Genomic DNA, 41507 nt, shown 5'->3' with positions numbered 1-41507 from the left:
GCAGCCTTTTGCTTTATACCACTCCGCTTCATAAGCCCCGAATACGGCCTGATAGTCCGTAAATACGGGCAGAAACGGTTCATCTCCCATAAGCGCTCCGTGCTGCAGACAGATGCTGACGGCGTTTTTTTTCGCGCACGTCAGCGCCAGCACACGGCTGTAAATATCCTCCGTCGTGCCGACTACAACGGCGGAAATCTTTTCGGCCGTAAACAAAATATCAATGGCGTCAATCGCTTCAATAAATAACGGGATGTCTTTATACAAACGTTCCTGAAATTCTCTGTTTCCGAAAGCGGGATGGCTGTGAAGCTCTTTCAGAATGGAATGGGCTTTTTCAATATAAGCGACGGGGTTCCCTTTTTGCCCCATTCCCGTCAGCTCCAATTTGCAGATAACGGGCAGCCCGTAATGGTCAGGCAGACTCCATCTGGCCAGTACCGCTGTTTTTGCCGGGTCAAACTGCCGGTAGTTTCCCTCGGTGAACCGAAGATGATCGAAATGCAGAATGACTTTTCCGTTTACCGGTTTCTCATCTGTTTTCTTAATGTTTTGCCTTTTTTGATCATAATATGGCTGTATACCGGCTTCGGGAATATGCTGATCAGCCGGACCGAAAAGCTCTGGGTTCTGCTCCATGCTCTCCCGAAGCGCCGGACTGATATATTGATAAAAATTACTGATCAATGCGAGCGGGATGTCTTTGTAGCGAAGTGACTGAAAAAGGTCAATATACTGCCGGTACAGCACCCAATAATTCGCTAAGTATGCCGACAAGCCCTCACCCCTTTCCAAGCTTTTTTAATGATTCCCTCAGCTCCCGGCACGTGGTCTGCTGCGGAAGGCTGTTCACAAACTCGTTTTTTTCCGCCGCGAAAAGCTGATAATGGATGGATTGATCGGTAATATAATTGATATCAAGCTCCTCAGAAATCGGGTAAAACGGATAAAAATGATTCACTCTCCAGAAGAAACGGGCGTCACCGATCCGGTAAAACGCGGGGCTTTCATCCCAATAGGAACCGAATGCCGATTTGACCTGTTCCAGCACGGAAAACCGGTGCATGACCGAACAATGGTCAATGGCGCACGGCGCGTTCCACACGATCCGTTCGGCGGGCCTGGCCGTCTCCTTCACCGTCTCTTTCCGCTGATTCAGATGATAGGTTTTGGAACTTGAATACACGACGGCTTTTTCCGGGTCTTCATCAAGCTCTTTCACCATTTTCTCAAGCCGTTCCGGCACATACGTGTTGTCGTCGGTCGCATACGTCACGTACTCGCCCTCCGCCATTTCTATTGCCTGATTAATCAAGGCGGCGTAGCGTGTTTTTTCCGTTCTTTCTTTGACGCCCGATACATCGCTTTGATAAAACCGGATGCGGTCATCCGTGAGAAAAGGACGTATTTCCGCCAATGTCGCTTCATTTGAGTTGTCATCCATAATGAACAGCTCAAAGTCCGTAAACGTCTGAGACAGAATACTTTTAATAGAGCGGGCCACATAGTCACTTTTGTTATAGCTCGTCATGATCACTGACACTTTAGGCAACTCGTCACCCCCTTTTCGCACCTGAAACTACCGCTATCATATGTTCCTTATGCGGAAGATGCGCTAGGAATACAGACTATTATGTGAAAAGTCAGCATTGCGCGCACAAAAAAAGCCGGCTCTGATGTCCGGACTCATTGGAGCGTATTTTCTTTTTTCGCATAAATCTTTCTTTGGGCTCATATGGTGGAATAGATAAAAACAGCAGCCGCTCTGTCGGCTGTCTGATACTTGTCAGGAGGTTTCAGCATCAAGAGGTTTTCATCAAAGGAGGAACAATATGAAACCGAAAAAGAATCAATATCAGCAAATGCAGGGGATGGGGATGGGAATGGGAATGGATATGCAAGGATACCAGCCGCAGCTCGGGCCTAATCCTTATCCGCAGCCTCAGGGCCAAGGATCACAAATGATGCCGATGCAGCAGCAAATGACAATGCCGATGCAGCAAGGCCAGCAGAGCTTCGGCGGGGGGTTCCCCGGCCAGCCGCAGCAGCAGGGCGGCGGCAGCTTTCAGATTCCGTCAGGTCCATCATCGTCACAAAACGTTCCCGGCATGCTGCCGATTGAAGAGTCATACATTGAAAATATTCTGCGGTTGAACCGGGGCAAAACGGCGACGATTTATATGACATTTGAAAACAGCAAAGAATGGAATTCAAAGATTTTCCGCGGTGTGATTCAGGCAGCGGGACGTGACCATATCATCATCAGCGATCCGAAAACGGGCACCCGCTATCTGCTTCTGACCATTTACCTTGATTACATCACGTTTGATGAGGAAATCGCTTATACTTATCCGTACTCCATGTCTTCTTATTCTCCGAGATAAATCAAAAAGCCAATCGCTCATTTGACAGAGGATTGGCTTTTTTTCTTTATAAATATTTGACGGCCGCGACGATAATCATAATCCAAGAGATGATAAACGCCACGCCGCCGAGCGGTGTAATCGCGCCGAGAATGGAAATCTGCGTCACGCTCAATACGTACAGGCTTCCTGAAAACAGAACGATGCCCGCAAACATCAGCCAACCCGCAACAGAAACACTGCCTGCGCCAGAAAGCTTTTCGGTCAAAAACGCGACAGCCAGAAGACCGAGCGCGTGATACATATGATATTGCACGCCTGTGTGCCACACCTGCAAATATTTATCGGGGATTTTCCCTTCAAGCCCATGCGCGCCGAAAGCGCCCAGCGCCACGGCCAATAAAGCGTTAATCGCACCAAGAATAATAAACACTTTCATCTATTTTTCTCCCGCCTTTTCGTTAAAGTTTCCAATTCAATCATAACCCAACATCGGCAAAATTCAACGTCCGCCGTCCGATGACACGAGATTGTCGGATTTTTTCTTTTTGATAAGCTGGATTCGGTCAATCGCTATCGCCAGCAGCGTCCCGAGCACAAGACCGTTGCTTAAGAGCGAAATCAGGATCGGATGCATCCCCGATAACGCGCTCTCCGGCACAAACATTACGCCGACCCCCGTCAGGAGCGCCAGACCGATAATGGAGCGGATTCGTTTTTGCTCCGCTTTCTCATAAGAGTCAAACTCCGTAAAGGCGAGACCGGCCATCGTGGAGAAAACGACGAAGTTTACCGCAAAGCCGACCGGTGAGGGCAGACTCGCAAACGCATTCATAAATAGCGGGATCATACTGATGATCACGACAAATACACTTCCCAAAAGAAACGGCTTTTTCGAAGGAAGCTTCGTCGTCTCAATAAAACCGGCCGCCCCTGAAATCGGCACAGGCGCAATGCCCCCTGACAGTCCGCTCAAAAGGTGGCTGATCGAAGCCGCAAACCCAGCCGGACGCTCACGCCGTTTCCCGACGGTGCCGCCGAATTTTTTCACCGCCGCTTCTACAACCCGGATGCTCGCGAGCATATTGACAATCAAAAGCACGGTAATGAAAAGTGACGTAATGATCAGGCCGCTGTCAAACACGGGTTTTCCAAACGGAAAAAGAGCCGGCAGCTGAATCACGCGGTCCGGTATTTGAATCGGTTTGGCAGCGCCGAAGACGGCGAATAAGATCCATCCGCCGGCAAGCGAAAGGAGAATCGCATACTGTCTTAAGAACGTAACATTCGATCGGGACATGATGAACATCGCCGCCGTCACAACCATGGCGAGCCCGAATACAAGGCCGTCGACGCTGTTTTTTAAATAGCCGATGCCCAAAAGGCCTTTCACAATCGGCTGACTCAGCTGCATGACCAACAGCAGCAGATACACACCGGTCACAACCGGCGTAAACAGCACGGCCAGCCGTTCAATCACTTTAAAAAGGCTGAACAAAAAGAAAAAGACAGCGCTTAATAACAGCGCCCCCTGCAGCGCCCGCAGCGTCTCGCCGAATGTCGCGAACACCGTGCCAGTCAGTCCGCCGTAAATCGTGTATACGCCCCACCATAAGCCTGCCGGGCTTTCATTAATCGGCAGACGATGTCCCTGGAGACATTGGATGACCGCGGCGACGCCAAGCACAAAAAATGTGCTCTGAATCAATGCGGCAGAATCGGCATGGTTCAAGTGAAATGATTGTGCGATGGCGACAGGAACTACAATCGCAGCCGCAATCATAAATGCCGTCCATTGCAAACCCCCGAGTATCAGTTTCAAGTCAATCAACCTCTCCTGTTAAAAATCGAAAATGGAATCCCCGTTTCCGTCTTCCTCACGTTCGTCTTTCGCTTTTTTCTGATATTGGTTCAGCCCGGCGCTGCCCATCATTTTTTCAAGCAGCAGCGGGTCTGTCGAAGGAGACGCGGAAGGTTTCGGCGCCGCTTTCGGAATCGGATTCTGCACAGGCGCCGGAGCGGTGTGCGTCTGAGTGCCGAGCACGACATCACACAGAGAGCGGATGGCGGCCGCGTGCATTTTGACCTCCTCGGTGCGGGTCGCCGTTTTCGCCTGCCTCAGTTCTTCTTCCATCTTCTGAATCAAAGCAGAGATATGTATGTTCATGAGTAAATCCTCCAGCAGTAATTTGTCTTCTTCCTGCATTTTATCAAATTTCTGAGCGAATCGCAGAATTGAGTTTGTTATTTTTTCTGACGGCATACCGCCCTGAACGCCAAAAAAGGCGCTTTCCGCCGGGCGGAAGCGCCTCAAAAAAACCGTTTATTGCGGCAGGTCGGGGATGCACCAGTCGATCGGCTGCTCCCCCATTTTTTCAAGGGCGGCGTTTGTATGGGAAAACGGTCTGCTCCCGAAAAAACCGTTCCTTGCCGAAAACGGGCTCGGATGAGTCGATTCAATAATAATGTGTTTCGATGTGTCAATGCGCTCTTTTTTCATCTGCGCGTGACGCCCCCATAGGATAAAGACAATCGGCTTCTCTCTTTCATTCACCACATCAATGATGCGGTCAGTGAGCCGCTCCCATCCCTTGCCTTTGTGGGAATTGGCCTGACCGCGGCGAACCGTAAGCACTGTGTTTAACAAAAGCACTCCCTGCTTCGCCCAGCTGACGAGCGATCCATGGTTCGGTACGGAGCAGCCGATATCGTCCTGAAGCTCTATGAAAATATTTTTCAAAGACGGCGGCTGCCTGACCCCGGGCTGAACGGAAAAACTAAGCCCGTGCGCCTGTCCTGGCCCGTGATATGGATCCTGTCCGAGAATGACCGCTTTTACATCCTCATAGGGCGTATAATGCAAGGCGTTAAAAATATCATGGCTGTCAGGATAAATCGTTTGGCTGCTGTATTCTTGTTTCAGCATTTCTCTCAGCTCTTGATAATACGGTTTGTCAAATTCATCTTTCAGCTGATTCCACCAGCTGTCTTTTAAAAGCTGTTTCAAACTGTCCGTCCCCCTTATGAACTGTGCAGTCTTGAATGGACGGGCTTTCCGTCCCACACAATGTCAGTCGGCGCCTCCCGCCTCTTCATGTCCGGCTCTTCAAGAAGAACCGCAAAGTTTTTCGTCGGGAGTTCTCCAAGCCCGTGCTTTTCGCTTAACCGGTCTAAGTACCGCTTCCGTTTGCCGCCGAGATCCGCGGACTGATTGCCGCCTCCCTCAAAAAACGCATATATGACGCTCGCGCAAGGAACACGCTTCACACGGTGCTGTTTCGCGGCGCGCAAATAAAAGTCCCAGTCCCAATAATTATGGACATCCGGATCAAAATACCCCAACGTGTCATGCAGAGAACGTCTGTACATGCTGCCTGACGGAACGTACGTGGAAAATACCCGCATATCCGCATAATCCGCCGTATAGGCGAACGGCTTTCGTGACACCGGGTATCTCGTGCCGCCCCGTTCTTCAAATGACACAATTTCCGCGTCAGAATGGACAAAATCCGCATCAGCAAGTGCAGCCGCCATTCTTTCCAAATGGCCCGGCGTAATGAAATCATCATCATCGCACAGCATGATACAATCACCCGACGCTTTTTTCACACCTGCGTTCCGAGCTTCCACATGTCCGGCATTCTGTTCTAAATCAATAATCTGAATCGGCAGATCGCTGTACAGCTGCTTCGCTTGTTCGACCGATTCCCCGGCATCATTTACAATGATCACTTCATAAGGCTTTATGGTCTGCATGGAAATCGACTCCAGCAGCTCACACAAAGCCGGAATCCGATTATACGTGACTATGACAATTGATATATTCATGATCCGCTCCTTCTGCTTTTTCTCATGTTCTATTAAAACATAAAGCGGCGGAGAGATCAGGGGGGATTTTTGATTTCGGCCCATTCAGAAACAAATCCAGGTCATGCCCGCCAGCAAAACGAGAATGATCAGAAGGTCTCCCCAAACAGTGCATACCGCCTTGGCATTAAGTCTGCCCGCCTCCATGGCGTTCCAAAGTTTTGATTGATAAACAGGCACCAACACCATCGCATAGCTTGTGCACAAGCAGACAAAAGCCGGCGGGACAAGCGCACATCCATCCTCACCCCAATCATGAATCAGTTCCGGTATACTCACCCCGCTGTCAATGTACAAGTATAATATACCCGCCAGCGGAATGAGCGAACTGATCTGCAGCTCGAAAAGTTTCACCTTCCACTCACGCGCAAACGAAACGGCCCAAATCCATCCCAGCGCATAAAATAATAGAAGAAGCAAAATACTGAAAACAACAAAAACAGCGTCTTGCATCCCATTCAGAACCATAATAAAAAGACTCACAACGGGCAATGCAAGAACCAAGCTGCAGACGGTAAATACGGTTACGGCTATTTGGGCGCACGCGCCGTACATCCACGAACCTAATCTCATTTTAACACCCCTATATAGATTCCCTATGTATATAGTGAAAAAGATCAGGCAAGTCTCTGCCTGCCTGCGTAAAAACCTATTTTTCCGCAAAACGGAAAACATACCGTCACAACGGCGCATACTGCCGCAAAACTCGGTGTGACCGCCGAAGGAAACAGCCCAGCCGGAACCAGATTGAACAAGAAGACAAACATAAAACATAGATTCGGCACAATTGAAGCCCATACCGTCCGCTCAGCAAGCTTTTTGCCGCCAGCCCCGAACTCTTTGCCAGCTTGATAGCCGATTTGGAACCAATACAGCACATAACCGATCATAATCAGCCATACTGACACGGAAATCCCTTTCCACAGCGCGTCAACAGCGGGATGAATCCTCCACGCGTGCATCATCGTAATCATCGCCCCCATCACAAAAAGACCGCAGTTGCAGAACAGATAAAAGAGCATAAAAGTCCGCGCGGGCACCGCCGAAGCTTTTTGAAAAGCAGAGATAATCTCAGACGGAGTCCCCACTTCCCGCAGAATAAGCTCCATCGCTTCGCTTTCGGTTTTGCCTTTTTCCAGATGATCACAAATGGCATGATGAATATGGCTTTCGATTTCTTTTAATAATTCACGGCTTCCGGCCTTGCCTTCCAGCCCTTTTCTGATTTCCTGCACATAAAGGTCTTTATCCATTCTGCCCGCCCCGCTTCAGCATCCGGTCCATCAGAGCAGAGAACAGATTCCATTCCTTCGTCCGTTCGGCTAGAATGTTTTTTCCTTCATCGGTGATCCGGTAATATTTTCGGTCCGGCCCTTTGGTCTGCTTTTCCCAGTAAGAAGAAATATAGCTTTGGCGTTCAAGCTTATGAAGCGATGGGTACAGCGTGCCTTCCTTCATTTGCAGTTCATTCCCGCTTCTTTTCTCCATTTCTTTCACAAGTTCATACCCGTACATGGGCCGTTCATTCAGCAGCGTCAGCACCAGAATGACCGTGCTTCCCTTTACAAGCTCCCTGTTGAGCATTTATTTTCTCACCCTTACCTAGTAATCTTATGTAGGTATTGTACGCACATCCCCCGCGGCTGTCAAATCATTCCTCCAAGCCTTCCGTATTGTGATCGGAAGAAAATCTAACTATAATGAGATATAAAACACTGATGGAGGCCATTGATATGTCAATGCACAAAGCACTTACTATTGCCGGTTCTGATTCCAGCGGCGGCGCGGGAATTCAGGCCGATTTAAAAACATTTCAAGAAAAAAACGTATACGGAATGACGGCTTTGACCGTGATCGTAGCGATGGACCCGGAGAACAGCTGGGATCATCAAGTATTCCCGATCGATGCCGATACGATTCGCGCACAGCTGGCGACGATTGTTGACGGAATCGGCGTAGACGCCATGAAAACGGGAATGCTCCCTACCGTGGAGATCATAGAGCTTGCGGCGAAAACGATTAAAGAAAAACAGCTGAAGAATGTCGTTATCGATCCTGTCATGGTCTGCAAAGGAGCGAACGAAGTGCTGTATCCGGAGCATGCCGAAGCGCTTCGCACCCAATTGGCGCCTCTGGCAACCGTCATCACGCCAAACCTGTTTGAAGCAAGCCAGCTGAGCGGTATGGATGAATTAAAAACGGTGGAAGACATGAAAGAAGCGGCCAAGAAAATTCACGAACTCGGCGCGAAATATGTATTGATTACAGGCGGAGGCAAATTGAAACATGAAAAAGCGATCGACGTGCTGTATGACGGAGAAACCGCGGAAGTATTAGAAAGCGAAATGATTGATACACCTTACACGCACGGAGCCGGATGCACATTCTCCGCCGCCGTGACGGCAGAACTGGCCAAAGGCTCTGAAGTGAAGGAAGCCATCTATGCGGCAAAAGAATTTATCACCGCGGCAATCAAAGAATCCTTCCCGCTGAACCAATACATCGGACCGACTAAACATTCGGCGATGCGTCTTAGCGGAAAATAAAATAAATATCCCCCTCATTACCCGAGGGGGATTATTTCATTTTTTTCGCGGATGACCGCAAAAACATCTCAATAGACTGCACAAACAGCGCATATTCCTTCATCTGTTCATATGTATGCATCAGCCGATCACTCCATTCATTGTGCGGCTCAGCTCTCTTGAGCATGCGATTCAGCTGAAGCAATACTTCTTTATATTCTTCCCGCTTATCTTCCACTTGCTCTGCGGCTTTGACAAGTAAACATTTCGGCGTCATCTTCTGATTTTTCAAAACTGAGAAAACAACTCCTTTTATTCCTGGAATCATAGGCTTTCGTTTGAAGAATAGCACAGATGGCATAGGTTTCACATAAGAAAAAAGAACGATTTTCTACAAAAGTGTCCAAATTGAGCCATTTATTTCCGTTTTTCCTGCCGAAGTGACGGTTACGTCATCATTTCCCGGGAAAGGAAAATATCTGGCGCTGAATACCTCTTCTCCATCATTCAAAAACAATTCAATCGAGGATGCATCCAGAAAGAGCTGCACGGAATGCACCTCGCTGATGGCGCAGCTTCTCTTTTCTTTTTCTTCTCCGCTGAAAGCGGTGCGCTCCAGCACAGCCAGCCCCTCTTCCTGATGAAATATAAACCGGGCCGCGCCCCGAATTGAGATTTCAAAACCGGATTCGCAAGTGATGTCCTCCAGCAGCACTTCAGCCCGGGACGCATCTTTCACCGGGAGGCTTACAGACGAGCAATTCAATTGAAGACGGTGCTTTTGTTCATCCGTGCGGCGTGATTTCATTTCCGAAAGCGGGCGCTGTATGATTCTGCCGTTGGACAGTGACAGCTGTCTCGGCATCGTTAAGCAGTGAATCCAGTGATACGCATGGGTCGGATGTTTGTCCTCATGCTGATCCGGAACGCCCATCCACGCGAACAGAATCCTCCGTCCCTTATCATCTTCCAGCGTCTGCGCCGCATAAAAATCAAATCCTCTGTCAAGCTCCGTAAATTCACCGTGCTTAAACTCTGGCGGCTCTGTATGCAGCCTGCCGAGGAAATAGCCCGCCTGGTGGCTGTTATGATATTTTATCCCGTCGGATTCAAGCCCCTGCGGACATACGAGCAGCACGTCGGTTCCGTCAAGGGAAAACAAGTCGGGACATTCCCACATATAACCGAATGACCCGAGACCGCCGGAGTCCGCTCCCGCAATCGAACCGAGAAACGTCCAATCCGTCAAGTTCTCTGATGTGAACAATACAGCGCTTCCGGTGAGCTTTTCTGTCTGCGCGCCAAGCACCATGTAATACGCTCCGTCTTTCTTCCAAACCTTCGGATCACGGAAATGAGCGGTATAGCCTTCCGGGAGACGAGCGACGACTCCTTTTTTTTCAAATACGATCCCGTCTTCGGATACGGCGAGGCATTGATACGTTTCCCGATTGCCTTCTCCGTCACGGACATTGCCTGTGTACATCAGGCAGAGCCGCCCGTCTTTTTCGATGGCGCTTCCGGAATAGCAGCCGTTTTTGTCATACCACTCACCCGGCGCAAGCGCGATTTCTTCCTCTTTCCACTCAACGAAATCCTTCGTCGTCACATGCGCCCAAAATTTCGCGCCGTGCCCCGTATGAAATGGCTGCCATTGAAAAAACAAGTGATATACGCCGTTCCATTGGATCACGCCGTTCGGATCATTTAAAAGCCCGACCGGCGGCATAATATGATAGTTCTGGCGGTATGGATCTGACGCGGCTGTTTCTCCCCGCTTCTTTTTTGCTTCCTCAGCCTGCAGGCGCAGCTCTTGATCCGGTGTCCTCATTTGACGGCCTCCTTTTCTTTAGCTCCCATAATGTAAGCGGCAATAAACGCCGAGACAGAGGCGATGCCCATTCCGATCAGATAGTTTATAAGATTTCCTAAACCGAGCGGAGCCGTGATGGCAATCATCGGAATTCCGGTCAGACCGTAGGCATTGGCGGCGACACCGGTCACCACGACATAGGCTCCGCCCAGCGCTCCGCCGATCATTCCCGCGATAAACGGCTTGCGGTATCTTAGGTTCACACCGAAAATGACTGGTTCGGTTACACCGAGAAAAGCGGAAAATGCGGCCGGCAGAGCGATTTCTTTCATTTTCGCTTTTTTCGTCAGGAAAAATACAGCCAGTCCCGCCGCGCCCTGAGCGACATTCGCCATCGACCAGATAGGAAGGATATAGTTTCTGCCCAAATCAGCGATGAGGCCGGCCTCAATCGCATGAAAGCTGTGATGCACACCGGTAAGCACAATAAGCGGATAAAGACCGCCGAAAAGCAGTCCGGCAACAATGCCCGCATGATCATACACATATGTCAGCGAGACGGTAATGCCTGATCCGATCGCCCTGCCAAGCGGACCGATTGCGATAAAGGTGATAAATCCTGTGACAATCACCGTGACAAACGGCGTGACCAATAAATCGAATGCGTGAGGCACAATTTTTCTCGTGCCCTTTTCCACTTTGCTCATAATGTAAACGGCTAACAGTACGGGGATGACCGTCCCTTGGTAGCCGAGCAGCGCAATGTCGAAGCCGAAGAGCTGCATAAAATCAGGCGATGCATCCGCAAGCCCCCACGGATTCAAAAGCGCCGGATGGATCATAATTCCCCCGAGCACGGCACCAAGATAGGCATTACCGCCAAATTCCTTCGCCGCGCTGAACCCGATGAATACGGGCAGGAAGATAAACGCCGCGCTTGAAAACATGTCTAAAAGCTTAAACAGCGATGATTGTTCAGACACCCAGTGAAAAGCCTTCATCATGCCGAGCAGCCCCATTAAAAGTCCGCTTGCCACGATAGCCGGAATGATGGGAACGAATATGTTAGACAGTGTCTTCGCAAATCTTGCGGCCGGATTCAGCTTTTTTTTCGCTGCGTCCTGATGTGTCTCACGATCCTCCCGCCCCAAATCGGCTTCTTTTGAAAAAGCGTCATACACTTTATTCACGAGGCCGGTGCCGAATATAATCTGATATTGCCCCGAGCTGCTGAAAGCCCCTTTTACGCCTTCTATTTCTTCAATGCCGGCCTGGCTGATCTTCTGTTCATCTTGAATGACGAGCCTGAGCCGCGTCGCGCAATGTGTCGCGCTGATGATATTTGATTTCCCTCCGATATGTTTGATAAGCTGTTTTGCCGTTTCTTGATAATTCATGATGTATCCCCCTTTCTAAAATCAAAAAAGACCTAAAATTCGCCAACGAAAAAGGTCAGCATGATCCCTTTTTCATGTACGCAAATTTTAGGTCTTGCCTGCATTACCAGTCACAATCCCGCCGGATTCAGTTTTTTTAATGCGCTTTCATTCTATTTCATGATAGCGCTTTCGTCAATATGTTTTCAAAAAAAAAGTCTGTTTCTCGAAACAGACGCGTTATTCCGGGTTTTTTTGCAGACGCTGGACATGCAGCGTGATATAGCCGGCCTCGGATTCCGGCAGCTCCAAATCATATTCAGTTTTTAAAAACGCCGCCAGTTCAAGCGCACACCGATAAGCAAACGGATACTTTTTTTGGATGAAATAAAGCATCTCCTCGTCCATGGAATGGAGTGCTTCATTTGAGTCCAACCGGCTGACCGCATACCGTAAGTGCGTGACGAGGCGCTGATAGGAAATACTGTCTTCATCCACCTTCTGTTCGAAAAAGGATTCGATCTTTTCGATCATTTCTTTGATCATGGTTGTATGCTTCATCGCCGAATACATGCTTTTGGCATCCGCCTTGGCAGTGTGGATATGAAGCGCGATATACCCCGCCTCATCATCAGGCAATGATATACCGAGGGTTTGTTTCACGTGTTCAACCGCCCAGCGGCCGATCTCATATTCTTTTTTATAAAGCGCCTTAATTTCATGAAGCAATCGGTTATGCACCTGAAGGCCGTTTTGAATCCTTTCGATCGCAAAGGATAAATGGTCCGCCAGCGCAATGTGGATGTGATCGCTCAAAGGTGCCGCAAGCTCTCCCTCCGCATGGCTGATGATATCTTCAGCCGCCTCTATATGCTCTTCGGGAAGCGTTTCTAACACTTGTTTGAACTTTTCATTTTCGTCGTGCACGACAAATATTTTTTCAATTTTATGTTTTTGAATCACATCATTTTTTCTCTTTTGAAAAGCGATTCCGGGACCCATTACGATCTTTTCCCGTCCGTCTTCTTTTATTAACGCCGCATTGTTATTTAATACTTTGTCTATTCTCAAGAGGTTCGCTCCCGTTCATATGTTTAGTGGGATTGTACCCTCTTTTTCATATGATGTAAAGGTGCCGGACCCGCGCGCTCCCGTTTCGGCAATTCTTTGCGGACAGGCATCCATCGGTTTTTATCCAGCCTGCCGCGGGCCGATTTCGTTTCATCGGTCAAATCCGCCGATCGGACACGGCTCACAAACGAAAAAGCCCCAGCCGTCCGCTTCGCTTTCTTATGATAAGCCGCTTGGTTTCCGTACACGGCGGCTAATGGATATCTTCCGTTACCCGGCGCCATCCAGTTCATCAGAAAGACCATCCACACCCGTAAAGATACTAGCAAACGTTTCATTGCAAATCATCCCTCCGCTTCTTTTTGACAGACAGCTTGTTCGCAGGCCTGTTTTTCTCTCCGCTTTAACGGAAAAGGCGGCCGATCCTTCTCCGCTAAAAACTAGCGGGTCTAGCAACCCTATGACTCTATGATAGACGCGGCCGGGCGAATTGTTTGTCACAATATGAGTGAAAAAACAAACTAGTTTTCAGAAGTTTTGTTGAAAGCTGATGGAAATGACCTGAAAAATGGAAAAGCCGATAAAAAAAGTTATACACACCTTATCCCTTGGTTAAGCACAGCTTAAACACAGGGCATATCCACATATCCACAAACTCGATCTATATTTTGTATAGGAACACTCGTTCCCGACAATATATATACACAAATTTATTCAGTTATACACAGGATTCTGTGTATAACTCCCTCCTTATTCACAGACCAATTTCCATAAATGAGTCATATGTCACAAGGATTATTTTGAATTTTCAAGAAATATATACTAGATTTCTAATTTAGATAAAGAAAAAAGGGGGAAACACGATTGAAAAAAGGAATCATCCGTTATCTGCTTCCGGCTTTTGTCTTATCCTTTACCTTATCCACAAGTTCACAGGCTGCGCCGGCTTCAAAACCGCAAACTCCTGATCTTGAGAAGGCTGAGGTGTTCGGTGACATTGATATGACCACCGGAAAACAAACGACAGTCATCGTGGAGCTGAAGGAAAAGTCACTGGCGGAAGCAAAGGAACTCGGCAAAGCACAGACAAAAAGCAAGCTGAAAAGCGAACGCGCAAAAGTGAAAAAGAAAGCGCTCAAAACCATTAAACACGGAAAAATTAACAGGGAATATGAGCAAGTGTTTTCCGGCTTCTCCATGAAACTCCCGGCAAATGAAATCCCCAAACTGCTGAGTGATCAGGATGTCAAAGCGGTTTATCCGAATGTCACCTATCATACCGATCAGCTCAAAGATAAAGACATCACCCTATCTAAGGATGCCGTGTCTCCGCAGATGGATGACAGCGCGCCTTATATAGGGGCAAATGACGCGTGGAAGCTCGGCTATACGGGTAAAGGCGTCAAGGTTGCCATTATTGACACCGGTGTCGAATATAAACACCCTGACTTAAAGAAAAATTTCGGACAATATAAAGGATACGATTTTGTGGATAACGACTACTATCCTGAAGAAACACCGTCCGGTGATCCGAGAGGCGCGTCGACTGACCACGGAACTCATGTCGCGGGCACGGTAGCGGCAAACGGAACGATTAAAGGCGTCGCGCCGGATGCTACACTCCTTGCCTACCGTGTGCTCGGTCCGGGCGGAAGCGGAACAACGGAGAACGTCATCGCCGGCATCGAACGCGCCGTACAGGACGGAGCGGATGTCATGAACCTTTCTCTCGGCAATTCTGTGAATAACCCAGACTGGGCGACAAGCACGGCGCTTGACTGGGCGATGTCAGAAGGCGTCACGGCCGTTACATCAAACGGAAACAGCGGGCCGAACAATTGGACCGTCGGCTCTCCGGGAACGTCCAGAGAAGCCATCTCCGTCGGAGCGACACAGCTGCCGCTGAACGAGTACGCCGTCTCCTTCGGTTCCTATTCCTCAGCGAAAGTAATGGGCTACAACAAAGAAGATGACATAAAAGCACTGAATAAAAAAGAAACAGAGCTCATAGAGGCGGGTATCGGCGAGCAAAAGGATTTTGAAGGCAAAGATCTGAAAGGAAAAGTAGCGGTCGTCAAACGGGGCAGCATCGCCTTTGTGGATAAAGCAGACAACGCCAAAAAAGCGGGCGCGATCGGTATGGTTGTGTATAACAATGCCCCGGGAGAAATTGAAGCCAACGTACCGGGCATGTCCGTGCCGACGATTAAGCTTTCATCAGAAGACGGCGAAAAACTCGTCAGCCAATTAAAAGCGGGCGGCACAAAAGCGACATTCAATTTATCCGTGGCTAAATCGCTCACTGAACAAATGGCAGACTTTTCGTCACGCGGTCCGGTTATGGACACGTGGATGATTAAACCTGACGTCTCCGCTCCCGGCGTAAACATCGTCAGCACCATTCCGACCCATGATCCGGCCGACCCGTACGGCTACGGATCGAAGCAGGGAACGAGCATGGCTTCCCCGCATGTAGCCGGCGCAGCTGCCGTCATCAAGCAGGCCAAACCGAAATGGAGCCCGGAACAAATAAAAGCCGCTCTCATGAACACGGCCGAAACCTTAACGGACGCGGACGGTGACGTATACCCGCATAATGCGCAAGGCGCCGGAAGCATCAGAATCATGAAGGCGATCAAAGCAGACTCCCTTGTCGCCCCGGGAAGTTATTCTTACGGAACGTTTATGAAAGACAAAGGCAATGAAACGAAAAAAGAAACCTTTACGATTGAAAATCAATCGTCCATCAGAAAATCATATCAGCTCGAGTACTCTTTCAACGGCACGGGCATTACCGTTTCGGGCACAGACCGGGTCGTGATCCCCGCTCATCAAACCGGAAAGGTCAATGCGAAAGTAAAGGTCAATGCCAAAAAAGTAAAGGCAGGCACCTATGAGGGAACCGTCACAGTGCGAGAAGGCGGAAAAACAGTCGCAAAAGTGCCGACGCTGCTGATTGTAAAAGAGCCGGACTATCCGCGCGTGACGTCAATCGACGTGCAGGACGGCACAACGCAGGGAACCTACCAAATTGAAACCTATCTTCCGGCGGGAGCCGAAGAGCTTGCCTTCCTTGTATATGACAGCAATCTTGACTTTGTCGGCCAAGCCGGCATCTACAAAAAGCAGGATAAAGGCTATCAATATTTCGACTGGAACGGCAAAGTCAATGGTGACAGCGCACTGCCGGCAGGAGAATATTATATGCTGGCCTATGCCGCGAACAAAGGGAAATCAAGCCAGGTGCTGACTGAAAAACCTTTTATCATTGAATAACCGAACAACCCTGCTGGAGCATCAGCAGGGTTTCTTTCTGATCATTCGGCAAAAGCTTCACGAAGCAGCCGGTATGACTGAAGTTTATCTTCAAAGTGATGAGTAATGGTCACAGCCATCACTTCTTCCGTTCCGTATGCTTTACTGAGAGCCAGAATCTGTTCTTTCACTTGTTGCTTCGTTCCGATGATCATTCGATTCCGATTATCGGCAATTCGTCTTTGTTCATACGGTGTGTACGTATTGCCGCGGACGGTTTCGTAAGACGGTACGCCGTGAAGCGGAATCCCCTGTTCACCCGCAAGCAGCGTATAATCCATGACGGCCGCGAGTTCCTCCGCTTTCTCCTCCGTGTCCGCGCACAGCACAAACACCGCCACGGCTGTTTTTGGTTCTTTTCCTAATACTGAAGATTTAAATCTGCGCTTATATTGTGCTGTCGTGCTTTCTCCGCCTTCACCATTAATAAAATGGGCAAACATATAGCCTGCTCCCATTTCTGCGCTCAGAAGCGCGCTTTCCCCCGAAGAACCGAGAAGCCAGACTTCCGGCGCCGTCTTAATAAGGGGTGATGCGGTCAGATTCGGAAAACGGTGATTGTCATCAGCTGCATCATGCAAATACATCGCCAGCTCACGAAGCTGCTGCGGATATTGATCAGCGTTACGCTTCCCGCCGTCATTCAGCGCCCATGATGCGATCGGCATTCCGCCCGGCGCTCTCCCTAATCCGAGATCGATTCTGCCCGGCGTCAACCCTTCAAGCACGCGGAAATTCTCCGCCACCTTATATGCGCTGTAATGCGGAAGCATGACACCGCCCGAGCCTACACGAATCTCATTCGTTTTCGCCGCAATATGGCTGATCAGCACTTCAGGGCTTGAACCCGCCAACCGCTCTGAAAAATGATGCTCTGACACCCAAAACCTCTTATATCCAAGCTTTTCCGCCTCCTGCGCCAGTCTTACTGTATTCCGCAGCGCGCTTTCCGCGGAACTCCCTTCTGATACAGGAGATTGATCTAATATGCTTAATGAAATCATCACTGTCACCTCATCAACATCGTACCACTGCTAAGCCGTTTTTTCTTTCTGTATGCTTATAAGCATCCCTGATGATAAACATTTATATACCTTGTTCCATTTTGTCGAAATATGTTACACGTGAAACATAAAAACCTCTCCCGGTCAGGAGAGGTTTTTTCTTAATTCTTTTGAAAACCTTTATCTTTTACATATTGATTTAAATAGGTTCTCGGTTTTTGTTTCATGAACTGCAGGATTTGATCAGACCACGTTTCAACCCGCTTGCCGTTTGTCCTTTTATCATAATAAGCGGAAATGGTTTCATCATATTCCTTCATATAACTGCGGAAGTGTTCTTCATTCGTATCGTACGTGTTTTCATGATATACGGCTTGTTTCGGCAGGCGCGGCTTTTGACCGGACGGATGAGCGGGATGACCGACTACCAAGCCGAACAGCGGCAGCACATGGTCAGGCGTTCCAAGCACTCCCGTCACCTGATCAAGTTCATTTCGAATGCCTCCGATATAACAAATGCCAAGTCCCATTGATTCCGCGGCAACACTTACGTTTTGTGCGGCAAGTGCGGCATCAATGACGCTGACCATAAACATTTCCGTATTCTCAAGAAGCTCGGTAATGTTTTCGCCTTTTTCCTCAGCAAGTTTTTTATGACGGTACAAATCAGCGCAAAACACAAACAAGTGCCCGTTATTTTCGACGTAAGGCTGGTTTCCAGCCAGTGCCGCCAGCTTCCGCTTTTTCTCCTTATCGGTTACGCCGATGATGGAGTAAGCCTGCACGTAACTGGACGTTGACGCCGCCTGGGCGCTTTTCACTAATGTATCTATCTCTTCTGCTGTCAGAAGCTCGTCAGTAAATGATCGGATCGACCGATGATTAAGTATCGTTTCGATGGTATTGTTCATATAAAAGCCTCCTTCTCTCTATATCATATCCGAAAGGGAATCATGTCAAAAGCGAAATGCTCTAAACAAAAAAAGACAGCCCGAAAAACGAGCCGTCTCACATTAAGAATTGAACAGGTAGCTTTTATATTTCGTCAGCTGCACACTTGCGTTATATACGATCCCGAAGCTGATTAATGTAGAAAGCACCGAGCTCCCCCCATAGCTGACAAACAGCAGCGGAATACCGGTAACCGGCATAATGCCGATATTCATCCCGATGTTCTGGAAAGTGTGAATCACGATAAGTGCAGTAAATCCTACGCAAAAAAACGCGCCAAATCGGTTAAACGCATGCAAGCGGTCAATCAGCACCACAAGTCTGTAAATTAAAAAGAAAAACATGACAACCGCAATGGCGCAGCCTAAAAATCCAAAACTTTCACCCAAAATCGCAAAGATAAAGTCGGTCTGTCCCTCAGGTACGTACACCTTCAGATTATGAACGCCGTTTCCGGTAATGCCGCCCGATCCGATCGCCATAACGGCCTGATCCACCTGCCAGCTTTTATCGCTCTCTGCCTGAGTCGTTGCCGCACTGGAGTCAGACATCCACGATGTAATCCGGTTAATTTGATAATCCGCAATGCCGATTGAATTCGCCACATGGGGAAATTCAATCACGAGAACTAAGAAAAGGCCAAGCACAAGCGCGGCCGAACCGCCGATAATGGTGATCAGCTTCCAGTTCACACCCGACATAAACACCATCACCATAACGATAAACAGACAGATCGCACCCGTTCCGGCATCCTGCAAAACGATCATCCCGATCGGAATAACCGTCCATGCCGCAATTTTCAAAAGCAGATTCACATCTTCCCGAAGTGACCTTTGATCCTTCGGGCCCGCCTTCGATATAATGGACGCGACCATCATCATAATTCCTATTTTCGTAAACTCAGAGGGCTGGAGGGTAAAGTTTCCGATTTGAAACCAGCTCTTCGCTCCGTTTTTAATCGGCGCGATGGATTCCGGCGCCACACGCAAAAGGAGCAGCGACAGCACACCGGCAATCAATACGTACAGACTCAGTTTTTCAAGCTGCTCTAAATCAAAGTACAGCAATAATCCGATGAATCCCGCACCTATAACATAGAAGACAATCTGTTTCATCCAGGCACTGCCTCCGTACTGCCCGAACTGTCCGGCCGCATAAATCGCCGCAACACTAATTATTAAAAACACACCAAATATAAAAATCAAATCCCCCTGATAATAGGGATTTTGCTGTTTCTTATATCGACTCATTCTATCCCGCCTTACATTTTCATCGGAAGTCACTATTGTTTATTATACATGAACACCGTTCAAGAAAACATGATGAGGTTGCTTCCTTTTTATTTTTTACGGTTTGGGGACTACACGACATATGACGTGTCAGAAAAGGAAATGTTTCGGTCATGATGAAACTTTTCCGATAAAAAACCCCTTCTCGTCAGAAAAGGGGTTTCAGCCTATGTTTAACGTCATAAACAAGCTGTTCGGGTCCTCTTTATAATGTGCAAACGGATCACAATATTGAAACCCGGCTTTTTCATACAGGCGTCTGGCGGGGAGAAAAGCCTCCATAGAACCGGTTTCCAAGCTGATCCGATGATAGCCCCGCCGCCTTGCTTCTTCAAGCATATGGCGGAGGATCCGGTTGGCAACGCCTTTTCTGACATGATGCGGAGAGGTTTTCATTGATTTGATCTCACCGTGCCGGCTGTTTAGCTCCTTTAAGGCACCGCAGCCGAGCAGGATGCCGTTTTCCCTCGCACTCCAAAACGTAACGTCAGGCTGACGCAGCCGGTCCGCATTGAGCGCATGTATACTTTCCGGAGGAGAATGCATGGTCATGCTCTTCAGATGATCCTGCAAAAGCGCAAAGACATCCGGCGCTGTGACATCTTCTTTCCTTACGTCCACTTCAAACCACCCTTGCTGTGCATATTTTCTTTGACCATAGCAAAGGTTCACAGCCTGCGCCATTCCATTGTCCGGAAATGTGACAGGGTATTTGGCCTTTCCGGTTTCTTGTACCTATCCAAAAATGAGGCAATAGTTGCAATACATTTCTCGAAAAAGCGGTATCAAAAATTGGAAAACATGGTATAATAATTGTAACAAAATGTTCAAAAAACGACCACAAAACAGACACATTTCATTCTCTGTATTTCATTTTGGAAACGCTCCCATAAAATGAAAGGAGACATGTAAGATGGACATGTTTTTTGCTTATTTACTGGTCGCGAGCGCAACACCCCTCTTTATCTGGCTGGATAACAAAAAAGTCGCTCTTTCGGCCATACCGCCAATTATTCTCATGTGGGTTTTCTTCTACTTTTACGCAACCAGCAGCCTATCCCCTCTCGGCCACACACTCATGATCATCCTGTTTGCCGTCAACGTCATCGTTGCCCATATCGCCGCCTTTATCATTTACGGCCTTCCGCGCCTGCGCCGGAGAAGAAGCCAATAAAGGCACAAAAAACCCTCTTCGCCTGAACGAAGAGGGTTTCTTTTTATTCCTGATGTTCGGAATGATGCTTCGCACCGCCAGGAGGGTTTCCATCCATATGGTCACCGTGATGGTAGTGCGCCGCAAAGATCCAGATGGAACCAAGGATGATAACAATCGCTCCGAAAAATCCGAAGAGCGTGTTTCCGACTTGGATTCCGCCGTTTTCGCTTTCTGTCATGTGCATGAACATGAGAAGCTGAAGACCGGCTTGGATAAATGCGAATCCGAAAATGATCCAGAGTTTTGCTGATGAGCTTAAATCCGTATATACTGCAACCCAAAGGGCCAGCAGGGTCAGAATAATAGACAACGCAAAACCTACGATATGCTTCCACGGAAAGTGGCTGTGTTCAGCAGATTTGTTTGCCATATTATAGTCCCCCCAATCCGATGAGATAGACGCCTGTAAAGATGAAGATCCAAACAACGTCTAAGAAGTGCCAGTATAAACTTGAGATAAAGATTTTTGAAGACGTCTGCGGCGTTAATCCGCGTTTCTTCAATTGCAGTAAGATGCCGGCAATCCAGAAGATACCGATCGTTACGTGCGTTCCGTGCGTTCCCAGAAGGACGAAGAATCCAGACCAGAAAGCACTTGTACCGAGAGATGCTCCTTCATGTACATAGTGGATGAACTCGTTAAGCTCACATCCGACGAAGCCCGCGCCAAGAAGAAGCGTAATGATCGTCCAAATGACGACGCCTTTTAAACTTCCGCGACGCATTTCATGAACAGCGATCCCGCAGGTGAAACTGCTGATCAGAAGCAGGAATGTCATGATCATGACAAGCTTCACTTCAAATAATTCAGCCGGTAAGACTCCTCCTGCTGTTCTTCTTTGAAGAACGAAGAAGGTTGCAAATAGTGTTGAGAACAACACAATCTCTGCCCCTAAAAAGATCCAAAACCCGAGAATATTGAGTCTGCCGGTTTCAGATTGATATTCCATAGGCGCGTTAGAATTGCCGTGTTCTGCATGTTCCATAAATCACGCCTCCTTTATTCGGAAATCTTTCTTTCCGTCTCTTTTATTTCTTCAACAGGTATATAGTAGCCATTGTCATATTCAAATGAACGAAGCACCATGCAAAGCAGAATGCCGATCAAGCCGACAATGCCCATCCAGAACCATTCAAATACAAGTCCGAAGCCTGCAATACCGAACGCCACTGACATAATAAGCGGTCTTCCGGAGTTGTGCGGCATATGGATTTTCTTGAACTTGCTTTCCGGATGAATATCCGTTTTGTCTTCTTTCAATTGCAGGTACGCATCTTGAGATTTCACTTCAGGAAGCACCGCAAAGTTGTAATGCGGCGGAATCGCAGATGAAGTCGCCCACTCAAGCGTACGTCCCACGCCCCATGAATCTCCGCTGATCTCGCGAGTAGAGTAGCGGAAGCTGTAGTAGATGTTGTAGCAAAGGATTAAGAATCCGACACCCATCATGAAGGCTCCGACAGTTGAAATAAAGTTTAATGCAGTCCATCCGTCATTCGGTCCGTAAGTGTAAATACGGCGAGGCATACCTTGCAGCCCCAAGAAGTATTGAGGGAAGAAACATACATTAAATCCGATCATAAAGATCCAGAAGAACCATTTTCCGATTCTTTCGTTCAGCTTGTGACCGAACATTTTCGGATACCAGAAAATAAATCCTGCGAAACATGCAAATACCGTACCCGCGATCAGCACATAGTGGAAGTGAGATACGAGGAAGTACGTATTATGGTATTGATAATCCGCTGCAGCCATCGCAAGCATAACCCCTGTTACCCCGCCGACAACGAAGTTCGGAATAAACGCGAGCGCCCACAGCATCGGTGTTGTAAAACTGATCCGGCCTTTATACATCGTAAAGAGCCAGTTAAAGATTTTAACCCCGGTCGGAACCGAAATCGCCATCGTTGTAATCGAGAAGAAAGAGTTAACGGACGCACTGTTCCCCATTGTGAAGAAGTGGTGAGTCCATACAAGGAAACTCAGGACGGAAATGGCGATAATTGAGCCGACCATCGCTTTGTAACCGAATAACTGCTTTCTTGCAAACGCTGAAATAATTTCAGAGAAAATACCGAATGCCGGTAAGATAACGATATATACTTCAGGGTGTCCCCAAATCCAGAACAAGTTAGCCCAAAGCATCGGCATACCGCCGGCTTCCAGCGTGAAAAAGTGAGCGCCGAACAAACGGTCAAATGATAACAGCGCCAATGCCACTGTCAAAACAGGGAAGGCGAATACGATAATAACCATTGTAATCAGCGTCGTCCATGTGAACATCGGCATACGCATCAGCGTCATGCCTTTCGTACGCATTTTCAGGATCGTCACCATAAAGTTGATACCCGTCATCAGCGTACCGATACCGGCAATCTGAAGACCGAGCAGGTAGAAGTTCTCACCAGGCCCGGGACTCATGTCGTTGCTTGCCAGCGGCATGTAACTCGTCCAGCCTGCGTTCGGAGAACCTCCGATAACGAAAGAAATATTGAAAAGCATCGCACCTACGAAGAACGTCCAGAAACTCAGGTTGTTCAAGTAAGGGAATGCTACGTCGCGCGCACCGATCTGCAAAGGTACGACAACGTTGATCAGACCGATTAAAAACGGCATCGCCATGAAGATAATCATGATCGTACCGTGAGTCGTAAAGATCTCATTATAGTGGTTTGAGTCTAAAAAACTGTTATTAGGAAGCGCTAACTGGGCGCGCATCATCAAGCCGTCGACCCCGCCGCGGAACAGCATGATAACAGCAGAGATAATGTACATGATTCCAAGTTTCTTATGGTCTACAGACGTCAGCCATTCAGACCAGAGCCATTTCCACTTTTTGAAGTATGTGAGTACAACGATGATAGCGATAGTGGAAAGCGCAATGGAAACTTGTGCGCCCAGAATTAATGGGTCACCTGTTACAAAAAATTCATCCCATCTCAATTTCATTCGGGCTTCCTCCTTTCTTGTTCAATTTCAATCTTGTTTATCGTCGGATACTTTAAATTCGTTTTTCTTTACATTTTCCCACGGATCTGTTTTAGAGTGCGGTGATACGGCTTTGTAGCCAAGGCGTTTGCGCGCCTCCATCGCATATTCGGCATCTTGGCCGTGGTCAACGTATTTTAAGTGTGTAGAAGAGAACGTTAATTTACCGACATTCTCCGGAAGCATCAGTTCGTCATACTTCTCTTTCGTCAGCTTTGGAGAATCGCTTTGGGCTTTTTTCACCCAGCTGTTAAAGTCTTTTTGCGTAACAGCTTTTACGTTGAATTTCTGGTCGGCAAAGTGTTCGCCGGTGAAGTTCGCGTTGCGGCCTTCATATGTTCCCACTTTGTCAGCCTGTAAGTATTGATCCATCAGCATTCCCGCCATCGCGTATTTTTGTCCCCCAAGCTGAGGAATCCATAGCGATGCCATTGAATCGGCTGAAGAAATTTTAAATAAAACCGGACGGTCTACAGGAATGTTCAGGTAGTTAACCGTCTCAATATCCTGCTCTGGGTAGCTGAATACCCATTTCCAGTCTACCGAAGTAGCATAAACAACAAGAGGCTCTTTATCCTTTGTCGCTTCAGGCGCTTTTTCTAACGAATATATCGTCTGTACGGTAGGCACAGAAAGTGCAATAACAATTAAAATTGGGATCACTGTCCAGACTACTTCTAAGAACGTGTTGCCGTGCATCTCGGGCTTGTAATTTCCGCTGTCTTTGCCTTTGCGGTCGCGGTATTTCACTAAAATGATTGTAAATAGTACGAAAACGACGCCGACAATGAACAGCATAAATCCGATTGACAAGAGAATCAGATCTTTCTGCTGGTCTGCTACAGGTCCTTTCGGATCTAAAACGGAAATGTCGCTGCATCCGCCCAGTACGAAAACAACAGCCAACATCGCTAATAAAAGTAACGGTTTAAATGCTCTGAACAAGAAGATCACCATCCTTCCTATTGATGTAGTGAATCTGAAATGTACTTTCTCAAAATCTTTTCTCTATCTACCTTGTTATGCTATCAAAATCTGCCCTTATTAGCTTTATTTTTTTCTAAAGTTCATCTTTTTTTCGACCTAATGTCACAAAATCGTCAAAAAATGCATGAACTTTTTCCACTTGCGCAAACCAAACATAAAAAGTTTTAGATCATTTAGCATATATAGAGAAAAAAGATAGTGAGAACGAATAATACCAAATAAAGGTTTACCATAATAAAAAACGCTGGTCAACAAAAAGTTTCATTTTGTTAAACATTCTACAAAAGAAATATTTTTTCCTTTGCTCACACCTTTTCACACGGTTTCCATTTTAACGCAACGCATTATGAAAAAAAAGACCGGAACGCGCCTTGATATGTTCATTATAAAAAACGCATTCATATGTTTAATATGGACAAAACGAAGGAAACATATAGGCATAAATAATAAAAAATAGGAAGTGATATTTATGGGTTTTATCGTATCTCTGATTGTCGCTATTATTATCGGCTGGATCGGAAGTTTATTTGTAAAAGGCAGTATGCCCGGGGGAATCATCGGGTCAATGATCGCCGGTCTGATCGGCGCATGGATCGGGCACGGACTGCTCGGCACATGGGGTCCTCACCTTGCCGGCTTTGCCATCATTCCGGCAATCATCGGAGCTGCGATCGTGGTATTCTTATTCAGCCTGATCGCCAGAAGCAGAGGATAAAAAAAAGCCTCGTCCCTTATGGGATGAGGCTTTTTTCCGGTAGAGCGCCCAAATGGCGGATAAGCCGCCGGAAAGCCGCTCTGCCTTCTTCTGTCTGTTTAAAGACGCCGGCATGCTCCAGTATCCGCGCAAAGGCATGGCCGATTTCCTCTTTCAGAATCTGTTCCGCGTTTTCTTTCGTTACCTTCCGCTTATGCAGCACACTGAGCGCCCAATCTTTATGCTTTGCCGCAGAAGGGTCTGCCGTTAAGACCGCTTCCGGGTCCGGTGAGCACAGCGCTTCAGCCGTGTATTTCATTTCTTGTTCAAGGCGGCCCGGCAGAATCGCAAGCCCCATTACCTCAATCAGTCCGATATTTTCTTTTTTCAGGTGATGAACTTCCTGATGGGGATGAAAAATTCCCAGCGGATGCTCATCAGAGGTGCGGTTATTTCTGAGGACGAGATCTAATTCGAATAAACCGTTTCTCCGCCGGGCAATCGGCGTAATTGTATTGTGCGGTGTTTCTCCTGAACAGGCGAGGAGATCAGCCGCCTCATCGGAATAACCGCGCCATGCCCGCAGGATGGCATCCGCCGCGCCGGAAAGCTCAGACGCGCTCTCGCTTTGCAGGCGGATGACCGACATCGGCCACTTCACAATTCCCAACACCGTTTTCGGATAGTCAGGCAGCTTGTACCGGCTTTCTGTCTCCGCCCGCGCCATCGGGAATTCATAATTGCCCCCCTGAAAATGGTCGTGGCTTAAAATACTGCCGCCGACAATCGGCAGATCAGCATTGGAACCGAGAAAATAATGAGGATACTGGCTGACGAACGACAGCAGCCGGTCAAACGTTTTTTTGCTGATCTTCATCGGTTCGTGCCGGTCTTTCAAAACGATGCAATGCTCCCGGTAATACACATACGGAGAAAATTGCAGAAACCACTGCTCATCGCCGAGAATTACCGGAATGACACGAAGGTTTTGACGCGCCGGGTGATCCGGTCTCCCCTCGTACCCGACATTTTCTTTACAAAGAACACATCTCGGATAATCGGATTGAGACTGCTCTTTGGCAGCGGCAATTGCTTTCGGATCTTTTTCCGGTTTTGAAAGGTTGATCGTGATGTCCAGCTTTCCGTAAGCCGTCTCAGCCGTCCACCCGACATTCCGCTGTATTCTATCCGAACGGATATAATACACATCCTCTGAAAATCGGTAAAACGCCTTTGTCGCCTGCTCCGGCCCGTGCACCGCCTTTGTTTCTTCAAAACGACGGACAATCTCGGACGGCTGCGGGGCAAAGCAGCCCATGATCTTCGCGCTCAGCAGGTCGCGATAGGTGTCTGTATCGGCTGCAATCCGGCCCGTTTCTGCCGCCCATTCATAAATCGGGGCCAATATGTCCGGCAATGATGCCGCCGATTCATTTTCTTTCTGTTCTGAAACCTCCGGATGGGTGATATGCAAAGCTTCATATAAACGGTTTCTTGTATATTCAATATCAAGATAGGAAATCAGCTCTTTTTGCAATCCGTACCGGATTAAACGTTCCACGTGCCGCTCAATTGCCATCGTCATCCCCCTTTAGTTCTCTCGCTCCGGCTCCGACATCCGCCGTGTAAAAGTCAGCTTTTCTCCCTGTCTTTTCCTCATAGCGGGCCCCTGCCGTTTCAATAAAATCCGAAACCGCATCGTCCTTGACGATACTGACCGTACAGCCGCCGAAACCGGCTCCCGTCATCCTTGATCCGATCACCCCGCCGTGGCGCCAGGCCGCTTCAGCCAGTGTATCCAGCTCATGACTCGTCACCTCGTAGTCATCGCGTAAAGAGAGATGCGAATCCCTCATTAATTCACCGATATGATGAAGCTGATTGTTACTGAACATGTCGGCGGCCTCTATTGTGCGGTGATTTTCATAGACGGCGTGTTTCGCTCGGCGTCTGTTCACTTCATTCTGAATCAGCTCCGCATGGGCGTCAAAAGCGGAAGGGGTCAGATCTCCCAGTGATTGAACGGAAAGATGCTTCTGAAGATCACAAAGCGCTTCCCCGCACTCCTTGAGCCTCGTATTATAGCCTGAGTCTGCAAGCGTTCGTTTTTTATTGGTATTTGCAATAACGATCGACAGCCCCGACAGCCCGAGTTTTGTATATTCAAAGCTGAGCGTCCCGCAATTCAGCAGAATCGCATGATGTTTCTTTCCCATTCCGATGGCGAATTGATCCATCATTCCGCAGCTGACGCCGATAAAGGAATTTTCTGCCGTCTGAGCGAGCTTCACCAAGTCGAGCATATCCGCCTCAAGCTCATGGCATTCCTTGAGAATGACCGCCGTGACAAGTTCAATCGAAGCCGAAGATGACAGCCCCGCGCCGTTCGGGATGTTTCCCCAGAACACAATATCGAAGCCGTGCGGAAGGGAAAAACCGCTGCCGAGACATTCCGCCATGACCCCTTTCGGATAATTGGCCCACCCGTCCTCTTTTTGATAACGGATATCATCGAGACTGCATTCCTTTATGCCTGCCTCTTTAAAATTATGAGAGTACATTCTGACGAGCCTGTCCCCTCTCTCCCGGACGGCTGCATATGTACCGATCGTCAGCGCGCACGGAAAGACGTGGCCCCCGTTATAATCCGTATGCTCTCCGATGAGATTCACTCTGCCAGGCGCAAAGAAAATGCGCAGGTCCTCCGATTCCCCGAATACATCAGCAAACGCTTTCTTTATTTTGTGCTTCATACGCATCCCCTTTCACCATTACACTTTCCCCCGGGGCGCGGAAAGAAACCTTTATGACACGCCCTCTTCTTTCGCTTTTCTGAAGACAATCCACTTGCTGGCCGCATAGTTGACGACTACGATAATGACGTTATCGGCGATTTTCGCCAGCGTTTCGTTCATATGAAATTGACTGACCAGAAGAATCATCATGGCGAGATCGATGGCGAGAGACAATACCCGCACGCTGAAAAAGGCCGTCAATTCTTTCATCAGACTCCGCATCCCCGCGGTCTTTTGCTGAAATACATACAGTTTATTCGTAACATAAGCAAATAGAACGGACAGAATCCAAGCAGCGACGGTCGCCGCCTTGTAATCCATCTCAAATGCCGACGTCAGAATGTAAAAACTGACGATATTCACGATGGTCGTGAATATCCCCATAATGATATACATCATAATTTCTCTGTAGCGCATGGCAGTTCCTCGCTTTCTGAAAGACTTTTCTAAACCTTTTGTCAAATCAAGAAGAACGTTACCCTGATTTTCTGCCGCTGACAAAAACATAGAGCGCTTCAAACATGCTGCGGAAAGTAACCGGCCTTCCGAGCACATTGGATTGCTTAATCATCCCGTCGATGAGCGCGCACATCATTTTAGCGGTATGCTCGGTATCTATATGGTCTTCTATTAAATTTCTCGATTTGAGCCAATTTATGTACATGGTGCTTTCTTCTATCCATAACTTATAAAGACGGATATAAGCTTCATATTCACTGACGACTTTGTAATTGGGCATATGAACGGCAAAAGACACAACATTCCAGGCAGGCTTGCTGTTTACAAACCGCATCAACAGGCTGGCCGCGCTTACCGCAGCTTCACAAAGCGTCAACGGCCGCGCTGTTTGCTTTTCTAATTCGTCGAGATAGCCAGTGATAATCCTTTTTTTAATCTGACGCCTGTCTAACAAATGCTTCAGAAAATCTTCCTTACTTTCAAAATGAACGTAAAACGCGCCTTTGCTGAAACCCGCCGCTTTACTGATGTCATCGATTGAGACTGAATCGTAAGCTCTTTCAATCAGGAGATGAAGGCCTGCGTCAATAAAACTTTCAAATGTTTCTTCTCTCTTAATTTGAAATTTGTTTTTTTTCATTTTTTACCCCAGCTGTTTGATCATTCACTTTATCTTACACCGAATCATTCTTTTGCGGTATTTTTTATGCAAAAAGAATATGCTAGTCGACGCTTTGAGGGTAAATATTAATAGGTCATATGATTTATTTTTATTTGCATACTATCCAGTCAGTATTTATTTGTTTATTATTATATGTAAGAATTCTTGAAGGATTTTGGTTATTTCAGTCATTTTCTTAGGGAATAGGTAGGTGAATTCATCTTCAATTTGGGATTACCGGCCAACTATGTGTGATATTTGTTATACATTGGCTGCTGTAGCTGGGCAAATCAATTTTTCAATTGGAGGTTCTTATGAAAACTCATGTAATGAAAGATATAGATCAAGATTGGCAATTGTTAATTCAAGAGGCTAGAATCATGGGTTTGCACATTGACGATGTGAGGCGCTTCTTAAATACTGAAAAAGCGGTGAAGAAAAAAACACCAATGAAAAACACCATCCGCCAGCGGTAAGATTACAGGCGGATCCTTTTACTATATGACCTGCCACAGTCCGCCCGCACCCGAGTTTTCAAAGGAACATCCGCAATAAGAGGGGAATCAGAGAACAAACCGTATACCGGATAACCATTCCCGTCCGCATTCCGCAATTGAACAGCCAAACATGGTGATATGAGATCCCCCCGCTGCATATCTTGTGTATATGCCCATTTATGAGGTGATACACAGATGGATACGAATCCCTATTATGATGAAAAACAACAGAACTACTACGAAGGCCTGAATCCTTATTTATTGAACAAAATAGACGAAAACTGGCGGACAGTGCTTGATGTCGGCTGCGGCACAGGCAATTTAGGAGCGGCGATCGAAGACCGCGGAATAACGGTTTACGGCATTGAAGCGTATCCCGAAGCCGCAAAAAAGGCGGAAAGCAAATTGAGCCACGTGCTTTGCGGCGACATTGAATCCGCCATTCTTCCGTACGAATCAGAACAATTCGACTGCATGCTGTTCGGAGACGTTCTTGAGCATCTTGTCGACCCGTGGTCCGTGCTGAAAAAGCTTCGCCCGTATGTAAAAAAAGACGGCACGGTGCTTGCATGCATACCGAATGTCGGCCACATCTCAGTGGTGCTGGAGCTTTTAGCCGGCAAATGGACTTACAGTGACGCCGGATTAATGGATCAGACCCACCTGCGTTTTTTTACCCGTGAAGAGACGCTTTCATTATTTAAAGCCGCCGGCTATGAGGTGAAACGCATTGAGGCGATCCGCGTTGATCACCCCTCTTATCACAAAGCCATCGCATCATTGCACGAAGTATGCGTACAGCTTGGCATAAGGCATGACTTTATGACAGAAGCATCGGCGTATCAATATGTGATTGAGGCCGAGAGGAGCATGTAATGGATTCACATTCATTTCTGTTTGTCGTCTGTGTGAATGACGAGCCGCTCTACTCCCGGTGCAAGAGCCATATCATGCAGCTTACCGTCCCCCCTTCATACTCCGTTGATATCATGCCGATATACGATTCAGCAAGCATGGCCTCGTCCTACAACAAAGCGCTGAGACATCCCTCCAAATATAAAATTTATCTGCATCAGGATACCTTTATCATTCATCAGCATTTCCTTCATGACATGCTTCATATCTTTCAATCTCATCAGGAGCTCGGCCTTCTCGGTGTCGCCGGCTGCAAAACCCTGCCGCCGAACGGCATTTGGTGGGAAAGCGGACAGCGGATGGGAAAAGTGATTGAATACCGGGGGAATGCTTATCACCCCTTGGACTTTGAGCACGGTGATGAAGACGGCCTGTTTATGCCCGCTGCCGCCATTGACGGCTTGTTAATGGCGGCTCAATATGACGTGGAGTGGCGGGAGGATTTGTTTCGCGGCTTTCATTTTTACGACACATCACAGTCGCTTGAATTTCAAAAACACGGATATCAAGTCGGCGTCGCCTGCCAAAAAGACCCTTGGTGCCTTCATTTTTGCGGCGACTCATTTGACGCCGCGGCATATGAAGCGGACAGACAAACATTTGTCAAACACTATATGGCAAAGCCCTCTCGCTGATCGAGAGGGCTTTTTTCGGGTTAACGTTTATTCAGTTCCCGCTCAATGATTTGTTCAAAGGTTTCCTTTCCCGCCGCGCCAGGGATTCTCTCATCGCCGATGATAAACGTCGGCACTGCCGTAATGCCGGCTTCCTCATAAGCATGGCGGAGCGCTTCCCGCTGTACGTGTCTGTACGCTCTTGTCTCAAGCACCTCTTTGAAGGCAGCGCCGTCAAGTCCTGCTTCTTCCGCAAGCTTTGTCAGCACGCCAACGTCACCGATATTTTGTTCTTCCTGAAAGAACGCCTGAAAAACGCGTGTATGGTATTCGCTTCCTTTCCCATGTTCCTTTGCGAAATGAAAGCCTTCAAATGCCAAATCCGTGTAAGGATGCGGTGACACGCGGGGGAATGTGATTTCAACGCCTAACGACTGCGCCATCGGCTCAATGGAGTTTTTCCACATCTGCTGCTTGGCGGGATCATTCACCGGATCAAGTTTCGGCGAGGGGCTCGGACGCAATTCAAACGGCATCCATTCCACCTGTACGTCCTTGTCCTTGATTGCTTCTTCAAACGCCGCTTTGCCGACAAAGCAAAACGGACATACATAATCAGAATATACTTTAATCTGCAGTGTCATTGTAAGTCTCCTTTCCTTTTCATTTTAAGTTGTAACACATATAGTTACAAGTGTTTTTTTAAAAACACCCTCCATATGGAAGGTGTCACGATTCCAGCAGCCTTTGGGCGATATATTCTCCTTTTTTACAGCCGCCGGGACAGGCGAATACGGAAGAGCCGATCGTTTGTGTGTATTCATTCAGCGCATCCTTTGCCGCCAAAGCCTTCAGCATCGGGACAAATTGGCGGTCCGGGTCTTTTTGAAAGCAGATAAACAGCAGGCCTGCGTCAACATAGCCCGTCTTCTGATCAATTCCGTCCGTATAGGAAAATGCCCGGCGCAGAATCTGTCTGCCGGTTGATTTTGCCACGCTGACATGCGAGTCGGCGGGAATTTGATTCAGCTTCACGGGATCGGTTTCCTTTTTTTGTCCGAAAGGCGCGCCCGAGCTTTTCACCCGCCCGAACGTGTCCTCTTGCTCCTTCAAGGATGAACGGTCCCATATATCTAAAAACATCTTAATTTTCCTAAATGCCATGTACGTGCCGCCCGTCATCCAGTCAGGCTCTCCTGATTGAACCCAAACGATCGAATTCATCAGGTTTTCATCCTTCGTGCTTTGGTTGCCGGTGCCGTCTTTAAACCCGAAGAGGTTGCGCGGTGTTTCTCCGTTTTTCCCGCCGCTTAAGAAACCTTTATTGAGAAAGCGGACTTCGCACACCCCCGATGCCTGTTTCATCAGGTTGCGCACCGCGTGAAACGCCGTTTGTTCATTATCCGCGCAGACCTGTATGACGATATCACCGCCGCCTTGTTTCTTATCGAGCTTGTCGTTAGGCATCGGCGGAATATCGGCGAGGTGCTTCGGTTTTTTATCTTTCAGTCCGAAGCGGTCCTTCCCGTCTTTCTCGAAAAACCCGGGGCCGAGGCCGAAGGTAACGGTCAAATTCGCCGGTGCCAGATCCTGCGACTCCCCGGTATCCTGCGGAGGCATATAGTTATTTTTCTGTTCGCCCGACGGGACGGCGCCTGAAGTCAGCAGCTGCGTCAGGCTTGTCCATTGTTTGAAAAGGGAGATGACATCGGCTTTGTCGCTTGACATGACATCAAGCGCTGCAAAATACACATACGTCTGATGCGCCGTTGTGATTCCTGCTTGGTGCTTTCCGTAAAAAGGAACGATTTGATCACGATCACTTTTTTCATCATTCTTCTTTGAAGCGGTGGCCGCCGGTTTGAAGAGCGGCGCGAGTCCTCCGAGGCCGCTCGCTCCGACAGCGACAGCGGCGCCCGCGACGGCGCCCCACTTCAGGACATCCCGTCTGTGGATCTGTTTTTCCTTGTTTTGTTCATCGCTCATGCTGTGTCTTAACTCCTTTTAAAGCACACCGGCAATCTTCGACATGGTTTCAGAAAGAGCCGTCAGCTTCGTGCTTATCTCTCTGATTTGATCTGTACTTAATGTATCACAAGACATATACGATTGATCGCACGTTTTGTATTTCGACATCAAACCTTCAAATTCGCTGAATTCCGCATCAAGTTTTTCCGTGACGTCGAAATGATCTCTCACTGCGCGCTTTTCACTGTTTATAGAGGGCTTTTAAGCCTTCGGCGCCGGTGGTGATTGGTTCAGGCGTCACTTTGAGAGAAGCGATAGAGCCGTCAAACGTTCCGGTCGATATTGCAAGCTGATTGTCCTGTTCTTGACATACGGCTTATATTCTCCAAGTCCGTCACTGCCTTTTTGCGCACACAGAAAAAGGGCCGCCCTATCGGGACAGCCCTGCTTTGGAGCGCTGAATTTCCTCTGAAAACTTCCGCGCCGCCGCTTTTGGATCTTCGGCTTGGCTGATGGCGCTGATCATGCTGACGCCGTCTGCACCCGCTTCAATGACGGGCGCCGCGTTGTCAGCCGTAATGCCGCCGATTCCTACAATCGGAATGGTGATGCCCTGACGTCGCACCTCTTCAATCAATGTAACGCCCTGCACGGCTTCAGCATCTTTTTTTGTTTCGGTCGGATAGACCGGGCCCATTCCGACGTAATCGGCTCCGGCTTCTTCCGCCCGCTTCACCTCGGAGACGTTATGTGCTGACACACCGAGTATCATATCGCCGATTGCCGCTCTCGTTTCTTCGGCGTCTGCGTCATCCTGCCCGATATGCACTCCGTCCGCCTCAAGGCGCAAGGCCAATTCGACATCATCATTAATGATGAAAGGAATCCCGGCCTGCCTGCAGACATCCTGCACCTGCTTCGCGAACAGGACACGTTCCTCCCCTGTTAAAGAACCGCTCCCCTTTTCCCGAAATTGAAAAAGCGTAGCGCCGCCCTCAATGGCTTTTTTCACCACGGAAACGGGGTCTGCGCTTGTATTGTTTGATCCCATAATAAAATAAACCGATAACATATCCTTCATCATTTCCCGAGAAATACGCGTCATTTTTCTGTCACCCTTTCAATTGCAGCAAGCTCGGCCGCTTCTTGTTCTGAGATGCTTGCCAGCTTGTTTAAAAGCTCAATCTGGAAGCTGCCCGGCCCCTTATGGGAGGTGTCCAAAGCGGCAAGCTGAGCGGCGCTTCCGTATACAGAAACGGCTGAAACGGCCGCTTGCAGAACGTCCTGCCCCGCTGCGCAGAAGGCTCCGATTACAGACGTCAGCAGGCATCCCGTCCCCGTCACCTTCGTCAGCAGTTTATCACCGTTATGTACGGCGTATGTGTCGGTGCCGTCGGAGATAACGTCGGTTTTTCCGGTAATCGCAATGACCGTCTTCAGCCCGCTTGCAGCCGTCTTAGCGAGCTGAACCACATCTCCTCCGGCTTCCCCCGCATCCACGCCTTTTATCTTCCAATCAGGGGCGCCGGCAATATTGGCGATTTCCGCGGCATTTCCGCGAATGACGGACAAGCGGACCTCCTGTATGATCTTGCGGGCTGATGCCGTCCGAAACGGCGTGGCGCCGGCGCCTACCGGATCAAAAATGACCGGAACACCGTTTTCATTGGCCGATTTTCCGGCTGCGATCATAGCTTCAACCGACGCCGAACTGAGGGTTCCTATATTCAGGACGAGCGCTCCTGCGATTTTCGCCATGTCGGCTGCCTCCTCAATTGCATAAGCCATAACGGGCGATGCGCCGAGCGCGAGCAGTCCGTTAGCGGTGAAGTTCGTGACGACATTATTGGTGATACTGTGAACGAGCGGGTTTTGATCCCGCACTTTACTCAAGTGTTGAGCTGCGGTTTGTGCGTCCATGCTTAATCATCCTTTTTTCTCTTTTTCGGATTCCATAAATACGATTTCGTATGCTCCAGCCAGGCTCTGGCGGCAAAGGACATATAGCGGTCTTTCCGCCAAATGATGGCTAAATGCCACGGAATAACCGGATGAACGAGCGGAATGGTTCTGACTTTGTCAGGATCAAGACCGCGGCAGATTCTTTCCGGCAAGAGGCCGATACCGAGATTGGCGGATACCATTTCGCTGATAAAGTCCCACTGTGACGTTTCATAAATGACGTGAGGCCTGAATCCGGCTTTCACGCATTCCGTCATAATTCGATTATGAAGGACAAAATCCTCCCTGAAAAATATGAACGGCTCTTCTTTCAATTCGTGAAGACTGCATTCTTTCTCGTCAGCGAGCCGATGTGACGGATGGACGACGAGCATAAGGGTTTCCTTGACGATTGTGAACGTATGAAAAATTTCTTCATTCGCGGGAAGCACGACGACCCCGATATCAAGCGAGCCGTCCTCCACCCCTTGCTGCACTTTAATAGAGCCGTCCTCAACAAGCTGAAACGTCACATCGGGATATGTGACGCGAAAGTCACCGAGCACTCTCGGAAAAAAGCCGGACCCGATCATCGGCGGAAGACCGATGCGGACGTGCCCTTTCTTCACTTCCATAATATCGTTCAGCTCTGACGTCAGGTTTTGGAATGACTTTGTAATTTCCTGCGCCTGCACATACATGCTCTGCCCGGCGTCAGTCAGTTCAACTTGCCGGCCATTGCGGTAAAACAGCTTAATGCCGAGCTCCGTCTCCAGGTTTTTAATCATTTTTGAGATTGTCGGCTGTGAAACATACAGAGACTGTGAGGCCTTCGTAAAGCTTTTCAAACGGGCAACTTCCAAAAAATACGTTAAGTGCCGAATATCCATTACATTTCATCCTTTCTATAGACAAAAGGAATACACATTATTCTTTATATGTATTTTACCTATAGCAAAACCTTCTGTACAATATAAATATAAGGGAGGCATCATTATGAAAAAATTGCTGCTTACCGTTATTCAAATCGCTCTGCTGTTTATATTTGCGCGTCTGATCAATTGGGTCACGGCGGCTCTTCATATAAATATTCCCGGCAGTATAATCGGGATTGTGATTCTTTTCACATTATTGCATTTCAAGATTATCAAACTTGAATGGATTGAGCTTGGCGCAGCATGGCTCCTCGGTGAGCTGCTGCTGTTTTTCATCCCGTCTGCCGTCGGAGTGATTGAATACGGAGATATTATGTCTAAATTCGGCGTAAGCATTTTACTTGTCGTCGTCATCAGCACATTTGTCGTGATGGTTTCAACAGGTACGCTTACACAGCTGATAGCAAAAAGAAAGGAGAAAAAACAAACGTGTTCATCGGAATCATAAGTTTATTCTTAACTGTCTTAGTATATTTGGGCGCGAAAAAACTCTACATTCGTTTTCCGCGGGTCTATACGTCGCCGCTTCTGATTACGCCCGCTGTTTTGGTCGTACTGCTGCTTCTTGTCAATGTCCCGTATCAGACATACAATCTCGGCGGCGGACTGCTGACCGATATGCTTCAGCCGGCAACAGTGGCGTTCGCCATCCCGCTTTATAAATATTTCCCGATTTTAAAGAAATACGCCGTGGAAATTATTTTGAACGTAGCTGTCGGTTCATGTATCGCCATTCTGTCAACGGCCTTTATCGCGAAATGGTTCCATCTCGGCAGCAGCTTAGTCGACAGTCTCGTGCCGCGATCCGTGACGACGCCGATTGCCATGAACGTTTCAGAAATGATCGGCGGGATGCCGGCCGTTACAGCGGTTTTCGTCATTTTAACGGCTTTATTGGGAACGATCATCGGGCCGATGGTCATCCGCTATTTCCGCATTGATAACGAAATTGCCCGGGGCGTGCTGCTCGGAACTAGCGCGCACGGAGCGGGAACATCTAAAGCATTTGAGCTCAGCTCCGTATCAGGAACGATCTCAAGCGTGTCCATGATTCTCGCCGCAATTATGACGCTGTGCGCGGCCCCGATTTTGCTTTCGTTTTTTTAACCCTCATTAACTTCACTATATTTAAATTAAAAACACCATTTCTCTTAAGAAATGGTGTTTTTAGTAAACTCAATTTTAATAGCTATTACATTGAAACAATTACACCTCCATCCTTCACTTCAAATATTTCATCACTAATTGATTCAAGAAAGTTTTTATCGTGACTTGAAATAAGAATTAACTTGTTTCTTTTTTTATAGTCGATCAAAAAAGTCTTTATTTTATGAAGTGTTTCTTCATCCAATGCATTAGTTGGCTCATCAAGGATTAGCAAATCCGGATTTTCCATAATAGCTTGTCCAATAGCTAGACGTTGCTTCATTCCTAGTGAGAACTTCTTATACTTTCTTGAATCATTTTTATCCAAACCAACTATGTCTAATGCTTTATTAATATCTGCGTCCGTCGCTTTCTTTTTTATTGATGCAAGCACTTTTAAATTCTGTTTGCCCGTTAAGTGAGGAATAAATTCCGGATTTTCAATAACTATCCCCATGCTCTCTGGAAACGATATATCCTTATGTAAAATGCTTTGGTTCACAGTTATAACACCCTTTTCAGGAACGAGTAGCCCAGAAATCACTCTGAAAAGCATCGATTTCCCCGAACCGTTCACACCTTTAAATCCGTAAACCTTTCCTGAAAATAACTGTAGCGAAACATCATTTACTACCTTATTGGAATTAAGTGTTTTAGTGACATGGTCTAACTTTATTGTTAAAGACATATTGTTCTCCCTTTAAAAAAAGTTTTTGTGTCTAATTTGCTTAATTGCAAGCATAATTAAACAAATTGTTATTATAGTAAAGAAAAACAAATAACCACTATGATTAACTTCATGCGGAGTTATAAGAGTATTGCTAATAAAAGAGTAGTAACCAGGTAAAAAAGGTACGTCAATCCATACAGGAAGTATCAATAGACCATACACTACAAAAAAAGCTTGTATAGGTTTTACTTTCAAAATATAAATGGTTTGAAACAAACCACAAATTAACAAAGTTAAAAAAACTGTAAAAAAAGTATAGGCTGTATAATGGTCATATCTAAAATTTCCATGTTTTAAAAAAACAGCTATATGTACTAATAAAATTAACAACAGACAATAACTAGTACACATTACTATAGTAAAAAAGAGTTTGCCAAATAACCATTGTTTCCTCGAGGATACTCTAGTAAGGACAATAGAAATTGTTTTACTCCGTTGTTGATATAAATAATTACCATTAATCAACAAGTAAAATCCACAGATAAAGAAATAAGGGAACGGCATGAAAAATAATTCATTTCCCATCAACGACTCCCAAACAGAATTAATATTAATTATATTGAGACTATGGACTATCATAAATAGCAAAAAAGCAATAACAAAAATCCAAATTATCCATTGCCATTTATTCTGTCTCCAGATATTTTTCACATCATATAAAAACATTTTTTATTTATCTCCTCAGTATTTGAAAAGACTTTGATAGTTTCAAGCAAATCAAGGATGTAAAAACAATTATAAATAATAGATATAATTTATCGTAAAACGTGGATGATATGGCCTGAACAAATATGATTGAAAAATAATCATACATATCATTAAATAGGATTAGTAGTACAATAACCGAACCAATTAACATTCCGTATCTTGGAAACTTCAATTCGAATATCAATATAACTAACTGAATAATTAATAAAACCATTACCCACCCTAATAACAAACATACTAGTTGCAATCCAATAGTCCCATTTGTATAAATTATAGTTTTAAGAAATGTACCAGGTGATAAAAGTAACGCTGTAAGTAAAGTACTTAATACTGCTAATACTAAAAACAAAATAGTCCTTAATAGGATAAGCTTAATAATAAAACTAAAAAAAATAGTTCTCTTATTAAACCGTGGTATAACATAATTTGAAAAATGCAAACTATTCAAAGACAATAAAAATACACATACTGTTATAAAGCTTGTAGGTCCACCTAATATGTTCAAGAAAATTTTCATAAAACTAATATCTATTGCTGAATTAATTGTATTATTATAAAATACGGCCGAATTTAACAACAGCAAAATTATAAATGTTAATAAAATTCTTTTGTAACTTATTTTCAGTAAATAATACAGAAAGTTATTGTTGAACATATCTTTTCAACCCAATATAAGTTCCTACTAATGAAATTGCTAAAACAAAAGATGGTATCGCAAACAGATATATAATCGAAATACCTGTAATAGTTTGAATGGGACTCATTAACAATATAGGCGATAACTGTGGGTAAAATATTTCGAAAACAGGTTCTAAAACCAAAATAATCAAAAACGGTGACACATATGCAAGATATTTATTCTTTAGGAAAGTAGACAAAAACACTCCTAAAATTGCAAAAGACCCTGCATAGTAAAACAAAATTAAAATATATATTGCCATGTAAATACTAGGATGATACTCTGCAATCTGATGAAACATTCCATAATTATCAACAAATTCAGTATACGGCAACTTGTTTCCGAACATTATTAACATCAATATGAATGATAACACAAAAGGGAGAACAAATAAGAAACCGCCGCTAATAAAGGCTGTTATCACTTTGGAACTAAAATATTTTAATAATGAACAACGTGATATAACAAATTGAAAATAACCATTTTGCTTTTCTTCTAATACATTTGTACTGTACGGTAAGCAAGAAATTAAAACAAATAAGAATATTAAGATACCGCTAATAACAGAGTCGTTCGTGCCTAACCAAAAATACAACGAAAAACTCAAATGATCTTTATCAAAATAAGGAAGAGAAAACTTTTGATAGATTGATATGAAAATATCAATAACGAAAAGGAGAATCATAATTAATAAAGAAAATTTATATTTTTTCGAGCTTAAAACTTCTATGAAATTATTTTTCAATAATTGATAAAACAAAAAAAAACCTCCCAATTCAAATAACTAGAAAGAAAAAATTCTTTCTAGTTATTATCAAATTCTATCTTCTACTATCTGGACTCCAAACTCCTTTTGCTGCAATAACTACTGCATTTGGAGGGCCTTGTACCTCTCCAGCAATTCTTACACCGAGTGCTTTACCATGATTCTTCTCAATTGCAACATTTGGTATATTCTTATGTTGACCACTACTAACAACTACGTAACGACCGCCTGATACATCCTTTTTATCTTTATTAACTATCCACAAATTTATTTTTCTGTCTCTACCTATCCATGAGTTTTTTTGATATACTGAGGAATCATTGTATTTAGTTCTAGACCCTGTATAGTTATTGGCACCAAATCCTTTTGGCATCTCGAGATAATAACCTGTATCTTTTGTGTCTCCTTTTGCCAAAGCATTAGTTGTAACTAAACCTGACAAAAGAACAATCGTTCCGAAAGAATATGTAAGTACTTTTTTGAATTTCACTATTGATCCTCCTTTTTTTGATATATAAGGATTGTATACAAAAAAATGTATTTAATCAAGTTTTTTTCTATTTTTATCAGACTTATTTCTTTTTTCTATATAAAGAGGTGTTTACTCTAGGATCATCGGACCAGGTCATCCGCTATTTCCGCATTGATAACGAAATTGCCCGGGGCGTGCTGCTCGGAACTAGCGCGCACGGTGCGGGAACATCTAAAGCATTTGAGCTCAGCTCCGTAACAGGAACGATCTCAAGCGTGTCCATGATTCTCGCCGCAATTATGACGCTGTGCGCGGCCCCGATTTTGCTTTCGTTTATGTCATAAAAGACTGCTCCTTACAGAGCGGTCTTTTTTTATTTGCCACTCAGATTGATTTGTCTGTCCTTCATAAAAAGACGAAAACACGATATGATAAGATATGAAGTGAAAAGACTGAAGAACGGATGTGTCATATGAACGGCCAGCAGCGAAGCAGCATCAGAAAAGGACTTGAAGTCGATATCGTCCTGAAAGCCGATCAGCGTTCAGGAAAGCTGACAAGAGGAATCGTGAAGGATATTTTGACGAACTCAAGCTTCCACCCGCGCGGCATTAAGGTCCGCCTTGAAGACGGGCGAATCGGCCGGGTGCAGCACATTATTGAATAGAAAAAAGCCGGAGCTTCAGGGACTGCCCCCCGTTTTTGAGACAGGGGTCAAAACACCTTTTAAACAGCCAATTGCCGATAGTTTATCGGTGATT

Annotated in this window: 46 protein-coding genes and 3 pseudogenes; 12 read left to right on the top strand and 37 right to left on the bottom strand. The window is 46.5% G+C overall.

Going from position 1 to position 41507, the window contains the following annotated elements; genetic code table 11:
* Window positions 1-777, bottom strand: a pseudogene (locus AC1RRX_RS18920) (CDP-glycerol glycerophosphotransferase family protein); the annotation flags it as partial.
* Window positions 778-781: 4 nt separating this feature from the next.
* Window positions 782-1552 carry a glycosyltransferase family 2 protein gene (locus AC1RRX_RS18915; RefSeq protein WP_015240806.1) on the bottom strand — a complete coding sequence of 257 codons (771 nt, stop codon included), beginning with the start codon at window positions 1550-1552 and terminating at the stop codon, window positions 782-784.
* A 280-nt stretch (window positions 1553-1832) separates the two neighbouring features.
* On the opposite strand from AC1RRX_RS18915, the gene gerQ reads away from it, so the two are divergent.
* Window positions 1833-2384: a spore coat protein GerQ gene (gene gerQ / locus AC1RRX_RS18910; protein ID WP_007407693.1), complete on the top strand. Its 552-nt coding sequence runs from the start codon at window positions 1833-1835 to the stop codon at window positions 2382-2384.
* Window positions 2385-2430: 46 nt separating this feature from the next.
* On the opposite strand, the gene AC1RRX_RS18905 is transcribed toward gerQ, so the two are convergent.
* From AC1RRX_RS18905 to AC1RRX_RS18870, 8 genes are all read right to left on the bottom strand, one after another.
* A complete protein-coding gene (locus AC1RRX_RS18905) occupies window positions 2431-2802 on the bottom strand; it encodes a DUF423 domain-containing protein (protein ID WP_007407694.1) in 372 nt (123 codons plus the stop codon).
* Window positions 2803-2865: 63 nt separating this feature from the next.
* Complete coding sequence (locus tag AC1RRX_RS18900; RefSeq protein WP_007407695.1) at window positions 2866-4185, bottom strand: purine/pyrimidine permease; 1320 nt, start codon at window positions 4183-4185, stop codon at window positions 2866-2868.
* 18 nt (window positions 4186-4203) lie between these two features.
* Window positions 4204-4626 (bottom strand): YwdI family protein, encoded by a 423-nt coding sequence (locus AC1RRX_RS18895; protein ID WP_015387535.1) that lies wholly within the window; start codon window positions 4624-4626, stop codon window positions 4204-4206.
* 60 nt (window positions 4627-4686) lie between these two features.
* Entirely contained in the window at window positions 4687-5370 is a 684-nt protein-coding gene (locus AC1RRX_RS18890) for a uracil-DNA glycosylase (protein ID WP_144463829.1), read from the bottom strand.
* Window positions 5371-5384: 14 nt separating this feature from the next.
* Window positions 5385-6191 carry a glycosyltransferase family 2 protein gene (locus AC1RRX_RS18885; RefSeq protein WP_007407698.1) on the bottom strand — a complete coding sequence of 269 codons (807 nt, stop codon included), beginning with the start codon at window positions 6189-6191 and terminating at the stop codon, window positions 5385-5387.
* An 84-nt stretch (window positions 6192-6275) separates the two neighbouring features.
* A complete protein-coding gene (locus AC1RRX_RS18880; protein ID WP_108725257.1) occupies window positions 6276-6803 on the bottom strand; it encodes a hypothetical protein in 528 nt (175 codons plus the stop codon).
* A gap of 44 nt (window positions 6804-6847) precedes the next feature.
* Window positions 6848-7483, bottom strand: coding sequence for a permease prefix domain 1-containing protein (locus AC1RRX_RS18875; protein ID WP_108725256.1), 636 nt, complete (start codon window positions 7481-7483; stop codon window positions 6848-6850).
* A complete protein-coding gene (locus AC1RRX_RS18870) occupies window positions 7476-7814 on the bottom strand; it encodes a PadR family transcriptional regulator (protein WP_003150960.1) in 339 nt (112 codons plus the stop codon). The genes AC1RRX_RS18875 and AC1RRX_RS18870 overlap by 8 nt, the downstream gene beginning before the upstream one ends.
* Window positions 7815-7963: 149 nt before the next feature.
* Here AC1RRX_RS18870 and AC1RRX_RS18865 point away from each other — a divergent pair, with 149 nt between their 5' ends.
* Window positions 7964-8776 carry a bifunctional hydroxymethylpyrimidine kinase/phosphomethylpyrimidine kinase gene (locus AC1RRX_RS18865; RefSeq protein WP_007407701.1) on the top strand — a complete coding sequence of 271 codons (813 nt, stop codon included), beginning with the start codon at window positions 7964-7966 and terminating at the stop codon, window positions 8774-8776.
* A gap of 31 nt (window positions 8777-8807) precedes the next feature.
* Here AC1RRX_RS18865 and AC1RRX_RS18860 read toward each other — a convergent pair whose 3' ends face one another.
* From AC1RRX_RS18860 to AC1RRX_RS18840, 5 genes are all read right to left on the bottom strand, one after another.
* On the bottom strand, window positions 8808-9083 hold the full coding sequence (locus tag AC1RRX_RS18860; protein ID WP_042635591.1) for a hypothetical protein: 276 nt from the start codon (window positions 9081-9083) through the stop codon (window positions 8808-8810).
* A gap of 63 nt (window positions 9084-9146) precedes the next feature.
* Window positions 9147-10586 (bottom strand): sucrose-6-phosphate hydrolase, encoded by a 1440-nt coding sequence (locus AC1RRX_RS18855; protein WP_144463828.1) that lies wholly within the window; start codon window positions 10584-10586, stop codon window positions 9147-9149.
* Window positions 10583-11965 carry a sucrose-specific PTS transporter subunit IIBC gene (locus AC1RRX_RS18850; RefSeq protein ID WP_144463827.1) on the bottom strand — a complete coding sequence of 461 codons (1383 nt, stop codon included), beginning with the start codon at window positions 11963-11965 and terminating at the stop codon, window positions 10583-10585. Before AC1RRX_RS18850 ends, AC1RRX_RS18855 begins: the two co-directional genes overlap by 4 nt.
* A gap of 219 nt (window positions 11966-12184) precedes the next feature.
* Window positions 12185-13015, bottom strand: coding sequence for a PRD domain-containing protein (locus AC1RRX_RS18845; RefSeq protein WP_007407705.1), 831 nt, complete (start codon window positions 13013-13015; stop codon window positions 12185-12187).
* A 23-nt stretch (window positions 13016-13038) separates the two neighbouring features.
* Window positions 13039-13353 (bottom strand): hypothetical protein, encoded by a 315-nt coding sequence (locus AC1RRX_RS18840; protein ID WP_003150952.1) that lies wholly within the window; start codon window positions 13351-13353, stop codon window positions 13039-13041.
* Between the two features lie 526 nt (window positions 13354-13879).
* On the opposite strand from AC1RRX_RS18840, the gene AC1RRX_RS18835 reads away from it, so the two are divergent.
* Window positions 13880-16291 (top strand): S8 family peptidase, encoded by a 2412-nt coding sequence (locus AC1RRX_RS18835; protein ID WP_144463826.1) that lies wholly within the window; start codon window positions 13880-13882, stop codon window positions 16289-16291.
* A 41-nt stretch (window positions 16292-16332) separates the two neighbouring features.
* Here the strand turns inward: AC1RRX_RS18835 and AC1RRX_RS18830 are convergent, their stop codons facing one another.
* The 4 genes from AC1RRX_RS18830 to AC1RRX_RS18815 all read right to left on the bottom strand — a co-directional run bounded on the left by AC1RRX_RS18830 (window position 16333) and on the right by AC1RRX_RS18815 (window position 20195).
* Window positions 16333-17334, bottom strand: a complete 1002-nt coding sequence (locus AC1RRX_RS18830; protein ID WP_020958008.1) for an LLM class flavin-dependent oxidoreductase — start codon at window positions 17332-17334, stop codon at window positions 16333-16335.
* Window positions 17335-17495: 161 nt separating this feature from the next.
* Window positions 17496-18245, bottom strand: a complete 750-nt coding sequence (gene nfsA, locus AC1RRX_RS18825; RefSeq protein ID WP_144463825.1) for an oxygen-insensitive NADPH nitroreductase — start codon at window positions 18243-18245, stop codon at window positions 17496-17498.
* Between the two features lie 102 nt (window positions 18246-18347).
* Complete coding sequence (locus tag AC1RRX_RS18820; protein WP_007407709.1) at window positions 18348-19535, bottom strand: FtsW/RodA/SpoVE family cell cycle protein; 1188 nt, start codon at window positions 19533-19535, stop codon at window positions 18348-18350.
* A 201-nt stretch (window positions 19536-19736) separates the two neighbouring features.
* Entirely contained in the window at window positions 19737-20195 is a 459-nt protein-coding gene (locus AC1RRX_RS18815) for a GNAT family N-acetyltransferase (protein WP_007407710.1), read from the bottom strand.
* 292 nt (window positions 20196-20487) lie between these two features.
* Here AC1RRX_RS18815 and ywcE point away from each other — a divergent pair, with 292 nt between their 5' ends.
* Window positions 20488-20748 (top strand): spore morphogenesis/germination protein YwcE, encoded by a 261-nt coding sequence (ywcE, locus tag AC1RRX_RS18810; protein WP_003150937.1) that lies wholly within the window; start codon window positions 20488-20490, stop codon window positions 20746-20748.
* A gap of 43 nt (window positions 20749-20791) precedes the next feature.
* Here ywcE and qoxD read toward each other — a convergent pair whose 3' ends face one another.
* From qoxD to qoxA, 4 genes are read right to left on the bottom strand one after another with little or no spacing between them, the layout of a single operon-like run.
* On the bottom strand, window positions 20792-21160 hold the full coding sequence (gene qoxD / locus AC1RRX_RS18805) for a cytochrome aa3 quinol oxidase subunit IV (RefSeq protein WP_007614576.1): 369 nt from the start codon (window positions 21158-21160) through the stop codon (window positions 20792-20794).
* Window position 21161: 1 nt separating this feature from the next.
* Complete coding sequence (gene qoxC / locus AC1RRX_RS18800) at window positions 21162-21776, bottom strand: cytochrome aa3 quinol oxidase subunit III (RefSeq protein ID WP_003150930.1); 615 nt, start codon at window positions 21774-21776, stop codon at window positions 21162-21164.
* 14 nt (window positions 21777-21790) lie between these two features.
* Entirely contained in the window at window positions 21791-23740 is a 1950-nt protein-coding gene (gene qoxB / locus AC1RRX_RS18795; RefSeq protein WP_012118743.1) for a cytochrome aa3 quinol oxidase subunit I, read from the bottom strand.
* Between the two features lie 27 nt (window positions 23741-23767).
* Window positions 23768-24733, bottom strand: a complete 966-nt coding sequence (gene qoxA, locus AC1RRX_RS18790) for a cytochrome aa3 quinol oxidase subunit II (protein WP_012118744.1) — start codon at window positions 24731-24733, stop codon at window positions 23768-23770.
* A 502-nt stretch (window positions 24734-25235) separates the two neighbouring features.
* On the opposite strand from qoxA, the gene AC1RRX_RS18785 reads away from it, so the two are divergent.
* A complete protein-coding gene (locus tag AC1RRX_RS18785; protein ID WP_003150926.1) occupies window positions 25236-25481 on the top strand; it encodes a GlsB/YeaQ/YmgE family stress response membrane protein in 246 nt (81 codons plus the stop codon).
* A 16-nt stretch (window positions 25482-25497) separates the two neighbouring features.
* Here AC1RRX_RS18785 and galT read toward each other — a convergent pair whose 3' ends face one another.
* From galT to AC1RRX_RS18765, 4 genes are all read right to left on the bottom strand, one after another.
* Window positions 25498-27039, bottom strand: a complete 1542-nt coding sequence (galT, locus tag AC1RRX_RS18780; protein ID WP_144463824.1) for a UDP-glucose--hexose-1-phosphate uridylyltransferase — start codon at window positions 27037-27039, stop codon at window positions 25498-25500.
* Window positions 27029-28213: a galactokinase gene (locus AC1RRX_RS18775; protein WP_144463823.1), complete on the bottom strand. Its 1185-nt coding sequence runs from the start codon at window positions 28211-28213 to the stop codon at window positions 27029-27031. Before AC1RRX_RS18775 ends, galT begins: the two co-directional genes overlap by 11 nt.
* A 51-nt stretch (window positions 28214-28264) precedes the next feature.
* Window positions 28265-28651 carry a GtrA family protein gene (locus tag AC1RRX_RS18770; protein ID WP_029325749.1) on the bottom strand — a complete coding sequence of 129 codons (387 nt, stop codon included), beginning with the start codon at window positions 28649-28651 and terminating at the stop codon, window positions 28265-28267.
* A 79-nt stretch (window positions 28652-28730) separates the two neighbouring features.
* A complete protein-coding gene (locus AC1RRX_RS18765; protein ID WP_144463822.1) occupies window positions 28731-29354 on the bottom strand; it encodes a TetR/AcrR family transcriptional regulator in 624 nt (207 codons plus the stop codon).
* A gap of 335 nt (window positions 29355-29689) precedes the next feature.
* Here AC1RRX_RS18765 and AC1RRX_RS18760 point away from each other — a divergent pair, with 335 nt between their 5' ends.
* The 3 genes from AC1RRX_RS18760 to AC1RRX_RS18750 all read left to right on the top strand — a co-directional run bounded on the left by AC1RRX_RS18760 (window position 29690) and on the right by AC1RRX_RS18750 (window position 31422).
* Window positions 29690-29851, top strand: coding sequence for an anti-repressor SinI family protein (locus tag AC1RRX_RS18760; RefSeq protein ID WP_003150917.1), 162 nt, complete (start codon window positions 29690-29692; stop codon window positions 29849-29851).
* Window positions 29852-30067: 216 nt separating this feature from the next.
* Complete coding sequence (locus AC1RRX_RS18755; protein ID WP_014306063.1) at window positions 30068-30748, top strand: class I SAM-dependent methyltransferase; 681 nt, start codon at window positions 30068-30070, stop codon at window positions 30746-30748.
* On the top strand, window positions 30748-31422 hold the full coding sequence (locus AC1RRX_RS18750; RefSeq protein ID WP_095352554.1) for a glycosyltransferase family protein: 675 nt from the start codon (window positions 30748-30750) through the stop codon (window positions 31420-31422). Before AC1RRX_RS18755 ends, AC1RRX_RS18750 begins: the two co-directional genes overlap by 1 nt.
* 20 nt (window positions 31423-31442) lie before the next feature.
* Here AC1RRX_RS18750 and AC1RRX_RS18745 read toward each other — a convergent pair whose 3' ends face one another.
* The 6 genes and pseudogenes from AC1RRX_RS18745 to cidR all read right to left on the bottom strand — a co-directional run bounded on the left by AC1RRX_RS18745 (window position 31443) and on the right by cidR (window position 36200).
* On the bottom strand, window positions 31443-32045 hold the full coding sequence (locus AC1RRX_RS18745) for a DsbA family oxidoreductase (RefSeq protein WP_144463821.1): 603 nt from the start codon (window positions 32043-32045) through the stop codon (window positions 31443-31445).
* A gap of 85 nt (window positions 32046-32130) precedes the next feature.
* Window positions 32131-33387, bottom strand: a complete 1257-nt coding sequence (efeB, locus tag AC1RRX_RS18740; RefSeq protein ID WP_144463820.1) for an iron uptake transporter deferrochelatase/peroxidase subunit — start codon at window positions 33385-33387, stop codon at window positions 32131-32133.
* An 18-nt stretch (window positions 33388-33405) separates the two neighbouring features.
* Window positions 33406-33724, bottom strand: a pseudogene (locus AC1RRX_RS18735) (Efem/EfeO family lipoprotein); the annotation flags it as partial.
* A gap of 75 nt (window positions 33725-33799) precedes the next feature.
* Window positions 33800-34474, bottom strand: coding sequence for a thiamine phosphate synthase (gene thiE / locus AC1RRX_RS18730; protein WP_095352550.1), 675 nt, complete (start codon window positions 34472-34474; stop codon window positions 33800-33802).
* On the bottom strand, window positions 34471-35289 hold the full coding sequence (thiM, locus tag AC1RRX_RS18725) for a hydroxyethylthiazole kinase (RefSeq protein ID WP_095352549.1): 819 nt from the start codon (window positions 35287-35289) through the stop codon (window positions 34471-34473). The genes thiE and thiM overlap by 4 nt, the downstream gene beginning before the upstream one ends.
* A 2-nt stretch (window positions 35290-35291) precedes the next feature.
* Entirely contained in the window at window positions 35292-36200 is a 909-nt protein-coding gene (gene cidR / locus AC1RRX_RS18720; protein ID WP_003150908.1) for a cidABC operon transcriptional activator CidR, read from the bottom strand.
* Between the two features lie 106 nt (window positions 36201-36306).
* On the opposite strand from cidR, the gene AC1RRX_RS18715 reads away from it, so the two are divergent.
* Entirely contained in the window at window positions 36307-36693 is a 387-nt protein-coding gene (locus tag AC1RRX_RS18715; protein WP_007407725.1) for a CidA/LrgA family holin-like protein, read from the top strand.
* Window positions 36675-37352, top strand: coding sequence for a CidB/LrgB family autolysis modulator (locus AC1RRX_RS18710; RefSeq protein ID WP_094031387.1), 678 nt, complete (start codon window positions 36675-36677; stop codon window positions 37350-37352). Before AC1RRX_RS18715 ends, AC1RRX_RS18710 begins: the two co-directional genes overlap by 19 nt.
* A gap of 85 nt (window positions 37353-37437) precedes the next feature.
* On the opposite strand, the gene AC1RRX_RS18705 is transcribed toward AC1RRX_RS18710, so the two are convergent.
* The 4 genes from AC1RRX_RS18705 to AC1RRX_RS18690 all read right to left on the bottom strand — a co-directional run bounded on the left by AC1RRX_RS18705 (window position 37438) and on the right by AC1RRX_RS18690 (window position 40764).
* Window positions 37438-38079: an ATP-binding cassette domain-containing protein gene (locus tag AC1RRX_RS18705; RefSeq protein ID WP_017418641.1), complete on the bottom strand. Its 642-nt coding sequence runs from the start codon at window positions 38077-38079 to the stop codon at window positions 37438-37440.
* Window positions 38080-38091: 12 nt separating this feature from the next.
* On the bottom strand, window positions 38092-38646 hold the full coding sequence (locus AC1RRX_RS18700) for an ABC transporter permease (RefSeq protein ID WP_223254685.1): 555 nt from the start codon (window positions 38644-38646) through the stop codon (window positions 38092-38094).
* A gap of 824 nt (window positions 38647-39470) precedes the next feature.
* The gene (locus tag AC1RRX_RS18695; RefSeq protein WP_017418638.1) at window positions 39471-40268 is read right to left on the bottom strand and encodes an ABC transporter permease; all 798 of its coding nucleotides are present in this window, start codon (window positions 40266-40268) and stop codon (window positions 39471-39473) included.
* Window positions 40269-40329: 61 nt separating this feature from the next.
* The gene (locus AC1RRX_RS18690; RefSeq protein WP_025650423.1) at window positions 40330-40764 is read right to left on the bottom strand and encodes a DUF2712 domain-containing protein; all 435 of its coding nucleotides are present in this window, start codon (window positions 40762-40764) and stop codon (window positions 40330-40332) included.
* A 134-nt stretch (window positions 40765-40898) separates the two neighbouring features.
* On the opposite strand from AC1RRX_RS18690, the pseudogene AC1RRX_RS18685 reads away from it, so the two are divergent.
* Window positions 40899-41090 (top strand): annotated as a pseudogene (locus tag AC1RRX_RS18685) (LrgB family protein); the annotation flags it as partial.
* 128 nt (window positions 41091-41218) lie between these two features.
* Entirely contained in the window at window positions 41219-41413 is a 195-nt protein-coding gene (locus AC1RRX_RS18680) for a YwbE family protein (RefSeq protein WP_003150901.1), read from the top strand.
* Window positions 41414-41507: the final 94 nt, after the last annotated feature.

The sequence above is a fragment of the Bacillus sp. GW821-FHT11D08 genome, assembly GCF_058808515.1.
The sequence above is the reverse complement of the archived record's forward strand: the minus strand, read 5'-3'. Positions and strand labels throughout refer to the sequence as shown.

Coding starts and splice junctions, on each gene's coding strand:
- gerQ (WP_007407693.1), top strand. CDS start 1,833: ATGAAACCGAAAAAGAATCAATATCAGCAAATGCAGGGGATGGGGATG.
- AC1RRX_RS18905 (WP_007407694.1), bottom strand. CDS start 2,802: ATGAAAGTGTTTATTATTCTTGGTGCGATTAACGCTTTATTGGCCGTG.
- AC1RRX_RS18895 (WP_015387535.1), bottom strand. CDS start 4,626: ATGCCGTCAGAAAAAATAACAAACTCAATTCTGCGATTCGCTCAGAAA.
- AC1RRX_RS18885 (WP_007407698.1), bottom strand. CDS start 6,191: ATGAATATATCAATTGTCATAGTCACGTATAATCGGATTCCGGCTTTG.
- AC1RRX_RS18880 (WP_108725257.1), bottom strand. CDS start 6,803: ATGAGATTAGGTTCGTGGATGTACGGCGCGTGCGCCCAAATAGCCGTA.
- AC1RRX_RS18875 (WP_108725256.1), bottom strand. CDS start 7,483: ATGGATAAAGACCTTTATGTGCAGGAAATCAGAAAAGGGCTGGAAGGC.
- AC1RRX_RS18870 (WP_003150960.1), bottom strand. CDS start 7,814: ATGCTCAACAGGGAGCTTGTAAAGGGAAGCACGGTCATTCTGGTGCTG.
- AC1RRX_RS18865 (WP_007407701.1), top strand. CDS start 7,964: ATGTCAATGCACAAAGCACTTACTATTGCCGGTTCTGATTCCAGCGGC.
- AC1RRX_RS18860 (WP_042635591.1), bottom strand. CDS start 9,083: ATGATTCCAGGAATAAAAGGAGTTGTTTTCTCAGTTTTGAAAAATCAG.
- AC1RRX_RS18855 (WP_144463828.1), bottom strand. CDS start 10,586: ATGAGGACACCGGATCAAGAGCTGCGCCTGCAGGCTGAGGAAGCAAAA.
- AC1RRX_RS18850 (WP_144463827.1), bottom strand. CDS start 11,965: ATGAATTATCAAGAAACGGCAAAACAGCTTATCAAACATATCGGAGGG.
- AC1RRX_RS18840 (WP_003150952.1), bottom strand. CDS start 13,353: ATGAAACGTTTGCTAGTATCTTTACGGGTGTGGATGGTCTTTCTGATG.
- AC1RRX_RS18830 (WP_020958008.1), bottom strand. CDS start 17,334: ATGATTTCATTAAGCATATTAGATCAATCTCCTGTATCAGAAGGGAGT.
- nfsA (WP_144463825.1), bottom strand. CDS start 18,245: ATGAACAATACCATCGAAACGATACTTAATCATCGGTCGATCCGATCA.
- AC1RRX_RS18820 (WP_007407709.1), bottom strand. CDS start 19,535: ATGAGTCGATATAAGAAACAGCAAAATCCCTATTATCAGGGGGATTTG.
- ywcE (WP_003150937.1), top strand. CDS start 20,488: ATGGACATGTTTTTTGCTTATTTACTGGTCGCGAGCGCAACACCCCTC.
- qoxD (WP_007614576.1), bottom strand. CDS start 21,160: ATGGCAAACAAATCTGCTGAACACAGCCACTTTCCGTGGAAGCATATC.
- qoxC (WP_003150930.1), bottom strand. CDS start 21,776: ATGGAACATGCAGAACACGGCAATTCTAACGCGCCTATGGAATATCAA.
- qoxB (WP_012118743.1), bottom strand. CDS start 23,740: ATGAAATTGAGATGGGATGAATTTTTTGTAACAGGTGACCCATTAATT.
- AC1RRX_RS18785 (WP_003150926.1), top strand. CDS start 25,236: ATGGGTTTTATCGTATCTCTGATTGTCGCTATTATTATCGGCTGGATC.
- galT (WP_144463824.1), bottom strand. CDS start 27,039: ATGGCAATTGAGCGGCACGTGGAACGTTTAATCCGGTACGGATTGCAA.
- AC1RRX_RS18775 (WP_144463823.1), bottom strand. CDS start 28,213: ATGAAGCACAAAATAAAGAAAGCGTTTGCTGATGTATTCGGGGAATCG.
- AC1RRX_RS18770 (WP_029325749.1), bottom strand. CDS start 28,651: ATGTATATCATTATGGGGATATTCACGACCATCGTGAATATCGTCAGT.
- AC1RRX_RS18765 (WP_144463822.1), bottom strand. CDS start 29,354: ATGAAAAAAAACAAATTTCAAATTAAGAGAGAAGAAACATTTGAAAGT.
- AC1RRX_RS18760 (WP_003150917.1), top strand. CDS start 29,690: ATGAAAACTCATGTAATGAAAGATATAGATCAAGATTGGCAATTGTTA.
- AC1RRX_RS18755 (WP_014306063.1), top strand. CDS start 30,068: ATGGATACGAATCCCTATTATGATGAAAAACAACAGAACTACTACGAA.
- AC1RRX_RS18750 (WP_095352554.1), top strand. CDS start 30,748: ATGGATTCACATTCATTTCTGTTTGTCGTCTGTGTGAATGACGAGCCG.
- AC1RRX_RS18745 (WP_144463821.1), bottom strand. CDS start 32,045: ATGACACTGCAGATTAAAGTATATTCTGATTATGTATGTCCGTTTTGC.
- efeB (WP_144463820.1), bottom strand. CDS start 33,387: ATGAGCGATGAACAAAACAAGGAAAAACAGATCCACAGACGGGATGTC.
- thiE (WP_095352550.1), bottom strand. CDS start 34,474: ATGACGCGTATTTCTCGGGAAATGATGAAGGATATGTTATCGGTTTAT.
- thiM (WP_095352549.1), bottom strand. CDS start 35,289: ATGGACGCACAAACCGCAGCTCAACACTTGAGTAAAGTGCGGGATCAA.
- cidR (WP_003150908.1), bottom strand. CDS start 36,200: ATGGATATTCGGCACTTAACGTATTTTTTGGAAGTTGCCCGTTTGAAA.
- AC1RRX_RS18715 (WP_007407725.1), top strand. CDS start 36,307: ATGAAAAAATTGCTGCTTACCGTTATTCAAATCGCTCTGCTGTTTATA.
- AC1RRX_RS18705 (WP_017418641.1), bottom strand. CDS start 38,079: ATGTCTTTAACAATAAAGTTAGACCATGTCACTAAAACACTTAATTCC.
- AC1RRX_RS18700 (WP_223254685.1), bottom strand. CDS start 38,646: ATGGGAAATGAATTATTTTTCATGCCGTTCCCTTATTTCTTTATCTGT.
- AC1RRX_RS18680 (WP_003150901.1), top strand. CDS start 41,219: ATGAACGGCCAGCAGCGAAGCAGCATCAGAAAAGGACTTGAAGTCGAT.